This is a genomic window from Maricaulis alexandrii, from assembly GCF_005871165.1.
In the GTDB taxonomy this organism is placed as follows: domain Bacteria; phylum Pseudomonadota; class Alphaproteobacteria; order Caulobacterales; family Maricaulaceae; genus Maricaulis; species Maricaulis alexandrii.
Map to the genome: position 1 here is coordinate 112,235 of NZ_SWKP01000010.1, position 57,237 is coordinate 169,471.

53 protein-coding genes and 2 tRNA genes (2 of these 55 only partly in view) are annotated in these 57,237 nt (G+C 64.6%); 29 read left to right on the forward strand and 26 right to left on the reverse strand.

The annotated features are described in order from the left end of the window. On the reverse strand, positions 1–1,457 hold the 5' portion of the coding sequence (locus tag FCS99_RS14900) for an aminotransferase class V-fold PLP-dependent enzyme (protein WP_233352855.1). The gene continues 169 nt to the left of window position 1, outside the view; only the first 1,457 of its 1,626 coding nucleotides appear in the window; its start codon is at positions 1,455–1,457; its stop codon lies beyond the left edge, outside the window. A gap of 105 nt (positions 1,458–1,562) precedes the next feature. On the opposite strand from FCS99_RS14900, the gene FCS99_RS14905 reads away from it, so the two are divergent. From FCS99_RS14905 to FCS99_RS14915, 3 genes are all read left to right on the forward strand, one after another. Then, positions 1,563–2,012, forward strand: coding sequence for an Lrp/AsnC family transcriptional regulator (locus FCS99_RS14905; protein ID WP_456085646.1), 450 nt, complete (start codon positions 1,563–1,565; stop codon positions 2,010–2,012). A 77-nt stretch (positions 2,013–2,089) separates the two neighbouring features. Beyond that, positions 2,090–3,454: an MFS transporter gene (locus FCS99_RS14910; protein ID WP_138513990.1), complete on the forward strand. Its 1,365-nt coding sequence runs from the start codon at positions 2,090–2,092 to the stop codon at positions 3,452–3,454. A gap of 369 nt (positions 3,455–3,823) precedes the next feature. Further along, the gene (locus tag FCS99_RS14915) at positions 3,824–4,312 is read left to right on the forward strand and encodes a DJ-1/PfpI family protein (protein ID WP_138513992.1); all 489 of its coding nucleotides are present in this window, start codon (positions 3,824–3,826) and stop codon (positions 4,310–4,312) included. Between the two features lie 88 nt (positions 4,313–4,400). On the opposite strand, the gene FCS99_RS14920 is transcribed toward FCS99_RS14915, so the two are convergent. The 4 genes from FCS99_RS14920 to FCS99_RS14935 all read right to left on the reverse strand — a co-directional run bounded on the left by FCS99_RS14920 (position 4,401) and on the right by FCS99_RS14935 (position 9,035). Beyond that, positions 4,401–5,618, reverse strand: coding sequence for an alginate export family protein (locus FCS99_RS14920; protein WP_171036402.1), 1,218 nt, complete (start codon positions 5,616–5,618; stop codon positions 4,401–4,403). A 20-nt stretch (positions 5,619–5,638) separates the two neighbouring features. Beyond that, a complete protein-coding gene (locus tag FCS99_RS14925) occupies positions 5,639–7,312 on the reverse strand; it encodes a methyl-accepting chemotaxis protein (RefSeq protein ID WP_138513995.1) in 1,674 nt (557 codons plus the stop codon). A gap of 533 nt (positions 7,313–7,845) precedes the next feature. Beyond that, positions 7,846–7,922, reverse strand: a tRNA-Arg gene (locus FCS99_RS14930). A gap of 114 nt (positions 7,923–8,036) precedes the next feature. Further along, positions 8,037–9,035: a P1 family peptidase gene (locus FCS99_RS14935; RefSeq protein WP_233352856.1), complete on the reverse strand. Its 999-nt coding sequence runs from the start codon at positions 9,033–9,035 to the stop codon at positions 8,037–8,039. Positions 9,036–9,102: 67 nt separating this feature from the next. Here FCS99_RS14935 and ggt point away from each other — a divergent pair, with 67 nt between their 5' ends. Continuing rightward, entirely contained in the window at positions 9,103–10,845 is a 1,743-nt protein-coding gene (gene ggt, locus FCS99_RS14940; protein ID WP_138513999.1) for a gamma-glutamyltransferase, read from the forward strand. An 18-nt stretch (positions 10,846–10,863) separates the two neighbouring features. Here the strand turns inward: ggt and FCS99_RS14945 are convergent, their stop codons facing one another. The 4 genes from FCS99_RS14945 to FCS99_RS16165 all read right to left on the reverse strand — a co-directional run bounded on the left by FCS99_RS14945 (position 10,864) and on the right by FCS99_RS16165 (position 14,624). Then, complete coding sequence (locus tag FCS99_RS14945) at positions 10,864–11,844, reverse strand: acetyl-CoA carboxylase carboxyltransferase subunit alpha (protein WP_138514001.1); 981 nt, start codon at positions 11,842–11,844, stop codon at positions 10,864–10,866. A gap of 92 nt (positions 11,845–11,936) precedes the next feature. Then, a complete protein-coding gene (locus tag FCS99_RS14950; protein WP_233352857.1) occupies positions 11,937–12,881 on the reverse strand; it encodes a site-specific tyrosine recombinase XerD in 945 nt (314 codons plus the stop codon). Continuing rightward, positions 12,878–14,515 carry a hypothetical protein gene (locus FCS99_RS14955; protein ID WP_138514003.1) on the reverse strand — a complete coding sequence of 546 codons (1,638 nt, stop codon included), beginning with the start codon at positions 14,513–14,515 and terminating at the stop codon, positions 12,878–12,880. The genes FCS99_RS14950 and FCS99_RS14955 overlap by 4 nt, the downstream gene beginning before the upstream one ends. Further along, a complete protein-coding gene (locus FCS99_RS16165; protein WP_171036403.1) occupies positions 14,484–14,624 on the reverse strand; it encodes a hypothetical protein in 141 nt (46 codons plus the stop codon). Before FCS99_RS16165 ends, FCS99_RS14955 begins: the two co-directional genes overlap by 32 nt. A gap of 108 nt (positions 14,625–14,732) precedes the next feature. Here FCS99_RS16165 and FCS99_RS14960 point away from each other — a divergent pair, with 108 nt between their 5' ends. Genes FCS99_RS14960 through FCS99_RS14970 form a run of 3 tightly spaced genes read left to right on the forward strand, consistent with a single transcriptional unit; the run spans position 14,733 to position 17,655 of the window. Next, positions 14,733–15,272, forward strand: coding sequence for a shikimate kinase (locus tag FCS99_RS14960; RefSeq protein WP_138514005.1), 540 nt, complete (start codon positions 14,733–14,735; stop codon positions 15,270–15,272). Next, complete coding sequence (gene aroB, locus FCS99_RS14965) at positions 15,269–16,369, forward strand: 3-dehydroquinate synthase (RefSeq protein WP_138514007.1); 1,101 nt, start codon at positions 15,269–15,271, stop codon at positions 16,367–16,369. The genes FCS99_RS14960 and aroB overlap by 4 nt, the downstream gene beginning before the upstream one ends. Continuing rightward, the gene (locus tag FCS99_RS14970; RefSeq protein ID WP_138514008.1) at positions 16,369–17,655 is read left to right on the forward strand and encodes an HlyC/CorC family transporter; all 1,287 of its coding nucleotides are present in this window, start codon (positions 16,369–16,371) and stop codon (positions 17,653–17,655) included. The genes aroB and FCS99_RS14970 overlap by 1 nt, the downstream gene beginning before the upstream one ends. On the opposite strand, the gene FCS99_RS14975 is transcribed toward FCS99_RS14970, so the two are convergent. Then, a complete protein-coding gene (locus FCS99_RS14975; protein ID WP_138514010.1) occupies positions 17,652–18,407 on the reverse strand; it encodes a DUF3313 family protein in 756 nt (251 codons plus the stop codon). The genes FCS99_RS14970 and FCS99_RS14975 overlap by 4 nt on opposite strands. Before the next feature lie 73 nt (positions 18,408–18,480). Continuing rightward, positions 18,481–18,750, reverse strand: coding sequence for a BolA family protein (locus tag FCS99_RS14980; protein WP_138514012.1), 270 nt, complete (start codon positions 18,748–18,750; stop codon positions 18,481–18,483). Between the two features lie 61 nt (positions 18,751–18,811). Between FCS99_RS14980 and FCS99_RS14985 the strand changes: the two genes are divergently transcribed. The 6 genes from FCS99_RS14985 (at position 18,812) to arsB (ending at position 24,258) form a co-directional block, all read left to right on the forward strand. Then, a complete protein-coding gene (locus tag FCS99_RS14985) occupies positions 18,812–19,426 on the forward strand; it encodes a J domain-containing protein (protein ID WP_138514014.1) in 615 nt (204 codons plus the stop codon). A gap of 224 nt (positions 19,427–19,650) precedes the next feature. Then, the gene (locus FCS99_RS14990) at positions 19,651–21,138 is read left to right on the forward strand and encodes a methyl-accepting chemotaxis protein (RefSeq protein WP_138514016.1); all 1,488 of its coding nucleotides are present in this window, start codon (positions 19,651–19,653) and stop codon (positions 21,136–21,138) included. Between the two features lie 153 nt (positions 21,139–21,291). Beyond that, positions 21,292–22,281 carry a cobaltochelatase subunit CobS gene (gene cobS, locus FCS99_RS14995; RefSeq protein WP_138514018.1) on the forward strand — a complete coding sequence of 330 codons (990 nt, stop codon included), beginning with the start codon at positions 21,292–21,294 and terminating at the stop codon, positions 22,279–22,281. Positions 22,282–22,345: 64 nt separating this feature from the next. Then, on the forward strand, positions 22,346–22,696 hold the full coding sequence (locus FCS99_RS15000; RefSeq protein ID WP_138514020.1) for an ArsR/SmtB family transcription factor: 351 nt from the start codon (positions 22,346–22,348) through the stop codon (positions 22,694–22,696). Positions 22,697–22,782: 86 nt separating this feature from the next. Beyond that, positions 22,783–23,220, forward strand: coding sequence for an ArsI/CadI family heavy metal resistance metalloenzyme (locus FCS99_RS15005; protein ID WP_138514022.1), 438 nt, complete (start codon positions 22,783–22,785; stop codon positions 23,218–23,220). A gap of 12 nt (positions 23,221–23,232) precedes the next feature. Further along, a complete protein-coding gene (arsB, locus tag FCS99_RS15010; protein ID WP_138514024.1) occupies positions 23,233–24,258 on the forward strand; it encodes an ACR3 family arsenite efflux transporter in 1,026 nt (341 codons plus the stop codon). Here arsB and FCS99_RS15015 read toward each other — a convergent pair whose 3' ends face one another. Genes FCS99_RS15015 through FCS99_RS15025 form a run of 3 tightly spaced genes read right to left on the reverse strand, consistent with a single transcriptional unit; the run spans position 24,259 to position 27,292 of the window. Beyond that, a complete protein-coding gene (locus FCS99_RS15015; protein ID WP_138514025.1) occupies positions 24,259–24,591 on the reverse strand; it encodes a copper-binding protein in 333 nt (110 codons plus the stop codon). A gap of 14 nt (positions 24,592–24,605) precedes the next feature. Beyond that, positions 24,606–25,931, reverse strand: coding sequence for a multicopper oxidase family protein (locus tag FCS99_RS15020; protein WP_138514027.1), 1,326 nt, complete (start codon positions 25,929–25,931; stop codon positions 24,606–24,608). Beyond that, entirely contained in the window at positions 25,931–27,292 is a 1,362-nt protein-coding gene (locus tag FCS99_RS15025) for a TolC family protein (protein WP_171036404.1), read from the reverse strand. The genes FCS99_RS15020 and FCS99_RS15025 overlap by 1 nt, the downstream gene beginning before the upstream one ends. A gap of 45 nt (positions 27,293–27,337) precedes the next feature. On the opposite strand from FCS99_RS15025, the gene FCS99_RS15030 reads away from it, so the two are divergent. Next, on the forward strand, positions 27,338–27,634 hold the full coding sequence (locus FCS99_RS15030) for a metal-sensitive transcriptional regulator (RefSeq protein ID WP_138514030.1): 297 nt from the start codon (positions 27,338–27,340) through the stop codon (positions 27,632–27,634). Positions 27,635–27,646: 12 nt separating this feature from the next. Here FCS99_RS15030 and FCS99_RS15035 read toward each other — a convergent pair whose 3' ends face one another. After that, entirely contained in the window at positions 27,647–28,474 is an 828-nt protein-coding gene (locus FCS99_RS15035) for a flagellin (protein WP_233352864.1), read from the reverse strand. A gap of 219 nt (positions 28,475–28,693) precedes the next feature. Here FCS99_RS15035 and cobT point away from each other — a divergent pair, with 219 nt between their 5' ends. Continuing rightward, positions 28,694–30,607, forward strand: a complete 1,914-nt coding sequence (gene cobT, locus FCS99_RS15040) for a cobaltochelatase subunit CobT (protein WP_138514034.1) — start codon at positions 28,694–28,696, stop codon at positions 30,605–30,607. 608 nt (positions 30,608–31,215) lie between these two features. Here the strand turns inward: cobT and FCS99_RS15045 are convergent. Next, positions 31,216–32,982, reverse strand: coding sequence for an amidohydrolase (locus FCS99_RS15045; protein ID WP_233352858.1), 1,767 nt, complete (start codon positions 32,980–32,982; stop codon positions 31,216–31,218). Positions 32,983–33,089: 107 nt separating this feature from the next. Further along, positions 33,090–33,374: a 50S ribosomal protein L28 gene (gene rpmB, locus FCS99_RS15050; protein WP_138514036.1), complete on the reverse strand. Its 285-nt coding sequence runs from the start codon at positions 33,372–33,374 to the stop codon at positions 33,090–33,092. Positions 33,375–33,565: 191 nt separating this feature from the next. Here rpmB and FCS99_RS15055 point away from each other — a divergent pair, with 191 nt between their 5' ends. The 7 genes from FCS99_RS15055 (at position 33,566) to FCS99_RS15085 (ending at position 40,084) form a co-directional block, all read left to right on the forward strand. Next, on the forward strand, positions 33,566–34,366 hold the full coding sequence (locus FCS99_RS15055) for a DUF3108 domain-containing protein (RefSeq protein ID WP_233352859.1): 801 nt from the start codon (positions 33,566–33,568) through the stop codon (positions 34,364–34,366). A 61-nt stretch (positions 34,367–34,427) separates the two neighbouring features. Then, positions 34,428–37,064 carry a helicase-related protein gene (locus FCS99_RS15060; protein WP_138514041.1) on the forward strand — a complete coding sequence of 879 codons (2,637 nt, stop codon included), beginning with the start codon at positions 34,428–34,430 and terminating at the stop codon, positions 37,062–37,064. Then, the gene (locus FCS99_RS15065; protein ID WP_138514043.1) at positions 37,061–37,375 is read left to right on the forward strand and encodes an RNA-binding S4 domain-containing protein; all 315 of its coding nucleotides are present in this window, start codon (positions 37,061–37,063) and stop codon (positions 37,373–37,375) included. Before FCS99_RS15060 ends, FCS99_RS15065 begins: the two co-directional genes overlap by 4 nt. A 44-nt stretch (positions 37,376–37,419) precedes the next feature. Further along, complete coding sequence (locus FCS99_RS15070) at positions 37,420–37,869, forward strand: tellurite resistance TerB family protein (protein ID WP_138514045.1); 450 nt, start codon at positions 37,420–37,422, stop codon at positions 37,867–37,869. 63 nt (positions 37,870–37,932) lie between these two features. Further along, positions 37,933–38,274, forward strand: coding sequence for a ferredoxin FdxA (gene fdxA, locus FCS99_RS15075; protein ID WP_138514047.1), 342 nt, complete (start codon positions 37,933–37,935; stop codon positions 38,272–38,274). 222 nt (positions 38,275–38,496) lie between these two features. Then, positions 38,497–39,018, forward strand: coding sequence for a CarD family transcriptional regulator (locus FCS99_RS15080; protein WP_138514049.1), 522 nt, complete (start codon positions 38,497–38,499; stop codon positions 39,016–39,018). A gap of 163 nt (positions 39,019–39,181) precedes the next feature. Further along, positions 39,182–40,084: an RNA polymerase factor sigma-32 gene (locus tag FCS99_RS15085; protein WP_138514051.1), complete on the forward strand. Its 903-nt coding sequence runs from the start codon at positions 39,182–39,184 to the stop codon at positions 40,082–40,084. A 193-nt stretch (positions 40,085–40,277) separates the two neighbouring features. Here the strand turns inward: FCS99_RS15085 and FCS99_RS15090 are convergent, their stop codons facing one another. After that, a complete protein-coding gene (locus tag FCS99_RS15090) occupies positions 40,278–41,069 on the reverse strand; it encodes a thermonuclease family protein (protein ID WP_138514053.1) in 792 nt (263 codons plus the stop codon). A gap of 192 nt (positions 41,070–41,261) precedes the next feature. Here FCS99_RS15090 and FCS99_RS16310 point away from each other — a divergent pair, with 192 nt between their 5' ends. Both FCS99_RS16310 and FCS99_RS15100 read left to right on the forward strand, forming a co-directional pair. Beyond that, entirely contained in the window at positions 41,262–41,783 is a 522-nt protein-coding gene (locus FCS99_RS16310) for a methyl-accepting chemotaxis protein (protein ID WP_233352860.1), read from the forward strand. 87 nt (positions 41,784–41,870) lie between these two features. Further along, positions 41,871–42,515: a 2-hydroxychromene-2-carboxylate isomerase gene (locus tag FCS99_RS15100; RefSeq protein WP_138514057.1), complete on the forward strand. Its 645-nt coding sequence runs from the start codon at positions 41,871–41,873 to the stop codon at positions 42,513–42,515. A gap of 80 nt (positions 42,516–42,595) precedes the next feature. Here FCS99_RS15100 and FCS99_RS15105 read toward each other — a convergent pair whose 3' ends face one another. Further along, positions 42,596–47,653 carry a beta strand repeat-containing protein gene (locus FCS99_RS15105; RefSeq protein WP_138514059.1) on the reverse strand — a complete coding sequence of 1,686 codons (5,058 nt, stop codon included), beginning with the start codon at positions 47,651–47,653 and terminating at the stop codon, positions 42,596–42,598. A gap of 307 nt (positions 47,654–47,960) precedes the next feature. On the opposite strand from FCS99_RS15105, the gene FCS99_RS15110 reads away from it, so the two are divergent. The 4 genes from FCS99_RS15110 (at position 47,961) to FCS99_RS15125 (ending at position 51,410) form a co-directional block, all read left to right on the forward strand. Continuing rightward, positions 47,961–49,082: a sensor histidine kinase gene (locus FCS99_RS15110; RefSeq protein WP_138514061.1), complete on the forward strand. Its 1,122-nt coding sequence runs from the start codon at positions 47,961–47,963 to the stop codon at positions 49,080–49,082. Further along, positions 49,079–49,855, forward strand: coding sequence for a LytR/AlgR family response regulator transcription factor (locus tag FCS99_RS15115; protein ID WP_138514063.1), 777 nt, complete (start codon positions 49,079–49,081; stop codon positions 49,853–49,855). The genes FCS99_RS15110 and FCS99_RS15115 overlap by 4 nt, the downstream gene beginning before the upstream one ends. Positions 49,856–49,921: 66 nt before the next feature. Continuing rightward, positions 49,922–49,998, forward strand: a tRNA-Arg gene (locus FCS99_RS15120). Between the two features lie 215 nt (positions 49,999–50,213). Continuing rightward, entirely contained in the window at positions 50,214–51,410 is a 1,197-nt protein-coding gene (locus tag FCS99_RS15125) for a DUF418 domain-containing protein (protein ID WP_138514065.1), read from the forward strand. A gap of 4 nt (positions 51,411–51,414) precedes the next feature. Here the strand turns inward: FCS99_RS15125 and pgeF are convergent, their stop codons facing one another. Beyond that, a complete protein-coding gene (pgeF, locus tag FCS99_RS15130) occupies positions 51,415–52,200 on the reverse strand; it encodes a peptidoglycan editing factor PgeF (RefSeq protein WP_233352861.1) in 786 nt (261 codons plus the stop codon). Between the two features lie 125 nt (positions 52,201–52,325). Here pgeF and FCS99_RS15135 point away from each other — a divergent pair, with 125 nt between their 5' ends. Continuing rightward, positions 52,326–53,144 (forward strand): N-acetylmuramoyl-L-alanine amidase, encoded by an 819-nt coding sequence (locus tag FCS99_RS15135; RefSeq protein WP_138514066.1) that lies wholly within the window; start codon positions 52,326–52,328, stop codon positions 53,142–53,144. Positions 53,145–53,185: 41 nt separating this feature from the next. On the opposite strand, the gene FCS99_RS15140 is transcribed toward FCS99_RS15135, so the two are convergent. The 6 genes from FCS99_RS15140 to FCS99_RS15165 all read right to left on the reverse strand — a co-directional run. Next, entirely contained in the window at positions 53,186–53,569 is a 384-nt protein-coding gene (locus FCS99_RS15140) for a hypothetical protein (RefSeq protein WP_138514068.1), read from the reverse strand. Between the two features lie 243 nt (positions 53,570–53,812). Next, positions 53,813–55,255, reverse strand: a complete 1,443-nt coding sequence (locus FCS99_RS15145) for a protein adenylyltransferase SelO family protein (protein ID WP_138514070.1) — start codon at positions 55,253–55,255, stop codon at positions 53,813–53,815. Between the two features lie 40 nt (positions 55,256–55,295). Beyond that, positions 55,296–56,216, reverse strand: coding sequence for an alpha/beta hydrolase (locus FCS99_RS15150; protein ID WP_138514072.1), 921 nt, complete (start codon positions 56,214–56,216; stop codon positions 55,296–55,298). Between the two features lie 72 nt (positions 56,217–56,288). Next, positions 56,289–56,645, reverse strand: a complete 357-nt coding sequence (locus FCS99_RS15155) for a hypothetical protein (RefSeq protein WP_138514074.1) — start codon at positions 56,643–56,645, stop codon at positions 56,289–56,291. A 138-nt stretch (positions 56,646–56,783) separates the two neighbouring features. Next, a complete protein-coding gene (locus FCS99_RS15160) occupies positions 56,784–57,008 on the reverse strand; it encodes a hypothetical protein (protein ID WP_138514076.1) in 225 nt (74 codons plus the stop codon). A 134-nt stretch (positions 57,009–57,142) separates the two neighbouring features. Further along, positions 57,143–57,237, reverse strand: partial view of a DUF924 family protein gene (locus tag FCS99_RS15165; RefSeq protein ID WP_138514078.1) — the final stretch only. The gene runs 499 nt beyond the window's last position; only the last 95 of its 594 coding nucleotides appear in the window; its start codon lies beyond the right edge, outside the window; the stop codon is at positions 57,143–57,145.

Below are 57,237 nucleotides of genomic sequence, written 5' to 3' on the forward strand. Positions count from 1 at the left end.
CCACCAGTGGTAGGATCAAGGCAGTATCGTGATGCCAAATTGGTCGCATGCTGAGCCAGGAACAGGACCGCTTCGATCAGGTATTGGACCTCGTCCGGTGACATGACCCAATGCAGACTGACCCGGCACCAGCCCGGTCTTGCCCCGGTTTCACCGTCCAGCACCTGGCGCCGGATCGCCTGTGTGGCCGCGTCATCCAGCCCCAACAGCGCATGCCCATAGGGTCCGGCACAGGAACAGCCCGCCCGCGACTGGATGCCGAACAGATCGTTCAGCAAGCGCGTCACAAGCCGGGGCGGAACGATACCGCCCTCACTATCTCTCAGATTGAACGAGACAATTCCGATCCGGCGCGCCGGATCCTGGGGGCCGAGAATGTCGATGGAGGGGTGATCGGACCAGGCCTGGAAAGCCAGCTCAAGCGCTTCATGCTCGGCCTCGGCAATCCGCTCATGGCCGATTTCCGCCTGAAGTTTCAGGGCCAGGGCGGCCCGGACAAATTGCGGCAGACCCGGCGTCCCGGCCCGTTCGCGCGCCTCGATATCCTCAATGAAATCATGACCATCTGGCCAGACATAGCGAACCGTCCCGCCCGCACTCTGGGTCGGCGGCAAGGTCCGGTCATAGAGGGCGGAGGCCAGGACCAGCAGCCCGCAACTCCCCGGACCGCCAATGAATTTGTGCGGTGAGAAATACACCGCATCGATCCGCGCCTGCGGATCCCCGTCCGGGTGCATGTCGATCGGCAAATAGGGGGCGCTGGCCGCACAATCCAGACACAGGATCGCATCATGCGCGTGCAGAAGACGCGCCAGGGCCCGCACATCCGTCTTCACGCCTGTCACATTGGAGGCCGCTGAAAACGCACCGATTTTCCGCCTTCCGGCATGACGGGGATCGGCCAGCTCCCGGGCCAGCGCTGCCAGATCGATACCGCCTTCCGTGTCCAGCGGGATGGACACGGTCTCCGCCAGGCTCTCCCGCCAGGTCAACTCATTGGAATGATGTTCGTACGGCCCCAGAAACACGACCGTGTCTGCCGCCCGGTCCGCCTCGACGCCCAGCGCCTTGCGCGTCGCTGGCGCAATGGCAAGCCCCAGTATTTCCTGGAGTTTATGGATTGCCCCGGTCGCGCCGGACCCGCAGGCGATCAGGCAGTCCGCCGGCCCCGCATTCACCGCATCCTTGATGACCCGTTCCGCCTCGCGCATCCAGGCATTCGAGACCCGGCCCGTTGCGCTGTCCTCTGTGTGGGGATTGGCATAGTCCGCATCGAGCTGCGCCAAGACCGCCTCGATCGGGTCATAGGCCCGGCCCGAGGCCGTGTAATCCGCATAGAGAAAGGGCCGCAGGCCGAAAGGCGTCTGCAATGTCTGCCCGGTTCCTGACAGGCCCTTGCGGACAGCAAGACGCGGGGCAGATGGGCGATCAGGGTCAAAAAAGGCTGTATCCGGCATGGTTTGCACAGACAAACACAAACCGGCCGCCGATATTCACCAATTTCCCCTAGTGTCAGCCCATGATATGAGTGAATTTCACTACCACATGGCACTCATATGGACATTGATGACTATGATATCCGGCTTCTCCGAGCGGTTCAGAGCGACTCGGACCGGACCGTACAGCAATTGGCGGACCTGATCGGCCTGTCGGCCACCCCGACGGCCCGCCGTCTCAAACGCCTCGCCGATGCCGGCATTATCCGCAAGCATGTCGCCCTGCTGGATCCGGAGGCGCTGGACCTGCAGGCCACCCTCTTCATCACGGTACGCACCAGTCACCATGACGCGGAATGGCTGACCCGGTTTGCCGAGGGCGTGAAACGCATGCCGGAAGTGATCGAATTCTACCGGCTCAGTGGCGATATCGACTATCTGATCAAGCTTTGTCTGCCCGATGTGAAAGCCTATGACGCGGTTTACAAGAAGCTGATCGCCATCGCGCCCCTGTCCGATGTCTCCGCCAGCTTCGCCATGGAAGCCATCAAGAACACAACGGAATTGCCCGTTTAGACAGGGTCTTGCGCTTGCATGCCCGGCAGGGATGCGGGAAGCTTGCGCTTCCGGCCACCCGAAACCCTGTGGGACTGATGACCGATACTTCCGACACGCACCGCCCCCGCCACTCTGCCACCGAGAGCTATCGCAATGTCGCGGCGATCGTGGCGGCCCTGTCCATCCTGCAGATGGCGGCCGGTGCCCTGTCCGTGGTCGGACCGCTGTCGCTGATCAGCTCCGGCGCATCCTCTTTCAAGATCGGTCTCATCGTGGCGGGCTATGCCACAGGCTTCCTGCTCGGTGCCAATTTCGCGCCGCGGGAAATCGCCCGCATCGGGCATATCCGCGCCATCGCCGGCTTTGCTGCCATCACGGCCATTGCCGTGGCGGCCCTCTATCTGTCGACGGCCACCGCCTGGTGGCTGGTCATGCAATTCATCATGGGACTCTGTGTCGCCAGCTTCCTCGCCGCCGGCGAAAGCTGGGTCGCCGATGCCGCGCCGCCGGAACGCCGGGGTGCCATTCTGGCCTTCTACCTGGTCGCTGCGAAGATCGGTTTCATCATCGGCCCCTTCCTGGTGGCCGGTATCGAACCCGGTGTCGCCGCCGGCTTCCTTGTCGTGGCGGCGCTCTACACGGCCAGCCTGGTGCCCGCGACGGCCACCAATCGCGCCCAGCCCGCGCCACCAACATCCGAAAGCTTCGGCCCGCTCAAGGTCTTCCGGATTGCCCCGTCCGCCATCATCGCCGCAATGGCGGCCGGCCTCGTCAACGGACCGGTCATGCAGCTTTATGCGGTCTTTGTCGGCGGCTTGGGAACCGAGTCCGTCGTCCAGACGGCCGCCCTGTTCAACGCCTTCCTCGTCGGCGGGTCCGTACTGGCGCAATGGCCGGCCGGCCTTCTCTCCGACCGGATGGACCGACGGATCGTGATCGCCGGATTGGCCCTGACCGCCGGGATCGGCGCACTCGGACTGGGCCTGCTGTCCGGCGTCCTGCCCCTCATCCTGGTCTTGGCGATTGCCGCGGTCTGGGGGGCCGGCGCGCAATCCTATTACGGCATTGCGGTCGCCCATGCGGCGGACCGCGCGCCGGACGGCCAGGCCACCAACATGATGTCCGGCATCCTGATCGTTTATGGCCTGGGCACCATGATCGGACCGGTACTGGCCGGCGTCGTCATGGCCCTGCTGGGCCCCTCTGCCCTCTTCCTCTATGCGTCTGTGATCCTCTTCGCCCTGTTCGGCATCATGTTGTATCGCCGCGGCGGCAAGGCTCCTGTGGTTTCCGACGACAAGGCCGATTTCGAGCCGACATCGGCAACCAGTGTGGCAGTGTATGACCTGACGGAATTCGCCAGTGACGAGGACGGTGACGGGATCACAGAACCGTCCGGCCTGGATGAAGCCGACGATGATGGCCGCGCAGACCCTGACGAAAACTATTGGGAACGCTAGGCCCGCCGCCCATCGCCGGCCCTGCCACGTCACGAATGGCGCTGTTCACCACACTATAGACACGCCCTCTCCGACGAACGGAGCAATGCGCCAAGTGCTGTCCCACTGCTTATATGCGCAACGCTTCCCGGGACTAGGCCTATACTAAAAACAAATATCCACCCCCTGAAATATTCAACCCGGTAAATTCTTGTATTAGTCCGGTGAGACGAGCGAATTTTCCTGCCATTGAATTTTTAAATCGGCAAATCATTACATCCAAAATCAGTAGCTGCCCTTGATTCCGGCCCTGAAAACACTATCCCTAAGACCCGAAACAATTCGACGGTCCCCCAGGGCCGCACGCTGAAACGGAGTTAGCCAAACAGTATGAGACATCGCCAAAGCCCCACCCGGGTCGCCACCTTTGTGGCCGAAGCCGTCAATATTCGTCAGATGCAAACCACGACCGAAGCCCTGCAGCGCAATAACCGCCGCGCCGTGCTCGTGTCCGACCAGCACGCCCTGCTGCGTGGTTTCAACGGCCCGGCGGAGCTGAACTTTGCGATTGCCGAACTGACCGCGGATGTCGACCCGGCCACGCATGAGGCGCTTGTCCTGATGGATGGCTCCGACAAGCTCGATGCGAGTGCCCGTGACCTGGCCAAACGCTTCATGGACGCCGGCAAGCCGGTCATCGCCCTGAGTGGTGCGGCCGGACTGGTCTCTGCCCTGGTCGGCAATGACGCCCCGTCGGCGGATACGGCCTCGGCCCTGATCGACGGTCAGCTTTACCAGGTGACGGATGAGGATGCGGACTGGAAGCTGCTGACCGCCGTCAGCGAGCGCCTCGACGCCCAGCAGGCCGTGCACGCCTGATTTCGGCCTCCACCGGACGTGATGACAAAAGAAAAGGGCGTGCCGGCAACCGGCACGCCCTTTTCCGCCCAATGCGACACTGACAAGGTCAGCGCGAATAGCTCAGGATGATCCAGTTCTTGGTTCGATCCGCCGGCGCCGGGGCCACATCCGGCCCGTCATACTCGGCAAATTGCCAGGACAGCTCGAATCCGCCCGGCAATTCCGCGCTGACGAAAGCATCCCATTCCTCGCCCAGATCGGCGCCCAGCCGTTCGGACTGGAAATCATGGTAGCGGACCCCCGCTTCCAGTCCGCGGACCCAGCCCGCGTCCCAGCCGAGCCCATAGCTGGCCATGACATTGAAATCCTCGACACCGTCAACCGTGCCCTGGCGGCCACCGCCTGAGAAGGCATCGGCCCAGCCCAGCACACCATGGTTCTTGCCCAGCGGGTTGGACACGCCGGTCGAGCCATTGCCGTCGACGATGTCGTAGCCGATGGCCAGCTCGGCCCCACCGCGTGACACGGACAGGTCCGTTGAGATCAGGTTGAGATCGAAATCGGTGGTGGCGGAGCCATAGTCGGACTGATGGGACGCCATGACCGCATAGTCGATCTCATAAGCCCCGCGTTCGACACCGCCATTGATCCGCGTGCCCCAGGTCTGGTTGGAGCGTTCTTCACGGCCCGGCTCGGTGATATCGATCAGGTAGAGGAAGCCCGAGACACCCAGCGCGTCGGACGCGGTGTAGTGGACGTTGAAGAGGTGGCTGTCGCTATCCCAGTTGGAGTCATCGCCCGGACCGCGATTGACCTGGTCGTGATAGACATAGGTCGCGCGCCAGTCGCCCCGGGTATAGTCGACACGGAGCGCGTCGTGGGAGTTCTTGTCCTGACGATGCCCGGCCGAGGCCACGAAGCGACCATCATCGAAGTCCAGATACTGGCGACCGACAGTCACCGAGACATGCTCATTGAAAGCATAGCTCGCCTGAAGCCGGTTCAACTCGGTGAAGGCCCCATCAGAGATAGAAGTATACTGGCTCAGCCCGTTGAGACCGGAATTATAGTCATCATCCCCGTCCAGGGCGACGACGTTTTCGACTTCACCCAGGAAGGTGAACCCGTTCCAGTCCGGCGAACGCCAGCCCAGACGGGTCCGCAGCGTGGTCGCATCCGCGCCCAGCTTGCCGTCCTGGTCGGCATTCTCGTAGCGCGCCCGCATGTCAAGGAAGACGGTACCGTTTTCGCCATCGGCCAGAGCCGCAGTTGGCAGGGCCATCATCAGGCCAGCGGTCGCCAGCAGAAGGTTTTTGGGGTTCATGATCATCTCCTGTGGACCTCTTAGGCAGCCCGGATGCTGTCGAGGAATTGCTCGAATTCGGACTTCCAGGCCTTGTGACGGCTGGACATTTCCGATGCGGCTTCGAGTACGGAACGGGACACGGAATCGGTCTCGCTGGTGAAACCGGCCACGCGTTCCACATCGTCGGCCGCAGACGTGGTCCCGTCCTGGGCCCGCTGCGCGGACTCGGCAATTTCAGACGTGGCGACACGTTGCTGTTCGATGGCCGAGGCCGAGGCCACAGCCAGTTCTCCCAGCTGCGTGACGGCTTCCAGCGCCTTGGCGGCAGAGGCCGTACACTGGTCGGTCGCCGACTGGATGCCGGAGACGCGTTCTGCGATCTGCTGCGTGGCCTGCGTAGTCTGTTCGGCCAGCGCCTTCACTTCCGATGCGACGACCGCAAAGCCCTTGCCGGCTTCACCGGCCCGCGCCGCCTCGATGGTGGCGTTGAGCGCCAGAAGGTTGGTCTGGCTGGCAATCGTCTCGATCAGGTCGATGATCTCGCCGATCGCAGAGGCCGACTGGGCCAGTTCCTGGATCACATCGGCACTGTTGGAGGTTTCCGTGCCGGCCTGTTGCGACAGTTCGCTGGTCCGGGTCACCTGGGTGGAGACTTCACTGATCGACGCCGCCAGTTCCTCGGAGGCTGCGGCCACGGCCTGCACGCTCGAGGCGGCATGGCCGGCGGCTTCGCGCGCCGAACCGGACGCGGTCGCGGCTTCACCCGATGTCGACTGCATCTGCGAGGCCGACGAAGAGAGTTGTTCCGAAGCCGCCATCACGCTGGCGAGCAATTCGGTCGAGACCCGTTCGAAATGGACAACCGCGGCTTCGGTGCGGGCTTGGCGCTCGGCTTTGGCCTCGGCTTCGGCCGCCTCGCGAGCCCGCATGTCATCCGCCGCCTTGAGCGCGTCATGAAGCGTCGTGATCGAGCGGGCCAGATCACCGAACTCGTCCTTGCGCTCGGTGCCGGGAATGTCCATGCCGCGCTGGCCTTCCGCCAGCGCCCCGACCACCTGCATCACGGTTTCAAAGGCCGCACGGATAGTGCCGCCAATGACCCGGGTCAGCAGGAAGAGACCGGCCGCCGTCAGCACCACGGCCGCGATCGCGACCCAGAAGGTCATGCGCGCCATGTTCTCCAGATCGCCCCAGGCCTGTTCCAGATCCGCACGCGAGCCGTCCCGCACCGTCTCAACGGCCGTGTCGAGATTGTCATCAAACGCAGCGAGCGCATCGATGAAACGCCCGGTCTCTGCCTCGGACCGGTTGCCCGCATCCGCCGTGTAGTCGCGAACCAAACGATCCAGGTCGGCAAAGTCACGCTGCATTTGCTGCAGGGTTGCCCGGTATTCGGCCTTGTGCACCGTACTTTCTGCATCGCTCAGCGAAATGCCGAAATCCACCAGATTACCCTCGGCCGCCTCGACCCGTTCCGGGGTCGGCTGGGCCGCCATGAGATAGGTGTCGCGCAACAGGGAGGCGAGATCCTTCTCGGCCGAGTTGGCTGCCATGAGGCTCATCGTCGCTTGTCGCGCATCAACTTCGTATTCCGAAGTCACACCCCGGACGATCGTGTTGACGCCGACATAGGCGAGCATGAGCGAGACGGATGCGACGGCAAGCAGGGTCAGTCGGGCCTTGAGCGACAGGCGGTCGAGGAAGTTGGACATGGGGCTGCCTTTCAATTCACGGGCGCAAATGCGGCCTTCACGTGGTCATCGGCTGGCAAGCTTAATCATTCCTTTCGACGCTACCTTAGGTAACCCGTTGAAAGCGCATATAATATTGAATTGGCCCCGATAACGCCCGCCGAACAGCGTTCGCAATTGGCGTAAACCCCTATCGCAACAGGACCTTTCGCCAAACAAGGCTCCTGCGAGGTTTTAGATTATGACTAAAAGGAGATGCGGCGGTGACGTGAACACCGCCGCATCCAATTGAAGGACAAGGCTTCCTGGCCTTCAGGAGACGCGCGCCTTACTCGGAGGGATACAAGCCGATTGAAACCGCGCCGCGACCGGGGCAGGCCCCGGCCACCCCCGTATTCAAGGCGACACGCGCCGGGCTTTCCATGTGATTGCGATCAATTCCCGCTGTTCGCGACCAGCGCCATCCCTGTCGATGAACGACGCACAAGACACGGCGAGCGCAAGCCGGACCGGCGGTCACACGCGATCCGCAGCAGTATGACTTTGGGAAAAAATGGCGCACCGGGGAAGATTCGAACTCCCGACCCCCAGATTCGTAGTCTGGTGCTCTATCCAGCTGAGCTACCGGTGCAGGCCGTAGGCTTCGAGGTCTCAGCCCCGAAGAGGCGCGGAACCTAACCGCGCCTTTTGAACAAAGCAAGTGCCTGAATGCGGCAAATGCACGCCCTTGTGCAGCGGGGTGAAATCAGGCCCCGTCTTCCTGGCTGCGGGCGGTGTGAACACCCCGTGCCACGGCGCGGGCCAGCGTGTCGGCGGCAGCATTGCCGAGCTCTGCCAGGGTCAGTTCCGGCGTATCGCCCAGCGGTTCCCGGGCCGTCGACAGGGCGAAGACGACATCGCCATCAAACGGGGTGTGGATCGGCCTTATGGCCCGGGCCAGACCATCCTGCGCCATGATGGCCAGGCGCTGGGCCTGGGACGGGGTCAGGCTGGCATTGGTGGCAATCAGGGCGATGGTCGTGTTTTCACGGGCACCCGGATTGACCTTGGCCGCACCCCAGTCACCCGGCGACATCTGCCAATCCTGCGGCGGGCGGGCGCCACCGAACTCGGCCTCGATCTCCAGCGGCCAGGACCAGTAAACATCATCGGCCCCCGGCAGGGTCACCGAGCCGAAGGAATTGACGCAGACCAGCGCGGCCACAGCCAGACCGGAGGGCAGAACCAAAGAAGCTGTCCCGGTGCCGCCCGGATGCGCTCCGGCGCGGGCGCCATAGCCGGCGCCCGCTTTGCCCAGCGCGACGGCCTTGCTCGCCATGTCCAGCGCATCTCGGCCCAACTGGCGATAGGGCGGCCGATCACCCCATTGCTTGTCACCGCCATTGGCCAGGTCATAGAGGATGGCCGACGGGACCACGGGCGAGGGCGGCACGCCGGGCAAATCCACCAGGGAGAAGCCCTGCCCCCGGGCTCCCAAGGCCGCGGCCACGCCATCGGCAGCGGCCAACCCGTAGGACGAACCACCGGACAGGACGACCGCATCCACCGCATCGACAAGGGTGTGGGCCGCCAGGGCATCGGTTTCCCGCGTCCCCGGACCGCCACCCCGGACATCCACGGCGCAGACCGCGCGCGTTTCCGGCAGGATGACCGTGACACCGGTTTTCACGCGCATGTCTGCTGCCTGACCGATCAGGAGGCCCTCGATATCGGTCAGACTGTTGGTTTTCCCTGGCGAAGCCATGCGTGCCCCCTTACCTGATGGACGTGTCACGGCTATCGTGACGGGAGTTTTTCGAGGGGCAAGTAACATGCTGCGTAATCTGCTGACGACCACTTTCCTGGCAGCCGGACTGTTCACCGGTGCGTGTTCGGCGCCCACAGCAGATGAGACCAGCCCGCCGCCCCCGGAGACCAACCCGCCGGCCCCGTCCGGACCGGCCATGGTCTCGGCCGCCAATCCGCTGGCCGTGGAGGCCGGTCTCGACGTGCTTCGCAATGGCGGAGATGCCGTCGACGCCGCCATCGCCGTCCAAGCCGTACTGGGCCTCGTCGAGCCGCAAAGCTCCGGCCTCGGCGGTGGGGCCTTCATGCTCTATTACGACGCCCAGAGCGGCGATCTGACCGTGTATGATGGCCGCGAGACGGCACCGGCCAGTGCCAGCCCCGAACTCTTCATCGGTGAGACCGGCGAGCCCCTGGGCTTCTTCGAGGCGGTCTTCTCGGGTCACTCAGTGGGTGTGCCCGGCGCCATCCCCATGCTGGCCATGGCCCATGCCGATCATGGCGAGCTGGCCTGGGCGGAAGGCTTCACCGCGGCCACGGAACTGGCCGAGAACGGGTTCGAAGTCTCACCCCGCCTGGCTGCGCTGATCGCCGGTGTCGCACCGCGCACCCCGCTGGACGAATGGCCCGCGACCCGCGCCTATTTCTTCACCGAGGACGGAGCGCCCCTGCCCGCCGGTCATCTTCTGCGCAATCCGGACTATGCCGCCACCACACGGGCGCTGGCGGAGAACCCGCGGGCGCTCCATGAGGGCCCGATTGCCGAAGCCATCATCGAGGCGGTCCAGGCTGGACCGCGGCCGGGCGGGTTGACCCTGGAGGATCTGGCCAATTACGAGCCGATCCGCCGTGAGGCCCTGTGCCGGGGCTATCGGGAATGGACGGTATGCGGCGCGCCACCGCCGGCGTCCGGCGGGATCACGGTCAACGAAATCCTCGGCTTGCTGGAACCCTATGAGCTGAGCGCGACCGGGCCGGATACGGCAGAAGGCTGGCGCCGCTTCATCGAGGCCAGCCGCCTCGCCTATGCCGACCGCGACGCCTATGTCGGGGATGCCGACTTCGCCTTTGTGCCGACCGAAGGCCTGCTCGATGACAGCTATATCGGCGAGCGCGCCGCACTGATCGACCGGGACACGGCCATCCCGTCCGCCACGCCGGGCACGCCGCCGGGCATTGACGCACCGGGTCTGGACGCGACACCGGACTCCCCGGGCACCAGCCATTTCGTGATCGTGGACAGTGATGGCGATGTCGTCTCCATGACCACCACCGTGGAAAGCGTGTTCGGCAGCCATCGCATGGCCGGCGGCTTCCTGCTCAACAACCAGCTGACCGATTTCTCGCGCACGCCCCGCAATGCCGATGGCCAGCTGGTCCCCAACGCCCCCGATGGCGGCAAGCGTCCGCGCTCTTCCATGTCCCCGACGATTGTCTTCGACAGCGAGGGCGAGTTCGAGCTCGCCACCGGGTCTCCCGGCGGCTCGTCCATCATCGGCTATACGGCCAAGACCCTGGTCGGCATGCTGGACTGGGAACTGACCCCGCAGGAGGCCATCGAACTGCCCAATGTCGTCGCACGCGGCGATGTGGTGCGGATCGAGGATGGCATGTCACCGGATATCCTGGCCGCGCTGACGGCCATGGGTTTCACCATCGATGCCAATCGCGGTGAGATTTCCGGCCTGCACATCGTGCGGCGCCTGGACGATGGCAGCCTGATCGGCGGCGCGGATCCGCGCCGGGAAGGGATTGTCGGGGAACCCTAGGAAAGGGGCTGGCGTCGCCTATTCGGCGGCGTCGAGACGTCCGATGGCCAGGAAACGCTCGCGACGCTGCTGACGCAGTTCGGCGGGCGATTTTCCGTCCAGTGCAATCAGGTGCTGTTCGATCGCATTGCCGACGGCCTGCATGGTCTCGGCCGGATGGCGGTGTGCGCCCCCGATCGGCTCGGGGATGGTCTGGTCAACAATCTTGAGCGCCATCAGGTCCGGTGCGGTCACCTTCATGGCAACAGCTGCATCCTTGGCCCGCGCCGAGTCCTTCCACAGGATGGAGGCACAGCCTTCCGGCGAGATCACCGAATAGATCGAGTGTTCCAGCATCATCACGACATTGCCGGAGGCCAGGGCCACGGCTCCGCCGGACCCGCCCTCACCCGTGATCGTGGAGATCAGCGGCGTGCCCAGGGTCAGGCAGCGCTCGGTGGACCGGGCAATCGCCTCGGACTGACCGCGCTCTTCCGCGCCCAGGCCCGGATAGGCCCCGGCGGTGTCGACAAAGGTCAGGACCGGAAGATCAAACTTCTCGGCCATGTCCATCAGGCGGATCGCCTTGCGATAGCCTTCCGGACGCGCCATCCCGAAATTGTGCTTGATGCGGCTTTCCGTGTCGTGGCCCTTTTCATGGCCGATCACGACCACGGACCGGCCGCGGAACCGGCCAAGGCCACCGACAATCGCGGCGTCCTCGGAGAATCGGCGATCGCCGCAGAGTTCCTCGAAATCCTCGATCAGCGCTTTCCGGTAGTCGCGGAAATGCGGACGCTCCGGGTGGCGGGCCACCTGCGTCTTGCGCCAGGGATCCAGCTTTGAATAGAGCGCAGCCAGCTGCTCATTCGCCTTGTGGCGAAGGCGCGCCGTCTCTTCCGCCGTATCCGGCGAGTCATCACCGGATGTGCCTGCCAAGTTCTCGAGCTCTTCGATCTTGGCTTCCAATTCGGCCAGCGGCCGCTCGAAATCGAGATAGGTACGTGTGGGGTCGGACATGCCCTGCCAACACCTGTGAACACTAAAGAGGCGGGCAAACTAGCCAGCCTGCGCCGGGGTCACAAGCCTCGACAACCGTCCTTACGCACACGTCAACCCTGGCTACCGGTATCATCACGCCGGGCCAGCGGGTGTGCATCCTGCACCAGGGCGCGCAATCGCTCTTCCAGCACATGCGTGTAGATCTGCGTTGTCGACACGTCCGCATGCCCCAGCAGGATCTGCACACTGCGCAAATCCGCGCCCCGGGCGAGCAAGTGGGTGGCGAAGGCGTGGCGCAGGACGTGGGGCGATATCCGCGCCGGATCGAGACCGGCGGCCAGTGCCAGCTCGCCGAGCAGTTGGGCGAAACGTTCCCGGGTCAGATGACCGGATTTCGCCCGACGCGACGGAAACAGGAAACGGTCCGCCTTGCGCGCATGGTCCGGGTCCTCCGGCAAATGCTCCGACCGCACGGCCTTGTAGGCCTCCACCGCCTCCAGCGCGCCCGGGGTCAGCGGGACCAGGCGTTCGCGCCCGCCCTTGCCGGTCACGTGGATACAGCGCTCGGCACGGGCGAAGGCTGTCAGAGGCAGGGACACAAGTTCGGTCACCCGCAATCCGCCCGCATAGAGGATTTCCATCAGGGCCTGCATGCGCAGCCCACCCTCACCCTCCATGGCGAAGGCTGCATCGAACAGGGCATCGACATCGGCCTCGCTGAGCACTTTGGGCAGGGCCCGTCCCCGTTTGGGGGCCTTCAGGGGGGCCGCGGGATTGTCGGACCGCCGGCCATCGGAGAGCAGGAATTTGTAGAAACGCTTGATGGCTGACAGACGCCGGGCCGCCGTCGAGGCCGCCAGACCATCGCGGGCAAACCCGGCCAGCACGCCTTCCAGATCCGGTGTGGCGGCATCTGCAAGGGAATGACCACCCGCCGCCAGACGCGTGGCGACATCCTCCAAATCGCGGCGGTAGGCGTCGAGGGTATTCGCAGCGGCACCGCGCTCAGCGGCCATCATGTCCAGGAAGAGGGCAATCTCCCGGTGCGCGGTCACATCGCCCCCAGGATCACGCGTTCCAGCAAAAGTGCCCGCGCCTGCCGGCGCAGTCCGGCCGCATCCAGTGCGGCCAGCGCCCGGGAATAGGCATCCGCATCAGCAGCAATGCCCTCCTGGTTTAGCAGGGACAGGGCCAGCACAGCCGCCTCACCCCGCGCCCCGGCCCGGACCGCGGCGTCGAGCGCAGCCAGCCCGGCCAGACCGGCCACGGGTTCGCTGTTGAGCAGGGCTTCGCGCAGACCGGCTGGCGCCGGAGCGCCCAGTCGGGTGAGCGCGGTGGCCGGTGCCAGTCCGGCCTCGCCCCGGCCTTCCAGCCAGGCGGCCAGAACCGCTTCGAACCCGCCGCCCTGCAATTCGTCTTCGGCAATCGCCAGAGCCAGATCGAGGGCGACCATGCGCGCCGGGCTGGGCGGCACCCAGTCCTCTTCCGGCAGGGCCGTCATCATGGTCGTGCCATCATCCGGCTTGTCGATCTCTTCGCCGACCAGTTCCTGCGGCACCATGACCGGCTGGACCGGGCGCGGCGGACCGTCGAGCAATGCATTGCGCCAGGCCCAGGCATCGCGCAGGTCGCCGACCAGAAGCGCGGCCATGGCGATTTCATAGCCATGCTCCAGCGTCGCGGCTGTTACCGGGATGGACTGGATTTCACGGCCGTGATGGCGGGCCACATGGATGAAGTCGGATCCGCCATTCGTGTCGGCGAGCAGAAGGCCGAGCGCCTGTCCGGCGAGCTCGCGATCACGACCCTGGGCCAGCACACTTTCCAGCGTGTGATGCCGCTCGCGGCCGGTCTGTTCCAGCGCTGCTTCGAAAGCGAGAGCCGCATCGGTGGCGGGCGGTTGATGCCCGCCGGCAGCGTCATGGGCTTCCGCCTTCAGCCAGGCGGGCGCGGTCCCGGCGACGCCGGACGCCTCGTGATTGCCCCCCGCCAGATCACGGCTCATTGCCCATTGCAGGGCGGTTTCGGCGGGCCCGGCATCGGCCTCGGTGCCCAGAGTCAATGCAAAGAGGCGGGCGTCAAATCCGTCATCCTCGGACTGGCTGCGCGCCAGTTCAGCGGTCAGTTCCGCCGCCGCAGCCTGATCCTGCAGGATCAGGCAATAGGCCCGCACGCGAAGCCAGTAGGCCGTGTCGCGTCCCTCGATCAGGGCATCCGCCGTGCGGCAGGCCCGGTCGGTTTCACCCAAGGCGAAACCCAGATCGGCATGCCAGCGCGCCAGGGCAGGAATCCGGTTGATTCCGGGCGTGCGCTCCAGAAGGTCAAAGGCATCACCGGCACCACCGGCAGCAAGGAGCCGCTCCACCCGAAGGCGGGCCAGATCCGCATCGCCGCGGCCACCGGCCGGCGGCTGTCCGCCCGACATCAGGACGCTGCGCGCAGCGGCGGCGAGCACTTCGCTATTGTATTGGCCCTCATCCGGGCCGGGCAGGCGCGCCAGAACGGCGACCGCCTGATCGCGGCCGGTACCGCGCCAGAGCCGGTTGTCCAGCCCGGCCTGCGGCAAGGAGACTTCCATCGGGTCGAGCGCATCCAGCCGCTCAACCTCGATCCCGTCCTGCGCAAAAGCGGCGCTCCCCCAGAGCGCCAGCGCAAGGCTAGCGCGGGAAATCGTCTTCCAACTCAACACTGACACTCTCCCGGCTTGGCTCGAGACCGTTGGCGATCACGATCAGGGTTCCAAATCCGACCGCTGCAAGCCCGATAATGACGGCCAGACCGAACAGGAAACCACGCATCAATCCCACTCCATGATCGCTGACCCGGTGCCAGTTTGACTGCACCGGGCGAATGCGCTGAGCCTAACCGTGATTGCGGCGATTTCCAGACCGTTTATACCGCTAGACATGACGCAAGTGCTGACACCGGACCGGAGTATCGTCCTGATTGGGCTGATGGGCGTGGGCAAGACCACGGTCGGGCGACGCCTGTCCAAAGCACTGGGACTGAAATTCCGCGACGCCGATGAAGAGGTCGAAAAGGCCGCCGGACGCAGTGTAGCGGAGATCTTCAAGGATTTCGGCGAGGCCGCCTTCCGCGATGGCGAGCGCAAGGTCATTGCCCGCCTTCTGGAGGAACCCCCGATGGTGCTGGCCCTGGGCGGCGGGGCCTTTGTCGACCCGGACACCCGCGCAAAAGTGCTCAACCAGGCAGTCTCCGTCTGGCTGAAAGCCGATGTCGACACCCTGATGAACCGCGTCTCGCGCCGGGATACGCGTCCGCTGCTGCAAGATCCCAATCCCCGGGCGGTCCTGGAGCGCTTGCTCGAGGCCCGTACGCCCGCGTATGCAGAGGCCGATATCCATGTGGATGCTTCGGCGGGCTCCCACCAGACGACCCTCGACACCATTCTTCAGGCCCTGCAGGCCCGGGAGGCCAAAGCGTGAGTGAGATTTTGACCGTCCCCGTCGGACTGGGCGATCGCAGTTATGATGTTCTGGTCGGGCCGGGTGCACTGGACGCCGCGCTGGAACGCCTGCCCGCCTTCTTTCCGCGCGGCCGCGCCATTCTCGTGACCGACCGGAATGTCGCCGAACAGCACCTGGGACCCGTCTCGGAGAAACTCGGCTCGATCGGCCTCAAAACCCAGCCGGTCATTGTCGAGCCCGGCGAGACCGCCAAGAGCTGGGACGGGCTGCGTCATGTCGTGGATGCCTTGCTGGACCTCAATATCGAGCGTTCCGAGTGCGTGATCGCACTGGGTGGCGGCGTGGTGGGTGACCTGACCGGGTTTGCCGCCTCGATCACCAAGCGCGGTGTCGACTTCATCCAGATCCCGACCACGCTTCTGGCCCAGGTCGACAGTTCCGTCGGCGGCAAGACGGGCATCAATACCGATCACGGCAAGAATTTCGCCGGCACATTCCACCAGCCCCGTCTGGTGATTGCCGACATGGACCTGCTGGCCACCCTGCCCCGGCGCGAACAGCTGGCGGGCTATGCGGAGATCGTGAAGGCCGCCCTGATCGGTGATGCCCCCCTCTTCGATGCGCTGGAAGCTGACGGGGCCGGTGTCATGGAAGGCGAGGCGCTCAGCCGCGCGGTCGCCGCCGCCATTGCCTTCAAGGCCCGCATTGTCGCCGAGGATGAACGCGAAGGCGGGGTCCGCGCCCTGCTCAATCTGGGCCACACCTTCGGCCATGCCTTCGAGGCGGAAGCGCCCAAGACTGCCATCCGCCACGGTGAGGCCGTCGCCGCCGGACTGGGTCTGGCCTTTGCCTATTCCGCCCATCGGGGCCTGTGCCCGGCCGCGGATGCGGACCGGGTCGCCGACCATCTCAAGACCGTCGGCCTGCCCCATGGCGCCACCAGCCTTGCCCATACAAGCTGGGACGCCTCCCGCTTGATTGCGCGAATGCGCGATGACAAGAAGAACCAGGATGGGCGGATCACCCTGATCCTCGCCCGCCGGATCGGCGACGCCTTTATCGACCGCGAGACGGACGAAGCCGATCTGACACGCTTTGTGGAGAGCCAGCTCTGATGAGCCTCGACTGGACCCTGATTGGCCCGGCCCTGACCATTGTCGGCCTTTTGTGCCTGTCCGCCTTCTTTTCCGGATCGGAAACCTCGCTGACCGCGACCTCAAGGGCGCGCATGCTGCAGCTGGAGCGCGACAAGGTGCCGGCCGCGGGCATCGTCAACCGGCTGATTTCGGACGGGGAAAGCCTGCTGGGCTCGATCCTGCTGGGCAATAACCTCGTCAATATCGCCGCTTCGATGATCGCCGGGCAGCTGTTCGAACGACTTCTGGGCGGCAATTCGGTGCTCTGGGCCACCCTGATCATGACCTTCACCGTCCTGATCTTCGCGGAAGTCCTGCCCAAGACCTATGCCCTGTCCAATCCGGACCGGTTTGCCCTGACCGTGGCCCGCCCGATCCTGCTGGCGGTGAAACTGTTCGCGCCGGTGGTGCGGGCGGTGCAATTTGTCGTGTCAGGGACGCTGCGCCTGTTCGGGGCGCGCGTGGACGGTCCTGTCCTCTCTGCCCATGACGAGCTGCGCGGCGCGATCGCCCTGCACCATGAGGAAGGCGGGGTGGTCAAGGATGACCGGGACATGCTGGGCGGTGTGCTCGACCTGCGCGACCTGACCGTCGACGACATCATGGTCCACCGCAAATCCATCATCATGATCGATGCCGACAAGCCGCCGGCCGAGATCGTGACCGAAGCCCTGCACAGCCCGCATACGCGTCTGCCGCTCTACAAGGACGATTCCGAAAACATCGTCGGCATCCTGCACGTCCGGGACATGGCGCGGGCGCTGCACGAGGCCGATGGCGATGCCTCACAGGTGAATATCGACGCCCTGCGCCGTGAACCCTGGTTCGTGCCGGAGACCACGGAAGTTCTCGACCAGCTCAATGCCTTCCGAGAAAAGCGCGAACACTTCGCCCTGGTGGTGGACGAGTATGGCGCCCTGATGGGCCTGGTGACGCTGGAAGACATTCTCGAGGAAATCGTCGGTGCCATCGAGGATGAGCACGACATCACCGTTGAGGGCATCCAGCCGGAAGACAATGAGCAATGGCTGGTGGATGGCGGCGTCCCGATCCGCGACCTCAACCGCGCGCTCGACTGGGAATTGCCGGACGAGGAAGCGGTGACGATCGCCGGACTGGTGATCCATGAAGCCCAGACCATTCCGGAACGGGGTCAGGTCTTCCAGTTCCACGGCGCCCGGTTCGAAGTCGTCGAACGCCGCCGCAACCAGATCACCAAGCTTCGCGTCTCGGTCAGTCCCGATGATGTCGAAGTCGCCAGCTAGTCCGTTTCGTCCCGATAGGCCTCGACATAGGCGTCACACGTCCCCAGCGGGGTGTCGCCTTCAACCGCGTCGAAATCACCCCGGGCCTCAACGACCAGATCCCCGAAAGCATCGGCAAACACGCTGGCCAGTTCGGTGGCGTCGGCCAGGTCACCGAAAGCGTCGGGCCCGTCCAGCAGGGTGGTGATACCGCCGCCCGAGGCCAAATGGTTCTGTGACGCCCACTGGATCGCCGCGATCTGTTCGCCGTCCGGCGTCAGGATTTCGCCTTCCGCCCCCAGCGCGCCAATCCCGATCGGGACCCGCGGATTGAGCGGGCCCGGCACGGCCACACCGATGGCGCGGGACAGACCGGTCGTGGCCACATTGCTGCGTCGAAGCCCGGTGATGCGGGCCTCCAGGCGCGCCACCGCATCGGCGTCTTCCGGTGTCGGCAGAATGGAGAAGCCGCCGCGCGCAAAGCGCTGGCAGATTTCCCGCGACACCACGGCGCGCAGATAGTCCAGACGGTCCGGGGTCAGTGCGTCGTCGAACTCGGCACCGGCTGACAGTTCGACCACCGGCACATGCAGCGTGTCGATACCGGCCAAGGCTTCTCCGTCGGCATATTCCAACACCGGGACAAGCCGCCGCTCTCCAGAGACCAACCGTTCCGTGCTGGTCAGTTCGGTCGGGGTTTCGAACCGGGTCGAACACCCGGCCAACAGGCATCCGGCCACAATCGCCGGCAGACAAATGATTGAAAAACGCACGCCCCAACTCCCTCACGACACGTGCCCCAGCGTGCCAGACAGCACGCGCGGGACAACAGCAACATCTTGAGGTTTATTCGTCCGGAGCCTTCGCGCGGATCACCAGGGCATGCACCGGACCGGCCAATTCCTCTGCCAGCGCTTCATTCACCAGGCGGTGCCGGGCCACGCGATTGAGGCCCGTGAAACGGGATGACACGATCTCGACCGTGAAATGGCTTTCACCGCCCGGGCGCGCACCGGCATGGCCGGCATGCAGATGGCTGTCATCGATCACATTGACTTGTTCCGGCGCCAGGGCCGCGCGGAGTTTGGCAGCGATACGATCCTGCATTCCCGTCATTTTTCAGCTTTCCACATCGGCTTCATTGCCGCTTTACGGACGCATGCCCATAATTGGGGTCATGGCCGAAGCGTTCCAGTACAAACCGCGGTTCAAAGACATCCGCATCAAACCGCCGAAGGATGAACCTTCGCCGGAGGAACGCGTATGCGAATGGCCTGGATGCCGCAAGCATGGTGACAGCCGGGCCCCGAAATCGAACGACCGGCTGAATGACTTCTACTGGTTCTGCCAGTCCCACGCGTCGGAATACAACAAGTCCTGGAACTTCTTCGAGGGCATGAGCGAAAACTCCGCCCAGGCATTCCGGGAAAGCGCGACCTATGGCCACCGGCCAACCTGGAACTGGCGCAATACGCATTCCGCCAGCGCCAAGGCCTCCCGCGCGAGCCGGGATTTCGCCGACGGTTTCGCCGATCCCTTCGGCATGTTCGGGGACCGGCGCGATCCGCACAAGGAAGCCCCCAAGGAAAAGTCCATGGGCCGGCTCCAGTCGAAAGCGCTGGAAACGATGGGGCTGGACGCCGATGCGGACAGCGGCAAGGTGCGCCGTCGCTATGCCGAACTGGTCAAGCAATTCCACCCGGATGCCAATGGCGGCGACCGGTCGAGCGAGGAACAGCTGGGCCGGGTCATCGCCGCCTACCAGATCCTGAAAAACGCCGGCATGGCGTGATCCTGGAGCGGGTGCGCCACAGGGTCGCCCGGGCTTTCGTACAATTTTAATGACAATTTGAATTTTCCGCCGTCAGCGAAAGATAAAATACAATCAGTTCCGCGTCGCAACTTAACACCATGTTTACTCAGCGCGCCGAAAAGTCCGCCCAATAACAAGTTGAAATAGATGCGGGAATTCATCCCGTTCCAGTTCAACACCAATGGCCAGGGCAGGGGCTGAATATGTTGAAAATGAAATCGTCGCGCAATCAACAGATTGCCAGAAATTACGAAGCCGTCGCACGTTCGCAGGCCGTGATCGAGTTCACGCCGGACGGCAAGATCATCACGGCGAACCAGAACTTCCTGGATGCGATGGGATACGCTCTGGACGAGGTGCGCGGTCATCATCATTCCATGTTCGTGGATGCCGCCTACGCCAAGTCTCCGGAGTATGAAGCCTTCTGGAGCCGGCTTCGTGAAGGTCTGGCCCAGGTCGCCGAGTACAAGCGCTTTGGCAAGGGTGGCCGGCCAGTTTGGATCCAGGCCAGCTATAATCCGGTCCTGGACGATGCCGGCCGTACGATCAGCATCGTGAAATTCGCGACCGATGTGACGGACCGCAAGCTGCGCAATGCCGAGGTGCGGGGCAAGCTAAACGCGCTGGACAAGTCGCAGGCGATCATCGAGTTCGGCCTGGATGGCATCGTCCAGACCGCCAATGAGAACTTCCTGAAGACCATGGGCTATTCCCTGGACGAGATCCTGGGACAGCATCACCAGATCTTCGTGCCGGCAGAGGAGCGCAACACGCCGGAATACACGGAATTCTGGGCCAAGCTGGGTCGCGGTGAATTCCAGGCCGCCGAATTCCGCCGTGTCGGCAAGGACGAGAGCGATATCTGGATCCAGGCCAGCTATAATCCGATCCTCGACATGGACGGAGTCCCGTTCAAGGTCGTGAAATTCGCCACCGATATCACCGAGCGCGTTCGCGAACGGCACCGTCGCACGGAAGCACAAAAAGCCATCGCGGCAGATTTGAGCCGGATCACGGAGTCTGCGTCCGGCACATCAGCGCAAACCGCCAGCGTCGCCGCCGCCGCCTCGCAAGCGTCTTCGGGCGTGCAGTCGATTGCCTCCGGAGCGGAGCAACTTTCAGCGTCCGCCGCCGAGATCAGTCAGCAAGTTTCGCGGGCCTCCCAGATCAGCCGTGAGGCGCTGGCCGAGGCCGACTCGACGGACGCCACAGTGCAGACCTTGTCGGATTCAGCGCAGCGGATCGGCGAGATCATCAAATTGATCCAGGCCATTGCCGACCAGACCAATCTCCTGGCCCTGAATGCGACGATCGAAGCCGCCCGGGCCGGTGAAGCGGGTAAGGGATTCGCCGTGGTTGCCTCCGAAGTGAAGGGCCTGGCCAATCAGGCATCGTCAGCCACCGACGACATTTCCTCGCAAGTCGCCGGGGTCCAGGCGGCCACCCGTCATGCGGCCGAAGCCATCGCCTCGATCCGGGCCACGATCTCGGAGGTCGAAAGCGTGTCCTCTGCCGTTGCCGCGGCCGTCGAAGAGCAGACCGCCGTCACGGCCGACATGTCCGCCAACATGCAGGATGTTGCCCAGGGTGTGACGGATATCAGCGAAGCGATCCAGCGTATTGACGCTGCCACACGGGACGTCGAAAGCTCGACCCGCAACGTACAGGGCGTCGCCCAACAACTCGCTTGAGCCGGAGTGGCCGCCGTGCAGCGCATGGCGGCCATTCGCCTCAGCCGTTTGACTTGCCGGACCGCCAGACGTGCGATACGTCCGTGGACGTGTTTAACGCGGCTGCAGCAAACGACAGCCGCCTGACGACCTGTCACAGGTAAAGGCCGGACGATGAGCGACAACTTCCCCCTGCAAGCCCCCGACAAGATCGCGGACACCAAGGCCCTGTTCGGCTTTGACGCGGGATTTGAAGTGAAAATGTTCTCCCAGCCGGATGAGCATACGCCGGCGATCGATCCGACCTATGTCTTCGATCCGCCCACCACGCGCGCCATCCTGGCCGGCTTTGCCTATAATCGCCGGGTGATGATCCAAGGCTATCACGGCACGGGTAAATCGACCCATGTCGAACAGGTGGCCGCCCGCCTGAACTGGCCGATGGTCCGGGTCAATCTGGACAGCCATGTTTCGCGGATCGACATGGTCGGCAAGGACGCCATCGTCCTGAAGGATGGCAAGCAGATCACCGAATTCCAGGAAGGCATCCTGCCTTGGGCCCTGCAACGCCCGGTCGCCCTGCTGTTCGACGAATATGATGCCGGCCGTCCGGACGTGATGTTCGTGATCCAGCGCGTGCTGGAAGCCTCCGGCTCGCTCACCCTGCTCGACCAGACCAAGGTGATCCGACCGCATCCGTATTTCCGTCTCTTCTCCACCACCAACACGATCGGCCTGGGCGACACGACGGGCCTGTATCACGGCACGCAGCAGATCAACCAGGGCCAGATGGACCGCTGGTCGATCGTCTCGACCCTCAATTATCTGCCGCGCGAAACCGAAAACGCGATCATCATGGCGAAGATGGATCATCTCGCCGAGACCGATGCCGGCAAGAGCACGATCGAAGACATGGTCAAGGTCGCCGATCTCACCCGCGAAGCCTTCATCAATGGCGACATTTCCACCGTGATGAGCCCGCGGACCGTGCTCACCTGGGCCGAAAACTACGAGATTTTCGGGGATCTGGGGGCCGCCTTCCGGCTGACCTTCCTGAACAAGTGTGACGAGCTGGAACGTCCGACCATTGCGGAAATGTACCAGCGCGTCTTCGGCGAGGACCTGCCGGAGGCGCCGATCAAGTCCGCCAGCGACGCGGCCTGATCACGCCCTTGCAGAACGGGTGCCCCGCCTTGCGCCCGCCCCACAGTTCAACTATCGGTGAAACATGGAATCCGATCTGGCTGTCCGCCGTCTTTCCGCCCTCGCCCAGGCCAACCGGCTGGAGGTTTTCCGGCTTCTGGTGAAGGCCGGGCCTGACGGCATTCCCGCCGGCGAGATTGCCCGCACCCTGTCCATCGCCCCCAATACCTTGTCGGCCCAGTTGAACCTGCTTTCGTCAGCCGGGCTGGTGAAAAACCGGCGTGAGGGCCGGTCTCTCATCTATAGCGCCGAGTTTGAATCCATGGCCGATCTTCTGGTCTATCTGATGGAAGATTGCTGCCAGGGCCACCAAGCCGTCTGTGCGCCGATCATTGCGGCCGCATCGCAAGGCGATTGCTGCGACCCGTCCAGCTGAAACTTTGTACCGACCGGTTGACGGAAGGCAGACTGATCATTATTTCAATAATCGTTGAAATAATGAAACCGGATAAGGACCCCGCCATGAAACGGCTGCACGTACACATCTCGGTCACCGCCCTGGACAAGGCCGTCGACTTCTATTCCGCCCTGTTCGCGGCAGAGCCGACCGTCCGCAAGGATGACTATGCCAAATGGATGCTGGACGATCCGCGTGTGAACTTCGCCATCAGCACCCGCACCCACGCCTCCGGCATCGAACATCTGGGCATCCAGGTGGACGATGAGAGCGAGCTCGCCGATGTCTATGCGCGCCTGGACCAGGCCGGCGGCGAGGTTTTCGAGGAAGGCGAGACCACGTGCTGTTACGCCCGCTCGGAGAAGAGCTGGATTGCGGACCCGGCCGGCGTACAGTGGGAAGTCTTCCGCACGTTCGGCGACAGCACCGTCTATGGTCAGGACCTGGCCATCCCGGCGCCGGCCCCTCAGTCTGAACGCCCGCAGAATACCTGCTGCAGCTAGGAGCTCCCCCGCATGCCCGTTTTCGAGCGTTACCTGTCGGTCTGGGTCGGCCTGTGCATCATCGCCGGCATTGGCCTGGGCCAACTGGTGCCCGGTCTCTTCGAGACCCTCGCCGGTCTGGAATATGCCAATGTGAATTTCGCCGTGGCGGTCCTGATCTGGGCGATGGTCTGGCCGATGATGATCTCGGTCGATTTCGCCAGCCTGAAACGCGTTGGCGACCGGCCGAAAGGACTGATCATCACGCTCGCCGTCAATTGGCTCGTCAAACCCTTCTCCATGGCGCTGCTGGGCGTGCTTTTCTTCAAGCATGTTTTTGCCGGACTGATCCCGCCGGCCGATGCGGACGGCTATATCGCCGGCCTGATCCTGCTCGGCGCTGCGCCCTGCACGGCGATGGTGTTTGTCTGGTCCCAGCTGACCAAGGGTGACGCCACCTACACGCTGGCCCAGGTCTCGGTGAATGACGCCATCATGGTGTTCGCCTTTGCGCCGATCGTCGCCCTTCTGCTCGGCGTCACCGAAATCGCCATTCCCTGGTCGACCCTGATCCTGTCCGTCCTGCTCTATGTCGCCATCCCCCTTGCAGCAGGCATTGTGACACGGCGCATCTTGATGGGGGACAGGGGCAGTGAGGCCACCGTCACGACCTTCACCGAGCGCCTCAAGCCCTTCTCCATTCTGGGCCTGCTGGGCACGGTCATCCTGCTGTTCGGATTCCAGGGACAGGTCATCCTGGAGCGGCCGCTGATCATTGCCCTGATCGCAGTCCCCATCCTGATCCAGTCCTACGGGATATTTGCCATCGCCTATGGCGCGGCCTGGCTGTGGCGCGTCCCGCACAAGGTGGCAGCCCCCTGCGCGCTGATCGGCACGTCAAACTTCTTCGAACTGGCGGTAGCCGTGGCCATCAGCCTGTTCGGGCTCAACTCGGGCGCAGCCCTGGCCACGGTGGTCGGTGTGCTGGTGGAAGTGCCGGTCATGCTGTCCCTCGTGGCCCTGGCCAACCGGACACGTCCGCACTTCCCGTCAGACTGATCAGTCCGCTTCCGGCGCCGCCGCAATCACCATCAGGTCCTCGCCGTGACGGGTCACCGTCACGGTCAGGGCGGCTCCTGGCTCGAACAGGGTGATGTCGACATCCTCGGCGATGTGGAAGCTCATCACCATGCCCATCATGCCGAGTTCCGGCAGCGGACCATGCCGCAGCAGGGCCGTCCGGGCTTCGGTGTCCACCGAGCGGACATCGGCGAAAGTGGTCGATTGGGCGGCTTCCATGTCCATGCTGTGCTCGGCGGACATGTCGCCATGTCCGTGATGCATGTCCTGGGCAGAGGCCATCAGGGACAGGGCCAAGAGAATATCGATCATGCCGGAACTCCGTTTCAGGCTTGCGGGTCGATCCCGTCGCGCGACAATTCTGCCTCGGAAGCCGGACGGGCCTCGCCTTCGGGATTGTCATACCAGCCAGGATCTTCCGTCCCGGTCAGACGGTCTCGCACTTTGAGAATGGTGAACATGCCGCCCATCGTGATGTAGTCGCGCGGGCCGCGAGCCCCGACCATGGGCAGGGAATTCTCCGGGATGTCCATATGGCCCATTTCCAGATGCGCGCCCATCTCGCCCATCCCGTCCTGACCCATCGTCATATAGGTCGGCAGGAGGGCGCCGACGGCGCGGTCGATCCGGCGGGCATTCACACCGGTCATATTGGGCAGATCATGACCCATCTGGTTCATGACATGGTGGGTCATGTGACAATGCATGGCCCAGTCGCCCGGATTGTCGGCGACGAATTCCACGGTCCGCGTCGCCCCGGTCGGGACCAGGACGGTCGTGTCCGGATGCTGGGCGCTTTCCGGAATCAGGCCGCCATCGGTCTCCGTGATGCGGAAGGCATAGCCGTGCAGATGGATCGGGTGATGGTCCATCGCCGACAGATTGCCGAACCGGATCCGCACCCGCTCACCCCGCTCCGCCAGAAGCGGCGCCGTGCCCGGATAGCAGCGCGCATTCATGGTCAGGATGTTGAAATCGGCCATTGCATTCGGGTCGGGTCGCGAAGCGCCCGGCTGCAGCGACCATTCCGACAGCATGATGGCATAGTCCCGGTCGGGCAGCGGGCCGGATGGACGTCGCGGATGCACCACAATCATGCCCATCAGGCCGAGCGCCATCTGGGTCATCTCATCATGGTGGGAGTGGTACATGAAGGTGCCATGCTGGCGGAAGGTCCACTCATAGACGAAGGTCTCGCCCGGATGGATGGAGCGCTGGGACAGACCGCCCACCCCGTCCATGCCGGAGGGCAGGATGACGCCGTGCCAGTGCACCGTGGTCGGGGCCGGCAGCCGGTTGGTGACATAGACGCGAACGCGATCACCTTCGACGGCTTCGATGGTGGGGCCGTGCGTACGGCCATTATAGCCCCAGGTCCGCGCCTGCAGGCCGGGGGCGAATTCGTGATCGACCTCTTCGGAGACCAGGTGGAACACCTTCACCCCGCCTACGACCCGATAGGGCAGCGTCGCCCCGTCCGGGGTCACAACGGGCCGATAGTCCACATTCGGGCGTCCCGGTGCCAGTCCGTCATGCTGGCTGACACTGGTGGAGTGGGCCGGGGTACGGGCATGGGCTGCGCCGGTCAGGCTGGCGGCTCCGGCCAAACCCAGGCCGCCGGCCAGAAGGGCATCACGTCGGGATACGGACATCAGTGGCCTCCTTCATCGCTGGGCGCCGCCATGGCATTTCCGGCGCTTGCCGACAGGACAGCGGGAGACCCGCCGGCCCGGATCTGCTGGATGCGGACTTCCGCCTTCTGAGCCTGAGCCAGGGCGTCGACCAGGTTCTGGCCAGCCTGGGTGCGCATTTCGAATGCCGCCATCAGTTCGAACACCCCGATCTGCATGGCGTTATAGTGCCGCAAGCTCTCCGCCAGCATGGATTCCGAGGTCGGCAAGATCCGGCTCTGCAGCGCGTCGAGTGTCACCATCGCGGCCTCGTGGGCCTGTTCCGCCTGCCGGATGGCAATCCGGATATCGGTTTCGGTCTGGGCAAAACGGTCCGCCGCCTGACTGGCCCGGATGCGGGCTGCCGCACGCCGCGGTCCGCCCCAATCAAAAACCGGCACAACCGTTTCCAGGCTGACCCCTTCGATCCAGTCACCATCTTCGCGCTCGGCGACAAAACCGACTTCGGTGTGCTCCAGCAGGCTGGCCCAGTTTTCCAACCCGGCCTCGCGGGCGAAGGCCTCGGCCTCGGCGCGGGCTGCGGCCAGCGGCAGGCTGGCCTCCCGGGCCTGGTCCAGATCGATCTGCACAGATTCGTCGTTGGGCGCATCCAGCCGGTCGGGCAGCTCAACCGCGGTTTCCGGCGGCAAGCCCATCAGGCCGAGCAGTGTCAGGCGGGCCTGGTCAGCCTCGACCGCAGCGGCCTGGGCTTCGAGACGAGCCTGTTCAGCGAACAGGGTCTCCCGGACCAGATCCAGTCGCGGCGTGTTTCCGGCATCATGGATTTCCTCAGCGACCAGGCGGCTGGCTTCCGCCGCCTCCGCGATCACGGACTGGAGTTCGGCCCGCTGCTCTGCGGCCACCGCATCAATCCAGGCCAGCCGGATTTCGGCGGCAAAATCGATGGCGCGCAGAACGGCGCGGTCCCGGGTCGCGTCATAGCGCGTCCGGGCCGCAGCCGACCGCCAGGGTGTTGCCACCACGCCCATGACCGACGCCATCAGATCAACATCGAAGAAGTCCGGCTCACCCTCGTGCGGTTGCCAGACGATCCCCAGAAGCGGATTTTCCGGACGCGAGGCCTGCAGCCAATCAGCCCGGGCCAGACCGGCTTCGGCCAGGTCCGCCGCCAGGCCGCGATTATTGGCCAAGGCGTAGGCGACAGCGGTTTCGCGATCCAGACGCTCGCCCTCGGCCGGCAGGACGGGCGGTGCCGTCGACACGGCCTGACGGGCCTGGATATCGGTATCAATCAAGGCGCGCTCCGCGGCCATGTCGACACTGGCGCAGGCGGTCATCAGGAGCGGCAGAAGAAGGCAGGAGAAGCGGCGTATTGCAATCATGCCTTCAGCCGCTAACATACCCCCTCAGGGTATACAAGGTGAGAGATGACACACGAAAGCGTGAGCCTGTCGGACCGGCGCGAGAAAAGCCTCAACCGTCTCAAGCGGATCGAGGGCCAGGTGCGCGGTGTTGTGCGCATGATCGAGAGTGACCGCTATTGCATCGACGTGCTCACTCAGCTGTCGGCCATCAAGTCGGCCCTGTCAGCGGTCGAGGGCGAGATCCTCAAGGACCATTCCGAACGTTGCGTCGCATCGGCCATCGGATCAGGTGACGCAGCTGAACAGCAGGCCAAGATGGGCGAACTCATCGGCCTCCTGCACAAACACTACAAGCTCTGACGGCCTGTCGGATTACTGGAAGAATTGCAGAATAGTGCGTGGACGCTGATTGGCGATCTGCAGGGCCTGCATGCCCAGCTCTTCGCGCACCAGCATCGCCTCGAGCCGGGCGCCCTCCCGGCCCAGATCAGCATCAATCAGATTGCCGATCCCGGAGGCCGTCTCGTCGATCTGCTTGATCAGGAGGGTGCGTTGCACGTCCAGCGTCTTGAGCGAAACGCCCAGGCGCGAGACCGAGGCATTCACCGCGCTCATGGAATCCTCGAAAGCCTGGACCATGGCCGTGTCCGGTCGGGCAGCCATGCCGGATGAATCCGTCGCCGGCAGGGTGAAGCCGAGCTGACTGTCGAAGATCCCGCCACCATCGGACAAATCCTCGGCGGCAATCGTCATCTGCGCATTCGGATCGCCGGACACGATGGCGGAGATATCGCTGGCCCCGGCTTCCAGCAGGTTGAGATCATTGAAGCTGGCATTCTCGACCAGTCGCTGGGCCTGGTTTCCCAGCGCGACGAAATCATCCATCAGGGTGCGCCAGCTGGTCTCGTCGAGTGTGGTGTCGGTGGCGGCGACCATTTTCGCCTGCATCTCCACCATCAGGTCGGACACGCCCTCGGCCGCGGCCAGGGCGGTCGACACGACGCCGGTCACCAGATCGATGGAGGTCAGCGCTTCCTCGCGTCCGGCATTGGACGCACGCATGCCCTGCGCCAAGGCCCAGATTGCGCCATTGTCGCTGGCTGTGCTCACCTCGAGCCCCGTCACGATCCGGGCCTGGATATCGACCCGTTCCTTCTCCAGCCGCGTCATGTGCTGGAGTGCGGAGTTCACGGCGGACATGGAATGCACGGAATAGGTCACCCGTAACGCACCACCACCAAAGAAACATGAGGGCCCGCTTATGCTGCGGACTCCAGCCGTCATCCTATCGAGCGCAAGGTTATCGAAACCTTTCAGGCGGGCTCATGAAATAACCCGCCGGTCCGGCACTGCAGTTGGGGCGGGGTGCGACATGGCGTAGCGCTCGCAATTTCAAGCGGAATGGTTAGGTTGTCCCCCATGAGCCAACCGCCTGCCGATCCCGATGCGTTCAAGCGCGCCCTGACCATCACCACGCGTGCCGTGGCGGGGGAAAAGGACCTCGACATCCGTTTCGGGGGCGAGATCGCCGGCCTGTCCGGCGGACGGATCGTCCTGCCCAATCCGGGCACCCAGCCCTCCGCCGAAGCCGCGGCTGCCGTGCGTGGCCGGGCCGACGCGCTGGCCCTTCGCCTGGCGCACCATGACGAGGCCGCCCATGTGAGCAGCCTGCCTTCCGGAGCGACCGCCCGGGCGATCTTCAACGCGGCCGAGCAGGCGCGGGTGGAAGGTCTCGGCGCCCGCGACATGAAAGGGATGGGCGACAATCTGGATGCCGCCCTGATCGCGCGCTGCCGCCAGAAGGGCTGGCAGGCCGTCACGGAACGCCAGGCGGCCCCGATGGAAGAGGCCGTCGCCATGCTGGTGCGTGAACGCGTCACCGGCCGCGAGACCCCGCCCGAGGCGGCCGGTCTGATGACGCTCTGGCGTGAGCAGATCGAGGACGTCGCCGGCGACTCGCTGGACGCCCTGGCCAAGAATGCCAACGACCAGAAAGCCTTCGCCGAGTTGCTGCGCAATGTGATCCAGGATCTCGACCTGGCCGATGAGCTGGGCGGCGATCCGGAAGACAGCGACAATCCGGACGATGAGGATGAAGGCGTCGACCGGGAACAGCGCACTGGCGATGAGGACGAGGAAAACCCGGGCGACCAGTCCGAACAACCCGACACGCCCGACGCCTCCGGCGAGGCCGGGGATGAGGAAGAGATCAATGCGGACGGCGAGGATGCCGATACCCGCGTCGATGCCATGGATGATGAAGGCGCCGCCCAGACCGCGATGCGCCCCAACTGGCAGCCCTCCAGCGACACCAATGCCAAGGCCTACAAGGTCTTCACGCGCGAGTTCGATGAGGTCATCCAGGCCCCGGATCTGTGTGATGCGGAAGAGCTGGAACGCTTGCGCAAATATCTCGACAACACGCTCAAGGGCATGGACCAGGTCGTCGGCCGTCTGGCCAACCGGCTGCAGCGCCGGCTGATGGCGCAGCAGGAACGCTCCTGGAAGTTCGACCTCGAAGAAGGCGTGCTGGACGGGTCCCGCTTGGCCCGCGTCATCGCCGACCCGACCCTGCCGCTGTCCTACAAGCAGGAAAGCGATACCGAATTCCGCGACACCATCGTCACCCTGTTGCTGGACAATTCCGGCTCGATGCGGGGCCGGCCGATCATGGTCGCTGCGGCCTGTGCCGACATTCTCGCCCGCACGCTGGAACGCTGCGGTGTGAAGACCGAGATCCTCGGCTTCACCACCAAGGCCTGGAAGGGAGGGCGGTCGAAGGAGAAATGGCTGTCCGAGGGCAAGCCGCCCCAACCGGGCCGCCTCAATGATCTGCGCCACATCATCTACAAGTCCGCCGACACGCCCTGGCGCCGCGCCCGGGTCAATCTCGGCCTGATGATGCGCGAGGGCCTGTTGAAGGAAAACATCGATGGCGAGGCCCTGCTCTGGGCCTGGAAACGCCTCGGTGCGCGGCCGGAACAGCGCCGCATCCTGATGGTGATATCCGATGGCGCTCCGGTCGATGACGGCACCCAGTCCGCCAATTCCGCCGGTTATCTGGAACGCCATCTGCGCGAGACCATCGCTCAGATCGAAAACCGGTCCGAGGTGGAACTCCTCGCCATCGGCATCGGTCATGATGTGACCCGCTGGTACAAGCGCGCCGTCACCATCAATGATGTCGACCAGCTCGGCGGTGCCATCACCGACCAGCTCGCCGCCCTGTTCGACGAGGATGGCGGCAAGGGCACAGGCTTCGGCTCTGTCCAGGGCGGCCCCATGTCCGGCCTCAAACGCGCCGACTGGTCCAGCCTGTCCGGCGGACGCTGATCTATTGCCTCAAGCACGGACTTTGACGCCACGGCGTTTCCGCCTGGCGGTATGAGAGGTGTGCGGGAGACCTGACGGGTCGGATTTAGCTATGAGTGTGAGTGACCTGACCGGTCTCCCGCACGCGGAGATTTGATCGTCTTCCCTTGCGGGCGACGCACCGAAACCGCCTGGGTGCCAGCACGGTCGTGACCTTGTGCCGTGTGGCCCGGGCGATGGCCCTGCCGGAGCTTGGGATGTCACCCCCTCGCGCGGACAGGCTCCGCACACCTCCGGGCACAAGGGACTGAGCTCATGCCTCTCTTCCCGGAAGTCGAGGAAAGTCTCTCACAGGTTTTCAGGGTGGGGATAAGTTTGGCTGGATCGGCACTCCCTCTCCCTTGGGGAGAGGGTGGCGCGCATGCGCCGGGATAGGGGGAAATCCCGGTGTTTACAGGTAATCGCGAGGACCCCGCCATCCCCCCTCATCCGCCGCTTCGCGGCACCTTCTCCCCAGGGAGAAGGAGGGGGTTGAGGCTGGCACGATCCACGCCCGCCTGAGGCGGGCGCCCCCTTCGGCCCGAAGCGCTGCTTCGGTCCACTTCCCCCGCTGCGCGGGGGCAGAAAACCTACTCCTCCGAATGATGGAAGCTGTGGGGGCTTTCCCAGACGACCTCGCCGTCCACGACCGTCATCCAGGGGTCCACGGTGAGGATATCCTCGGCGGGGATGGTCATGATGTCGGCGGAGAAGATGGTGAAGTCGGCGCGCTTGCCTTCCTCGATGGAGCCCAACTCGTCCTCGCGGAAGGAGGCGTAGGCGGGCCAGAGGGTGAAGAATTTGAGGGCATCCTCGCGGGACAGCGCCTCCTCGGCATGCCAGTTCTCACCCTGGAAACCGGTGAGATCGGCGCGGGCCACGGCGGCGTAGAATTCGATGCGCGGATCGCCCTGTTCCACCGGCGCATCGGAACCGCCGGTGATGTGGGCGCCGGCGTCCAGCAGGCTTTGCCAGGCATAGGCCCCGACCAGGCGGTCATCGCCGAGCCGGTCCGGCGCGAAGTGGAGATCGCCGATGGCGTGGGAAGGCTGGAAGGAGGCGATCACGCCCAGTTCGGCAAAGCGCGGGATATCGGCCGGGTCAATGATCTGGCTGTGCTCGTCCCGCCAGCGATGATCGGTCAGGGCGCGTTCCGCCTCGGGCACCTGGGCCAGGGCTTCCTCGACCCAGTCGAGCAGGTGCCGGTTGCCGCGATCGCCGATGGCGTGGACATTCACCTGCACCCCGTCACGCAAGGCCTGTGTCATGACGCTGATCGTCTCGTCGGCCTCGGCGATGGCCAGGCCGGACGTGTCCGGACGGTCGGCATAGGGTTCCAGCAGGGCGGCGCCGCGCGAGCCGAGAGCGCCGTCCATGTAGAGCTTGATCGACCGCGTGATCACCCGGCCCTCATCCGCCACGCGCGGGGCCTGCGGGGCCAGCCAGGCATAGCCGTCCGGATTGACGGAGATATAGGAACGGATCGGCAGGCGGTCGTCTTCGGCCAGACCCTCGATGATCTCGACATCCGTCCAGGGCACGGACATGTCATGCGCGCCGGTCCAGCCGAGCGAGGCCAGACGCATGGCGCCTTCCGCATAAATGTCACCACGCTCGGCGCCTTCCGGCTCGGTCACCAGTTCACCCATCGGATACATGGCGGTATCGATCAGCATGCCGGTCGGCTCGCCCGCCTCGTCAAACAGGATTTCCCCGCCCGAGGGCGCGACACTGTCGCGGGTGATGCCGGCTGCCGCGAGCGCGGCCGAGTTGGCGACGAGGGCATGGCCATCGGCGCGCGTCAGGATGACGGGATTGTCCGGCGAGACCGCATCCAGATCCTGGCGATTGGGGAAACGGTCCTCCGGCCAGTGCGTCTCGATCCAGCCACGACCGGTCACCACGGTGCCAGGCGCCGCCGTCCCGACCGCAGCCTCGACCCGTTCCACCAGCTGCGCAATGGAGGTCACATCATCCAGATTGAGGTTCCGCTCGCGCTCACCCACGCCCATGACGTGGATATGGCTGTCGGTGAAGCCGGGATACATGGCCCCGCCATTGAGATCGATGATCCGGGTTTCCGGACCCATCCAGATTGAAGCGCCCGCTTCGGGACCCGCAAAGACGATCCGGCCATCGGCGATGGCGACCGCACCGACGGTGGGGCGGGAATCATCGGCGGTATAGATGGAGCCGCCCCAGAAAACTGCATCGGCAGCGGCGACACCGGCGGGCTCGCTCGCAGGGGCCGTGGCGGGGGCCGCCCCCGCGGCGGCCTCGTCCGGTTCGGGCTGACCGCCGCAGGCCGCCAGGGCCAGCACGCTCACCGATACGGCAATGGAACGAAGATGAATCATGACGGCCTCCCCCGGAAAATCCCGGCGAGGCTAGCGGGCAGGCGCACAAACGACAACGCCCGCTGCAAGCAGCGGGCGTTGATCATGATCGTGATGGGCCGGCAGGCTTACGCCGCGTTGGCCTTCTTCAGCTCGCGCTTGATCTTCAGGGCACGATCCGAGAGCTTCTCGTCACGGGCCTTCAGCAGGAAAGCGTCCAGGCCGCCGACATGGTCGACGGAACGCAGGGCTTTCGCGGCAATGCGCAGTTTGAAGCTGCGACCCAGCTTTTCAGAGGCCAGGGTCACATCGCACAGGTTCGGCAGAAAACGGCGGCGGGTTTTGTTCTGAGCGTGGGAGACATTGTTCCCCGTCATCACGCCCGTGCCGGTCAGTTCGCAGCGACGCGCCATAAGTCGCACCTTTCAAGTATAACAATCCGTGCACACCGGCCTTGCGACCAGTGCGAGAGCGGGCGAATTACCGGAGCGGAACGAGCCCGTCAAGCGCGGAGCGTTCATCTTGCAGCCGGTTTCATCCTGTTATTGCAGTTGCTATGAGTGGTTCCAATCCCTGGGCGGGGTGCCAATTAGGAGAGTCCTTCGTGAAAAAGGCGTTGTTTGCCGTAGCCTTGACGCTGGGTCTGACCACAGCGGGATGGTCGGATGATGAAAGTGCACCGGAGGCCGCGCCCGGCCTGTCGGTATCTGCGCATTATTCCGGCTCGGTCATGATCTTCCAGGTCGCCGACATCACCATCTCCGGCCGATTTACCGAGCAGGACTATAGTGCCGCCGCCCGCTTCACCGCGGCGGGCCTCGCCGCCCTGTTCACCGATGCGGACATCGAGGCCGGTGTCTCCGGCTATCGCGAGGGTGCCCGTCTGCGCCCCTGGCGCTACAGCCACCTCAATCATGCCAGTTCGAAGAATCGGGTGGTGGGAATCGATTTTCCCGACGGCGTCGCCACGCCGGACGTGAACCCGCCCTTCGGCAATATGGGTGAACCGCCGGCGAGTGATGAAGAGCGCGCCGGTGCGGCCGATCCGATCTCGACCCTTTTGTCCATGGCACTGGGCGCCGTATCCGGCGAAAACGGGCTGTGCGACGGCCGGCTGCCGGTCTTTGACGGCCGGGCCCGCTACAATCTGCGTTTCGAGTCCGGCGGCACCGATTCCATCCGCACCCGGGCCTGGCGCGGCGAGGCCGTGGTCTGCCATGCCTATTACGAGCCGATCTCCGGCTATGAAGCGGATGAGTTCCCCTCCGAAGAGGATATCAGCCATCCGATCACCTTCTGGCTGGCCCCGCTGGATGAGGGCCGCATCCACCTGCCCGTCCGCATTCGTACCAATGCCGGTTTCGGCGGTGTGACGGTGACGGCCCGCTCGATCGAGATGCACTGAGCCCAGCTCCCCGAATGAGGTGCTTGCCCCTGTCACGGGGGCAGCGCTAAGGAGAGGCGTGATGTTGGCGCGCTATGATGGTTCCGGGCAGATTACCGCTGCCCTGGGCCCCACCAATACAGGCAAGACCCACCTCGCCGTCGAGCGCATGCTGGCCCGGTCGTCCGGAATGATCGGCCTGCCCCTGCGCTTGCTGGCGCGCGAGGTCTATGACCGTGTGGTGAAGGTCAAGGGTGCCGGCGCCGCCGCCCTGATCACCGGCGAGGAAAAGATCGTCCCGCCGAACGCGCGCTATTTCATCTGCACGGCCGAAGCCATGCCGCTGGACCGGCGGGTCGCCTTCATGGCGATCGACGAGGTGCAGCTGGCCGCCGATCATGAGCGCGGCCATGTTTTCACCGACCGCCTGCTGCGCGCCCGCGGTACCGAAGAGACGATGATCTTGGGCGCCGGCACGATGTCGCGCCTGATCCGCGAGCTCGTGCCCCAGGCCGACACGGAATTCCGCGAGCGCTTTTCCCAGCTCTCCTATGCGGGCCCGGCCAAGGTGACCCGACTGCCCCGGCGCTCGGCCGTGGTCGCCTTCTCCGCAGAGTCCGTCTACGCAATCGCCGAGCTCTTGCGCCGCCGGCGCGGCGGGGCTGCCGTCGTAATGGGGTCACTGTCACCGCGCACTCGCAATGCCCAGGTCGAGCTCTATCAGTCCGGCGAAGTGGATTTCCTGGTCGCGACCGATGCCATCGGCATGGGGCTGAACATGGATATCGACCATGTCGCCTTCGCCGAGAGCCGCAAGTTCGACGGCCGCCGCCGCCGCAATCTCACCCCCGCGGAAATGGCCCAGATCGCCGGCCGGGCCGGACGGTTCCGCTCGGACGGGACCTTCGGCGAAACGGCGGAATGCCGACCCTTCGATCCGGAAGCGGTCGAGGCCATCGAAGCCCATGAGTTTGCGCAGGTGGAACGTCTGCAATGGCGCAATCCGGTGCTGGATGAAAGCTCGCTGGAAGCGCTGCAATACACGCTGGGCAAGCCTTCGCCCCACCCGGCCCTGGAACGGGTCGGCGAAGTCATCGACGAGCGGGCCCTGGGGGTTCTGGCCAGCGACCGGGAGATCCGCGACCGGGCGACCAGCCCGGCCATGGTCAGCCGTTTGTGGGATGCCTGCCGCCTGCCCGATTTCCGCAAGGCCACGCTGGATGCCCATGCCCGGCTGGTGAAGTCCATCTATCTGCATCTGACCGGACCGGGCGGCGTCCTGCCGGACAGCTGGATGGACGGGCAGCTGGAACGGCTCAACAAGACCTCCGGCGATGTCGACGCCCTGGCGGCCCGCCTCGCCCATGTGCGGACCTGGGCCTATGCCGCCCACCGCAATGACTGGACGAAAGACCCCGAGCACTGGCGCGGCCGCACCCGACAGGTCGAGGACGCCCTGTCCGATGCCCTGCACGAAAAACTCATGCAGCGCTTCGTCGACCGGCGCACCAGCGCCCTGGCCAAAAGCCTGCGTGATGAGCGCGATCTTCTGGCCGGCGTCTCCCGCGATGGCGAGGTCACGGTGGAAGGCCATTTCGTCGGACGGCTTGACGGGCTGCGTTTCAAGCCCGATGCAGAGGGCCGCGAACTTGAAGCCCGCACCCTGAAGTCCGCCGCACTGAAAGCCTTGCGGCCTGAAATCAACCGGCGCCTGCGCGCCCTGGCAAAGACTGACATGACCGAACTGACCTTTACCGATGAAGGCAAGATCGTCTGGAATGACGAAATCATTGCCCAGCTCATTCCCGGCCCGACCCCGCTGAAACCCGCCATCAAGATGGAGGGCGGCGATCTGGGCGCGAATGAAGCCGTCGTCCAGGCCCAGTCCGGTCTGGAGACCAAGGTCCGCGAGCATGTCGAGACCGTACTCGCCCCGCTGTTCAAACTGCGCGAGGCCGGACAATCGGACGCGCTGACAGGTCCGGCACGCGGTGTCGCCTGGCGCCTGCATGAAGCCGGCGGGGCGCTGGTTCGTTCGCAGATTTCCGACGAGATCAAGGGGCTCGACCAGGAGGAGCGCCGCAGCCTGCGCCAGGCCGGCGTTCGCATCGGCGAACACATGATCTATGTGCCCGAACTGGTCAAACCGGCACCGGCCCGCCTCAACGCCCTGTTGCAATCGGTGCATGCCGGCCAGATCGATCTGGCCTGGATCCCGGCACCGGGCCTGACCTCCATCGCCAATGACCGCAGCCGGACGCGGGCCGATTATGCCATGGTGGGCTTTTACCCGTGCGGTCCGCGCGCCGTGCGCTTCGACATGCTGGAGCGCCTGGCCGACACGCTGCGCGAAGCGCGCAATGCCGATACCGAGGCGGGCTTCCCGCTGACCGCCGACATGACCGCCCTGCTGGGCTGTTCCGTCGAGGACATGCGCGGCGTGCTGATGACGCTGGGCTATAAGCGCATCCAGAAGGGCCCCGATCCGGAGAAGGCCGAGGGCGAACGCTGGGACCGCAAGAAGCGCCGTCCGCCGCAGCGCGGCAACCCGGCCAAGGCGGGCGGCGGCGCGCGCCGTCATGCCCCGTCCAAGCCGGCGGCGGCACAGAAACCGGCCATGGCACCGGCTGACAGCCCGTTTGCCGCCCTCGCCGAGCTGAAGCTGGGTGACAGCAAGCCGAAAGCGTCCAAACCGCGCAGCAAGGCCCGCAAGTCGTGACAGACAGGCCGGACGGGCAGCGCGTGGACATCTGGCTCTGGCGGGCCCGCCTGTTCAAGACGCGCAGCCTGGCCACGAAGATTGTCCAGAAGGGCCATGTCCGCCTCACGCAGACCGGTCTGACCCGCCGCCTGACCAAGGCCTCCGCCCTGGTCCGTGCGGGCGACCAATTGACGCTTCCGCTGAATAAGCAGATCGTGCGTCTGGAAATTCTGGGCCTGGGGGAGCGGCGTGGTCCCGCCCCCGAAGCCCGGGAATTGTATGCCGTCCTCGAAGACGCTGCGGATGACACCGGCGATCACCCCGCTTGACGCCTGCCCTGTCCGTCCCGCGCCGACCGACCTGGAGAGCCGGAATGTTTGACACGCTGAAACGCCTGTTCGGATCCGATCCTGCCGAAGCCCATCCGGAGATCGACCCTCATGTGGCGGCCACCGCCCTGCTCGTCGAGGCGGCCCTGGCGGATGGCATTTACGCCGATTGCGAGCAGGACCAGATCCGCTCCATCCTGTCCGGCGCCTTCGGCATGGACGAAAACAAGACCGAGAAAGTCCTCACCCAGGCCGAGGAACTGGCCGAGACGGCGATTGACCATCACCGCTTCACCAAGGTCGTGAAGACCTGTCTGGACAAGCAGGAGCGGATCGCCCTGCTGGAGCAGTTGTGGCTGGTCGTGCTGGCCGATGGCGAGCGCTCGCCCTTCGAGGATGCCTTCATCCGGCGCATTGCCCCATTGCTGGCCGTGGATGATCGCGAACGGGCATTCTCGCGCTCGCGTGCAGAAGCGCGCATCCGCGCGAGTTGACAATTCGCCATCAGCGGCCCATGTCCCGCTCGCTGTCTTGACTGATCCGGATTCCAGCCTGTTATGACCTATATCGTCACCGACGCGTGTGTTCGCTGCAAATATACTGACTGTGTCGAAGTCTGCCCCGTGGACTGCTTCTACGAAGGCGAGAACTTCCTGGTCATCCACCCGGACGAATGCATCGATTGCGGCGTGTGCGAACCGGAATGCCCGGTCGAGGCCATCAAGCCCGACACGGAAGACGATCCGGACGGCAAGTGGCTGGCGGTGAACTCGAAATTTGCCGAGATCTGGCCGAACATTACGGTCCGCAAGGACCCGCCCGCAGACGCCGATGCCATGGCCGAACAAGAGGGCAAGTACGAGAAGTATTTCTCGGAAAAGCCGGGCGCAGGAGACTGAGCCGGTCCGGTTAACCAAACGCTACCGTTTGGAAATTTGCACAATTCGTGTTATGTTCTGCGGATTGATGGGCGGCGCATGTTGCGCTGCCCGCTTTTCTGCACGGTGATTGGAACGCAGTAATAACACGATCTCAGAGACCGGATGGGTGCCGGGCAACTTTGAGAGCGGACTGCGTCCTATTGCGTCTCTGTGTACGGAAGGCTCAACGAGAGAGCATCCATGACGAAAAAAACCGCCAACGACAACAAGTCCTTCAAGCAAGGTGACTTTATCGTGTACCCGGCCCACGGCGTCGGCCAGGTAACAGGCGTTGAAAAAGATACCGTCGCGGGTTTCGACATCGAGGTTTATGTCGTCACGTTCGAACAGGACAAGATGACCCTGCGTGTCCCCACGGCGAAGGCCGACGCATCCGGCATGCGGCCGCTGTCCTCCGACCGGATCGTGAAGGACGCGATGAAAACGCTCAAGGGCAAGGCCAAGGTCAAGCGCACCATGTGGAGCCGCCGGGCCCAGGAATACGAAGCCAAGATCAATTCCGGTGATCTGATCATGATCGCGGAAGTCGTGCGCGACCTGCACCGCGCTGAAGACCAGCCGGAGCAGTCCTATTCCGAACGTCAGCTGTATGAGTCCGCGCTCGACCGCATGGTCCGCGAACTGGCCGCCGTCGAGAATATCGAACACGACCAGGCCCGTGAAATGCTGTCGACCTCGCTGGCCAAGAAGGCCGCCGCCTGATCGATCCGGGCCACTCGCCCGACCCAGACCTGAAGGACGCCCGGCCCCTGTGCCGGGCGTTTTTCGTTCCGGCCTGTTTCCTGCCGGTGCCCGACCTCGCGACGCCTCGAGTGATCCAGTCCTCCGCCTGCCACGTAGACAGGGCCATAAGGAGGAACGAGACATGCCAGCAAGCCTATCCGTATCCCCCGTCCGTTCGGCGCGCCCCGCCGGAGAACAGGGTTTCGTCAAATCCGCCATGGCCCAGCCCCTGCTGGAGCGTGAGGAAGAGCAGGAATTGGCCCGCCTCTGGCGCGAAGAGCGCGACGATGCGGCGCTGCACCGGCTGACCGAAACCCATATCCGTCTCGTGATTTCCCTGGCCGCCCGCTACAAGCGCTACGGCCTGCCCTTCGCCGACCTGATCCAGGAAGGCAATATCGGGCTGATGAAGGCGGCTGACCGGTTCGAGCCGAGCCGCGATGTCCGCTTTGCGACCTATGCGAGCTGGTGGATCCGCTCCACCATCCAGGACTATGTCCTGCGCAACTGGTCGATCGTGCGGACCGGGACAACCTCCGCCCAGAAATCGCTTTTCTTCAATCTGCGCCGTTTGCGCGCCCAGATCGGCGATGTCGACGGCGCGCCGATCAATGCTGAGAACCGCAAGCATATCGCCGAGGAACTCAAGGTCCGCGAAGTCGATGTCGACCGGATGGCGGCGCGTTTGAGCGCGGTGGACCGCTCGCTCAATGCGCCCGTGGGTGAAGAGGGTGACATGCAATGGCAGGACATGCTGGTCGATGAGACCAGCGCGCCGGAAGTCGAGGTCATGGACCGCCATGACAGCGAGCGACGCCAGGCCTGGATCGGCCAAGCCATTGAAACCCTGAACCCGCGGGAGCGTCTCATCATCCAGGAACGCCAGCTGACCGAAGAGGTCACCACGCTGGAGCAATTGGGTGAGCGGCTCGGAATTTCCAAGGAACGGGTCCGCCAGATTGAAGCCGTGGCCCTGACCAAATTGCGTAAGGCGCTGACCGAACTGGTCGGCGATCCGGTCGAAGCCGGTCTGGTGCCCTACTGAGACCGTACGACAACCGGCCCGGAACGGGATCAGAAGTGACCCGGAGCGGGATCAGAATAGACCCGGAACGGGATCACGACACGCGCACAAGAACGACATTCCTCCCCCAGGCCGCACCGCCAACCCCACGGCCTGACCCACCGGCCATCGGACCCAGCCCTCAGGTCCGGTGGCCGGTTTACTTTCACCGTCCTCAATCCTCGAGAATTTCGATCCGTTCGGGATGGTCGATGCGGATCATCGGACCATTCTCGTCCTCGACCCAGCCGCGCACCCGGATCCGGTAGGATTCCAGCGCAACGGGATCCAGACCGGCAGCGAGAAAGACCGGCTCGTCCTCGGCACTGATCATGACCGTGAAGTCGGTGCGGTAATCAGCGCCGAAATTGAGATAGACCCGCCCGGAGCGCAGACGGGTCGCCTCGACCACCCGCCCCTCCACCAGCTGGACCGAGCCGATATCCTGGGCCAGTGCATCGGGATGTGTGTCCCGCACGGCTTGTCCCGGCTCGTCCCAGAGACCCGCCTGCGCGGACCGGGCCTCGGCCTCCAGAGCGAGCAGGGCCGCCGTGTCCTGCCGATTGTCGGCATGGGAGAGCACACGCGCGGCGCCGGCCCGGACCAGTTCTGCCTGCAGCCAGACCGGCTCCGCCGGACCCTGCCGCCCCGTCGGACGCAGATAGACATGGGCGATCCGGCGGCCATACCGGTCCTCGACCTCCGAACCGGGCTGCCAGCCAACCTCCTGTCCGTCCAGCAAACGCTCCAGCGCCGCCTCGGTCAGTCCCGGCAAGGGCGTGTCCAGTTCCGCCAGACGCAGCTCGATCTGCGAATCAGGCGGTCCGGACGGATCGGAAACGATGAAGGTGAGCGGACCGGTGAGACTGTCTGCAGGTCCGATCCAGTGGATTTGCGCCGGTGCCGAACCCGGCGAACAGGCGGCCAGAGAGAAGCCCCATACAATCAGGGCGAGAATGCGTGCCATAGCCAGCAAGCTCCTTTCACCGCCCCGATGATGATTACCACTTATACGTGCAACCCAGAAATACGGCAACTGGTTTCACAACGCAAGCCCGGGCTTTGGAATCCGTTTACCATCTCTGGATAAAGCTGCGTCCAGTCTTCACTGAACCGGACCCGCACAATCATGAACGCCTACGCTTACAACGACGATGGAATGACCCAAGCTGATGCTCCGGCCGCGCACGGCCATTCGATTGCCGAAGCCGTCGGCGAAACCGCCGCTCGCGCCTCCCAGGGTGCCGAAGCCGCCCAGGTCGCGCGCGACGCCATGAACCAGGTCGAGGAATCCAGCCAGGTGCTCGAGCGCCGCGTGGAAGCCCTGACCGACGCGTCCCAGCGCATCAATGCCATTCTCTCCACGATCGAGGCGATCGCCAGCCAGACCAATCTGCTGGCCCTGAACGCCACGATCGAAGCCGCCCGCGCCGGTGAAGCCGGTCGCGGTTTCGCCGTCGTCGCCGGCGAAGTGAAAGCCCTGGCCGGCCAGACCGCCAAGGCCACCGAAGACATCGCCTCCCGCATCGCGGCGCTGGACAATGAAGTGAAGGAAATCCTCGACGGTGTGCGCGGTTCCGGCCAGTCGGTCGCCCGCGGCAAGGAAGCCGTCGACCAGATGACCCAGGCCACCCAGGAAGTCGCGCACCAGCTCAACTCGCTGCGCACCCAGGTCGGCTAAACAAAAGACACGCTCCACAGAGTTGTGAACGGGCTGCCCCCGGGCGGCCCGTTTTCTTTTGCGGCGGAGCATGGCTAGATCGCGGCCATGACATATTCAGCCCAACTCTACTGGTCCTTCCGCAGCCCCTATTCCTATCTCGCCCTGCCGCGCCTGATCGCGCTGGAAGACGAGTATGACCTCAAATTCGAGGTCCACCCGGTGCGTCCGCTGGCCCTGCGCCAGCCGGACTTCTTCCAGCGGGAGCATCCCAAATGGCTGCACTATCTGCTCACCGATGTCGCCCGACTGGCCGAGCATCTGGGCATCCACTTTGCCGCGCCCAATCCCGACCCTGTCCTGTTCGACCATGACAAGAACCAGGCCGCCGACGACCAGCCCCATATCGACCGGCTGACCCGGATCGGTGTGCTGGCGTCCGAACAAGGCAAGGGCCTGGCCGCGCTCTATGCCATTTCCAAACGCATCTGGTCGGGTCAGGCCTGGACCGAGGACGGCGTGCTGGATGCGGCCCTCACCGAAGCCGGTCTGGAGCCCGGGGACATCCTGGCCCGGGCCGAGACCGAGGCGGACCGCCTGGACGGTGTCATCCGCGCCAATGAAGACGCGCTCGAAGAGGCCGGCCATTGGGGCGTACCGACCATGGTCTACAAGGGCGAACCCTTTTTCGGCCAGGACCGGATCGATCTTCTGATCTGGCGCATGGAGCGCGACGGGCTCACCAAGCGCTGAGCCCTGCCCCCCAAAAAAGAATACCCCGCCGAAGACGGATCTCCGGCGGGGCACTCGGGGGGAATCCAGAGCGAGGGCGTCTAGAAGCGGAAGAGCCCCCCAAGACGGATGGAACCGCCCGACTGGTCACCGTCGAAGGCTTCACCCCCGACATTCAGGACCAGACCGGTGTCCAGTTCGAAGGACGCGCCCAGTTCCAGGCGGCCATAGGAGCCGGCCGGTTCATCGACCAGGTCAAGCTGGCTGGAGCCGGAGACGTAGACCGCCTCATTCTCCCCGGCGAACTCCTCCACCAGGAAGAGGCCGGCCGTGGGACGCACCGTCCAGCGGCCCGCGCTGAAGGCGTGACCGGCGCGCGCGCCGACTTCCGCCTGCAGGCTGTCGCCATCGGCGAGCTCGAAGCCGCCCGTATTGAAGTCCACCTGCCCCAGCGAGGCCGACACCCAGCTGACCGAGACGGCCGGCTCGAACCAGGTCTCACCGGACTGGAAGCGGGCCCCGGCTTCACCATTGAGGCCGAGCGTGGTGACATCCACCTCGCCGCGCTCTCCGGCACTGGCCACATCGATCTCCAGCGTACCGGTATCAAGCTTGGCGACGCCGGAGGCATAATAGGCCCCGCTCTGCCAGCCGGCGAAACCGGCGAAGCTGACCGTTTCCAGCGCCATCGTATTGCCGGTGCCGGTGAAACGGGCGCTGGCATCACCATAGCCCAGGGCCAGCCCCAGATTCAGCGCATCACGCTGCCAGGCCAGGCCACCGGAGACACCGGACGAATCCAGGTCCCGCGCCAGTGTCTGGCTGACCGTGCCGCCCGCATGCTGGGTGCTCAGCTCGACATCCGCGCCATTGCGGCTGCCGCTGTACACGTCCAGCCAGCCCCGCATGCCATCGCCTTGCGTCTCCTGCACGCAGCGCAACAGCGCAGATTGCTGACGGATGGACTGGGTGCCGACATGCCAGACATCGGTCGCCACACCCCCGGCCTGGGCCAGTTCGAAGACTTCCGCATCCGGATTGGCGGCGAGGGTCAGCGCCGTGCCGCTCTGGACCAGCGTCCATTGCATGAAGCCGGCATCGGCCGTGTCCGCGCTGATGGTGAAGGCATCGGCCGCCACCGGCGTGGTGAAGTTGATCAGGCCGACCGTGGTATCCAGGGTCAGACCGGTCTCGGCCGCCACCCGGATTTCCGTGCTGCCGCTGACATCGCCGAAGGTGATGCTGTCCGCGGTCACACCACCGGCCCCATTGTCCAGCACATCGAAGGCCAGGACACTGCCGGTCCCGCCGACAAAGCTGATCCCGGAGAAGTCGACCGTGTCGCCGGCATCTCCGTCAGCGAGGCTGAGCAGGCCCTGGTTCTCGAAGTTTTCCAGCCCGTCAAACCCGGCAGCCCCGTCCACGATGTAGACTTCACCCGTATTGACCAGCGTGTCCGCACCGCCGCCGAACACACTCGTGCCCGAAGCGAGGAAACGGCCGGCGATCGACAGCGTGTCGTCACCTTCGGTCAGTTGGATACGGCCCTGCAGCGTGCCGCCCTGCGCCACCGTCAGGCTGGAGCCCGAGGTGACCGGCGTATAGGTCGTGCCCAGATTGGAAGCCGACAGGTCATCCGGGAAGGAGCCATCCGGATCGTCCGGGATGATCGGATCATCCGGCACCAGGCCCGGTTCAATGACGATGGCAAACCCGTCGCCCGCGCTTTCCACCAGACCGCCATCGGCAATCTCGACATCGACGGCACCGGACGTGGCGATGCGCACACCGGCACCCTGTTCGGCCCGGACATGACCATCGATCACGGCAGAGACATCCCCGGCCACGCTGACCAGGTTGAGACCATCCGCACCCAGACCGGAGACGGCGACATCGCCGGCGGTCACATCGATCGCGCCATCCGTGGTGCGGGCCCGGATACCATGGGCTCCGGCCCCCAGTGTGGAGACCGACCCGCTGGCAATCGTCACCGAGCCATAATCACTGGTGGCGTCAATGCCGTAGGACGCCGGCCCGTCGATTTCCCAGAAACCGTCCACGGTCTGGCCGTTCTCGAAACGGGTGGCAATGAAGAAGCGGGTGCTCTCACCGGTCGTGACCACCGAGCCGCTTTCGATGGTGACATTACCATTGGCGTGCGCCGCAATACCCCGCGAGGAGTCACCCGACGTGCTGACCGACCCGGCGGTGATGGAGATATCCCCGTCCGGCACCGTGCCCGGCAGGGTGTCCTCTGCGGACAGGCCCAGATCATCCGCCGCCAGCAGCAGCGCCGCGAACGTGCCGCTGGGATCTCCCGCCGGATCGCCATCCGGGTCCGTGGGCCCATCGCCTCCGCCGCCGATGAACTCATCGGGATTGCGGATGAGCGGGCCTTCCGACCCGTTCAAGCCCCGGCGGTTGATCGCCTGGATGCCATCGGCGGCATCGCCCGTCGTGGTCACCGATCCGACCTCGATCTCAGCTCCGGCCCGGCTGGCGGAGAAGATGCCAACGGACTGGCGGCCACTGGTCGACACTTCACCCACACGGATCTCATTGGAGCTCCGCATGGCGATCGACCGCACACCGGTGATGTAATCGCCCACCGTGGTGACGGAATTCGCCAGGATGGTCGTGTGTCCCCCCTCTTCCTCGAGCGAGGAGCTGAGGGCGCGGATACCGCCCCCGCCTTCGCCGGTCACGGTGACATCGCCCACTTCGGTGTAGATGGAGCCGTACAGGGTGATCATTTCCACGCCGGTCATCTTGAGACCTTCGGCATGGACCGAATTCACGCGTGCGCTGGCCTCGCCCACGATGGAGCCAACCGACACGGCGTCGGAGAAGGGATCGGTATCGCCCTCACTCTCGCGATCCGAGCGGACCGCGATATCACCGGCTTCCAGGCTGGCGCCGAGATCACCGCGGACGCGGGCGCCAACGACGCCGCCATACCCGTCGACATCCACGGAATTCACCGTGACATCTGCCGTCCCCAGCGTCGCGAACACGCTGATGCCATTGGTATTCTGGCCCGCGGCAGACACTTCGCCCGCATTGACGACGATATTGCCTTCCACCGTCGTGGCGGCCACGCCGATGACGTTGAAGCCCGGCTCGGTCGATGCCGGTCCGCCCGGATCCGGCGTATCGGGGAAACCGCCCCCGCCACCGCCATCATCCGGCTCATACCGATCACCGGAGACGTTCACCTGGTTGACCGTGATCGTCACATCGCCCTGCTCGGCGAAACCCTCAATCCCTGCGGAACTATCCCCCTGGGAGGAGACCGATCCGGCCTCGATCGTGATGTCGCCGCCTTCGGTTCCGACACTGATGGCCGCGGACACGGCGCCCTGCGTGGCCACATCATTGGCCTGGACGAGGACATCATCATTCGCATCGATGAATATGCCGGCGGCATTATTGCCGGCCGTGGTGATGGTGTCGGCCTGGACCAGGACCTCGCCGAACGTGTCGATGAAGATGCCGTCCGATCCGTCGCCCAGCGTGCTGATCGAGCCGGATTCGATGCGGACATCGGACCCGCCGCCCAGGCCGATCACGGAAATCCCGTCGGCGTCGGAGCCTTGCGTGGAGACGGCACCGGACAGAATGTCGACCTCACCGGTGAAGGTGAAGGCCTCGACCCCCGTGCTGGCATCGCCCTCGGTCTCGACCGACCCGCTTTCGATCACGATGTCCTTGTCAGCATTGGCCGAAATGCCCGACGCGTCGAAGCCGGTCGTGCTGACCGCTTCGCTCAATACAAGGACGTTTCCGAATTGACTGTTGGCCGAGATTGCTGCGGCAAAATCGCCCTGAGTTGATACAGCCCCACTATCAATACCGACATCGCCAAAACTACTGCGAGCCAGAATCCCAATCGCGCTTTCACCGGCGGTTTCAATCTCATCGCTGATCACAATCGTATCGGTATTGGCGGTGGCATAGATGCCCGTCGCGCCGGCTCCGGCCGTCGAGACAGAGCCGCTTTCGACATAAACATCGGCGGCCTCGCTGATCGCGACGATGCCCATGGCCGCGCCGGTTGGCGCCGCGGGAACCGTGTCGACGGGACCGCTCGGCGGGAAAGGATCTCCGCCGCCATCATCCGGTGGGAATCCGTCGCCGCCGCCATCATCGCCGGGACCATCGCCCGGCCCGTCACCTGGACCATCGCCCGGACCATCACCCGGACCATCACCGCCGCCATCGGTCACAAGAGCGGCGCCCGTGGTCACCACGCTGTCGCTGTAGACCGTGACGCTGCCGGTGCCGCTGGCCAGGATGCCGACAGACCCGTCACCGCTCGTCTCGACCGAGCCGCTTTCCGCATAGGCCTGCCTGTCCCCCCCTTGGACGATGATGCCATGGGCTTCCGCGCCGGCGGTCCGGACCGTCTCGCTACGGACATAGGCGGAGAAGCCCGCATCGGCGACAATGCCGTGGGCGCCATCGCCCTGGGTCTCGACCTCGAGACTGTCCACGGTCACGAAGCTGGTGGCTTCGGCCTGGATGCCGATCGCTTCGAGGCCGGCCGTCGAGACATAATCGCTGACCAGCTGGATCTCATTGCCCGAGCGCGCGACGATGCCATGGGCGAAATCACCCGTCGTGATGACGGAACCGCTTTCCAGCGTGATCAGGCTGCCATTGGTGACCACATCGATCCCGACGGAGTCGGCACCCGACGTCGTCACATTGCCGCTGAAGATCTGGGTCAGACCGTCACCGAACATCCCGTCATGACGCACGACGATCCCGCGCGAGGCCGGGCCCGCAGTCGTCACATCACCGCTGTAGATCAGGATGGAGGAGTCATTGCCGAACACCTGGGCGAAAATGCCGTCAGAGCCGAAACCCTGTGTCGTCACGTCCAGATTGTTGATGGCCACATCGCCGAGGAAGGAGCGGCCCAGAATGGCCGGCGTGCCGTCTTCATGGGTGACCAGCGGGGCGTCGACGACGATGTCGACAGTGTCATCGGTCTCGACGGCGACCGCCTGCGGCGCATCGCTGACACCGGACGAGGCCGCCAGCGTGTCGCTGCTCTGGGCAAAGGCGGCCGGATGGAGGGCCAGGAGACCACACCCCAATGCGGTCGACAGAAGACGGGTCCGCAGTCCGGCCCGGTTGGATAAAGCGCGTTGCATACTCTCTACTCCCCACGCCTCCGCGACCGCACCTTGCCAGCCGGTCCTGCGGAGAACTGATCTGAACGGCGCCCGGAAGCGGACGCGCGATCCTCGAAGTCGATACCCCGGCCACCCGGCCTGACGGACGGATGAGCGGTCTCGACCTTGGGGTAGTCCGGGTTCGGCCCGCCCTTCCAGTCCATTGTCACGGACGCGGAGCTGACACCCATGAGCGCCCGGCAAATCAACCAACAACCTGATTCAGCGGGTGAACAACCATTGGGGTAAATTGAAGCCCGGTACGGCGCCGGTATAGACTGGCGCCATGGCCTTTCTCGACACGGGACGGTCCGGGCTCTTCGTGATCCCCGGCCTTGTCTCCTTCAAAGTCCGGTCGCCGCTGATCTCCGAGGGCCTGATGGCACTCGGCGTGATCATGCTGTGCTGGGTGTTCTACTTCTTCACCAAGATGATCTTCGACATGATCATGTTGCGGGACGCGCTCAGCTTCGTGCCGGGGCGGCTGCTGGTGATTGCGGTGGGCACGCTGTTGTCGCTGAGCATGTATGTCGTGCTGCGGGCCTTCTGGGGGCGCTCCGTCCTGCTCCTGTCCGTCCTGGTCGTACTGACCTCGACGATTACGGCCATCCCCTTTTCCATGTTCAATTGGTGGATGATGGTGACCTTCTCCACCACCGACCAGCCCATGCTGATCCACACCATGATTGCCTGGTCGGCGAGCGTTCACCTCTTCTTCGCGCAGAGCATCGCCATCGTCGCCTTTCTCTATGCGCGGCAATTGCGTCAGCGTGAGGCGGACACGGTGCATGCGGAGAAATCCCTGCGCCAGGCCGAGCTGCGGGCGCTGCGTTACCAGGTCAATCCGCACTTCCTGTTCAATTCGCTCAACTCGGTCTCCGCCCTCCTGACCTCGCGCCGCACGGCCGAGGCGGAACGCATGATCGACCTGCTGGCCGACTATTACGAACAGGCCCTGACCGCGCCGCAGGACGAACTGGTACCGGTGCGCCAGGAGATCGACGCCCAATTGCAGTATCTGGACATTGAACGGATCCGCTTCCCGGAACGCCTGGAAGTGGCGGTTGATCTGCCGCCGCACCTGGAAAGCGCGCTCCTGCCGACCCTGATGATCCAGCCCCTGATCGAGAATTCCATCAAGCATGCCGTGGCCGAGGAAACCAGCCGTGTCACGATCCGCATTGCCGTCTCCGCCACGGGCGGCACGCTGATCATCCAGGTCTCCGATGATTGCGACAGCCGGGGCGACCGGCCCGTCCGGTCCGGGACCGGCACCGGACTGCAGAATATCCGCAACCGGCTGGAGACCGTGCATGGCGACCGGGCCAGCCTGGAGGCCGGCCCGACCCGGAACGGATTCAGCTCCACCCTCACCCTGCCGCTGCGCTTCCGGGAGGCGGCGGAATGAGAATCTGTCTGGCGGATGATGAACCGCTGGCCCGGGAACGCATGCGCAAAATGCTCTCCCTGGCCGACGGGATCGAGATCTGCGGTGAGGCGCAGAATGGCGAGGACATGATCGCCCTGATCCGGGAGCATGAGCCTGACCTGGTCTTCATCGATATCGAAATGCCCAAGCTGGACGGGTTCGACGTGGTCGAGGCGCTCGCCCAGACCGATTTCAGGACCGACCCGCCCCTCTTCATCTTCGCCACGGCCTTCCCCGGCATGGCCGCCCAGGCTTTCGACACCGGCGCCATCGACTTCCTGACCAAGCCGATCCGTCCGGCGCGGCTGGAACTGGCCCTGTCGCGGGCGCGGCAGCTGCTGATGTCGCGCGAAGCGATGACCCGGCTGGAAACCCTGCAATCCCATCTCGATGAATTGCGCGAGACCCGCTCACGCTCCGGTCTCAACACGCCGTCGATCTGGGTGTCCAGCAGCGGCCAGAGCATCCGGGTCGAGCCCTCCCAGATCGAATATGTCTCCGCAGAAGCGGAATATATCCGCCTGCATATCGGCGAACGCAGCCTGTTGCACCGTCAATCCATCAGCGCCTTCGAGGACGAGATGGCCGATCAGGGCTTTGTGCGCGTGCACCGCTCCTTCATCGTCCCGGCCCGCGATTGCGTACAGACCTCCCGCACCTCCTGGGGCGGATTGCAGGTCCATCTGCGAAACGGCGCCGTCATCCCCGTCGGCCGCAAATTCAAGGACAAGCTCAGCGCCATCCTGGGCTGAACCGGCGAGGCACCGAACTTCCCTCTTGCGCCCATGCGCCCGCCATATCAGTTAGACAGCCTGGTCGGCCCCGTAGCTCAGCAGGATAGAGCAACGGATTCCTAATCCGTAGGTCGCGCGTTCGAATCGCGCCGGGGTCACCATATTTCTTTTGTCTCACGGCAATCCGCTTCGCGGACGCCTCCGACGGGGCGGCGCATCAGCGCCGGCGCGCGGTCGCGCTTGCGGGCTTTGCCCGGGTTTTGTCTCACGGCAATCCGCTTCGCGGACGCCTCCGACGGGGCGGCGCATCAAGCCCCGGCGCGAATTGGCCTCCATCTTGCTCTCCTGTGAGGGGAAATCCTTCTGGAGCGCCAAGATGACACAGAGCCTTGCCCCCAAAACCGACCGTCTCGTCCATCTGGACGTGTTGCGCGGACTTGCTGTTCTGGGCTTGCTGTTTGCCCGTTTCCCGGCCAAGGGCGGGTCCTCCCTGGTGCTGGAACACCCGGATGTGCTGGGCTGGAGCGCCGGTGAGCAAGGGCTCTGGCTGTTCAATTCGGTGATGGTGGACGACGCCATGCGCGGCCTGTTCGCGCTCCTGTTCGGCGTTTCGCTGTGGATGATGACCGGGCCGCGCGAGGATCGCTCGCTTGTGCCGACCTGGACCGGTTACCTGGCCCGTACGGCCGGCCTGTTCCAGTTCGGCCTGACCTTCCATGTCATCGCCCTGGCGGAAGCCTCCGACATTCTGCACGTCTATGCGCTGGCCGCCTGCGGCGCGCTGATCCTGTCGCGTCTGGATGCGCGCCTCCTGCTGCTGGGCGGAATGGTCGGCTTCGTGCTGCTGGCAGCCCATGACTTCATGGGCGATATCACCACGGCCCCGGTGACCTCGGCCGCGCTGGCCCATGCCGCCGCCGAGCGCGAGGCCGGCTATCTCGCCCACATCATGGCCTCGATCCAGAATTTCCAGGCCTGGAGCCTGTCGACGGGCATCGTCTGGAAATGCCTGGAAGCGGGCAGCTACATGCTGCTGGGTCTGGGCCTGTTCCGGATCGGCTTCTTCACCCGCCTGTCCAATGAGACGCTGGCCCTGATCACGGCCACCGCCTATGGCGTCGGTCTGGCCGTGTGCGGCGGTGTGGCGATCAGCCTGGCGGCCGGCGGCTTCATGGAATCGGTGAAAGCCCATTTCCTGACCACGCTGGGCAAGCCCTTCATCGTCATCGCCCATGCCGCCCTGATCATGCTGCTGATGCGCGGTGGTTTCATGCGCACGGTGCTGACCGGCTTGCTGGCCCCGGTCGGCCGCATGGCGCTCACACTCTATCTGGCCGGATCCGCGATCGCCCTGTTTGCCTTCACCGGTGCCGGTCTGGGACTGGGCCCGTTCGACCGCTACGAAATCACCGGACTGGCCGTGCTGGGCTCGCTTTTCCTGATTGTCGCGGCCCGCGCCTGGCTGAGCGCCTTCAACCAGGGCCCGTTCGAATGGGCGCTGCGGATCTGGTCGCAGAAGACCGGCGGTTTCCTGGTCTCCATCCTGCCGGGCATGCGCCTGCAGAACGCCTGACGGATCAGGCGGGCCTCAGCCCGATGATCCCGGCCTGTCCGCCGAACACGCCGCTCTCGCCCCGATGGTGGGAGCGGCGGGCGGAAAACAGGCGCGCCTCTTCTCCATAGGTGCACAAGCCCGAACGCCAGATCGCGGCAGCCGGAACCCCGGCCGCCAGCAGCTGGCGCTGGCAGGCTTCCGCCACATCCAGCTGCGCGCCGCCTTCGGCATCCCTGGATGAGAGAATGCCGTCCGCTTCGGCAAAGACGGCTTCGAACTCCGCCACGACTTCAGGCCCGACCCGGTAATTGGCCGGCGAGATGGACGGACCGATCGCGGCCAGGACATCGCCCGCCTGCGTGCCATAGGCCGAGGCCATGGCTTCCAGCGTGGCGGTAGCAATGTCCTGCACCGTGCCGCGCCAGCCGGAATGGATGGCGGCGATGGCCCGGTGTTCCGGATCGAAAAGGAGGATGGGCGTACAGTCGGCGGTCTGGCAGACGAGGCCGATCCCGGCCCGGTCGGTGATCAGGGCATCGGCCTCACCGGCCGGCTGGTCGCCGCGCGGCGGACCGTCCACCCGGACCACGGTACGGCCATGCACCTGGGTGGCAAAGACCAGATGGTCGAGGCCCAGCGCCGTCCGCGCCCGTTCGCGATTGGTCGCGATAAGGGCGGGATCATCCCCGCGGGATCGGGTCAGGTTGAGACTGGCATAGGGGCCCTCGCTGACACCGCCCGTGCGGGTGGTGAAGGCGTGGACAAGCCCGTCCCTGTCCATGTTGGCGGCGCGTACCAGGTCCAGCACTTGATCCGTATTCCCCTGTTATTTCAGCCAGCTTGACCCGGTCCTGCCGACCGGGTCAATCGGCTTTGGCTTGGCGACACCCTGGGTTGTCTATACTTTGCTCTCACCATTGCGAGGGGAATGCCATGAAGATCGAAGCCAACCGCCTGATCCTGGATGACGGACAGTCCGCCCCTTTCCGCCAGACCCCGAACATCTCCCAGGGCCGGACCATTGATCCGCAATACCTGGTCATCCACTACACGGCAGGGTCCTCCTTCGACTCCTCGGTGAACTGGCTCACCCATCCGGACGCCCAGGCCTCGGCGCATCTGGTCATCGGCCGTGATGGCGAGATCATGCAGCTGGCCGATTTCACCGCCCGCACCTGGCATGCCGGGAAATCCAGCTGGCGCGGACTGAACGGGCTCAACTCGCATTCGATCGGGATCGAGCTGGACAATGCCGGCATCCTCACCAGGACCGCCGATGGCTGGCGCTCCTCCTTCCAGAAAACCTATCCGGAAGCGGACGGGATGGAGGCCGCCCACAAGAATGACGGCGTGATGCGCGGCTGGCACCGCTATACGCTCAACCAGATCGAGGCGCTGGTCGCGATCGGCAGCGCCCTGGTCCGCGAATACGGGTTGAAGGATGTCATCGGCCATGACGACATCGCCCCACACCGCAAGACCGATCCCGGCCCCGCCTTCCCGATGGACATGGTCCGCGCCCGCATCATGGGCCGCGAGGATGATCGTGAGGAACGGGTCAAGGCGACCGCCGTCCTCAATATCCGCTCCGGCCCCGGCACCCGTTTCGACAAGATCCGCCCGCCCCTGCCCAAGGGCACCGAAATGATCGTCACCGGCGAGGACGGTGTCTGGATCGCGGTCACCGTCCTGGACGGGGATGAACCGACCGATACCGGCTGGGTGCATTCTCACTTTGTGGCGGAGGTTTAGGGTCCTCCCTTAGACGGGAGCTCAAAATGTCGGGCTAGCGATCAACCTGCAGATTTCCGCAATCGGTCGGCATTCAACTTCATCATCAAATCCAATGTGAAGTAGATGACGTTCACGGCGGCGAAGTTGACGGAAAAGATGATGAACAAGGCTTGCGCTGACGCGGCGTGTTCCGGAAGGACGCCGATGATCACACCGGAAAAATAGAGTGCAACGACCGCGCTCCAATCACGAAGTGGTCGTGAAGGGCCTAGGAGGTCACAGGCAAACCGCTTTCTGAGTGCAGCGACCAAGGAGAGCAGAATAGACGCGAGTATCCCCACAAAGCCGAACGGGACCGCCAAGCCATTCGTCTGCCATTCGGGCACGAACAAGGTAACGGCCACGGCGCCCAGCAATGCGGTGATTGCCAACAGAAACATCAAGATGACGCACCTGCCCGCACATGTTTCGGCACAAGGTTTTCCGGTCCGCGACAGACGTCAACCCTGGACCGGGACAATACCTCCTTCTCCCCGGGGAGAAGGTGCCGCGAAGCGGCGGATGAGGGGGGACGGCGGGGTCTTCGTGATTACCTGCCAGCACCGGGATTCTCCCCTCTCCCGGCGCATGCGCGCCACCCTCTCCCCAGGGAGAGGGAGTAGACCTCTGCCACTGCGCCGAAAACGTCAGCGGCCCGCCAGGAACCCGACGCGGCCCTCGCCCAGGCCGTAGGCCTCACCCATATCGCGAATGTCGCCGATCAGGGTGTTGAGGGGTGTCCAGTCATCGGCCTCGGCAATCCGTTCCCAGACCGCTTCCACGGTTTCGATCACCAGATCGACCGGGTCGTCGCGCGTGAACATGGCATGGTCGAGGCGTTCCGGGCGAACCGGCTCATGGTTCGCCAGCGCAGCCTGCCAGGCCTCGAACGCGTCTCCGGAATAGTGCTCGCCGCGCGGACCTTCCAGGGCCCGGCTCCGGGAAGCCTCACCACCAAACCAGTCAAAGAAAGCGCTTTCCCAGCGGATCGGGGCCTGTTCCATGAAGGCGAGAAAGGTGCGGACCAGGGTCTCATCCTTGTCCCGCCCGGACGAGGCCAGACCCAGGCGCGCCAGAAACGCGTCCAGCAAGGCCCGCCGATAGACAACGGGGAAGGTGTTCAGGGACGCTTCCAGGGCGAGTTGATCGCCGGAATGGGCCAGGGCCCCGGCGAATTGCTGCAGGGCCCAGAACACGGCTTCCGGCTGACGCGCGAAACAATAGAGGCCCGTCTCGTCGAAATAGGCCGCCGTGAAGCCCGGCTTGTAGCGATCCATGAAACGCCAGGGGCCGTAGTCGAAACTCTCCCCGGTGATGTTGATATTGTCGGTATTGAGCACGCCATGGACAAAACCGGCGGCCATCCAGCCTGCGGTCAGGCTGGCCGCGGCCGCCACCACGGCCTGAAGCAGGGCCGCCGGATGATGCTCGGCATCGGCCAGATCGGGATGGTAGAAAGCAATGGCATGCTCGACCAGCTGGTCGATCCGCTCCGGCGCGCCCTCATAGGCATGACGCTGGAAAGTGCCCAGGCGCAAATGGGAATGCCCCAAACGGGTCAGCACCGCTGACCGGGCCGGCGACGGCTCGTCATTGCGCGCCAGCTCTTCGCCGGTCTCGAAAACAGCCAGCGTCTTGGAGGTGTAGACGCCGCGTGCTTCGAGCATTTCCGTGGCCAGGATTTCCCGCACCGCGCCCTTCAGGGTCAGCCGGCCATCCCCGCCCCGTGACCAGGGGGTCTGGCCGGAGCCCTTGGTGGCCAGGTCCAGCAAACGGCCTGTCCGGTCGCGCACTTGGGCAAACAGGAAGCCGCGCCCATCGCCCAATTGGGGATTATAGGTACGGAATTGGTGGCCGTGATAGCGCATGGCCAGCGGCTGGAGCTGGTTGCGCGGCAGCCGTTCGAACCGGTGGAAATGGGCTTCGCGTTCAGAGGCGTACAGCTCGCCGAGGCCGATCTCACCCGCCCAGCCCTTGTTCCAGTACCGCAAGATGCTGTCCGGAAAGTCCGCAGGCTCGACGGGATCGGAAAACTCCTCTCCCAATCGCTCGAAAAGCGGGTCCGGCCGGTAGTTCGGTGAAACAGGCATCTTATTGAGCTAGGGCGTATTTTGCCCGAATGCAATGCGCTCAGGACCGCAATCCGTCGCCCAGGGCAATCGCCATCTGATCAATCAAGGATTTAGTGCCCGGTAAAATCGCCGTAAGGTTGGCATAACCGTGAGGCAGGGCCTTGCCCAGCGTGTAGCCGGCGGCAATGCCCTGGGCGAGCAGCCGGTCGCGATAGGCCCGCCCCTCATCCAGCAGCGGATCCAGTTCGGCCGCGAAGATATGGGCGGGCGGCAGACCAGCCAGATCATTCTCGAACAGCGGTGAGACCCGGGGGTCCTTCGCCTGGTCCAGATCGGTGAGATAGGCGCGGGCGACCTGGTCCAGCGTGAAATTCGCCAGCAGATGGCCTTCCAGCACTTTCAGCTTCGGCTTGCGACGCTCCACCAATTGCAGGAGCGGATAGATCAGGAGCTGGAACTTGATGGCTGAGCGGCGCGTCTGTGCCAGCATGGCGGCAAGCCCGCCTCCAGCACTGTCCCCGGCCACGGCAATCCGTGCCGGATCGGCCCCGACCCGGTCCTGCCCGGCCTCGCTGACCAGCCAGTCGAACACGGATTGGGCATCATCCGTGGCAGCCGGGAAGGGATGCTCCGGGGCAAGCCGGTAATCGATCGCCAGAACCCGCACCCCGCCATGAGCGGCCAGACGCTGGCAAAGCCGGTCATGCGTCTCCAGATCCCCGATCACATAACCGCCGCCATGCATGAAGAGACAGGTCGAGGCTGGCGCCACCGACCCGAAGGGCACATAGAGCCGCGCCGGGATGTCTCCGGCCGCGCCGGGCACGGTCAGATCCTCCACCCGCTCCAGCGCCGGCGGTTTCACATCCATGTACGGCGTCGCATCGCGCAGCGCCTTGCGCATGCGCGGCGCCGCCCGCGCCGGCTCGAACGGGTCATCCAGACCGAATTTGGCGAGTGTTGAGGGCCAGGTTTCCATGGCATGGAGCGTTAGCACAGCCGCGGGCCCGCGCAATGGGGATGGTGTCGCAGGGGGAGGTCAGGCCACATCTCAGTCCGGAAAAGCCGAAAGATGCTCACCTTCACCCTCGCGGATGATGATAAGGTGGTCCTGACGGATCCCCGATGCCACATAAACCAATTCCCGGGCCGGTTCCGCTGAGTCGCAATACTGCCAAGCCAGCACACCCTCTGGAGGCACACGAAAGGTCCTGCGAGTCCAGCTATGAGGCACTGCACGGATGGGGGTGTCGTTTCCCGATATCCAAACGCAGACCTCGCGAGCATCGAAATTGGCGATGGTGACGTCGTTGAGGAAGAAGTTCGCGTAGAGCCGGAGACCCGCTCCGCCTCCAATTAGACCGACGAGAAGGGCCACAAGGGCGATAACCTTCGCGACGCGCTTCATTCGGATCACTCCCGTCCCAGATAATCAAACTACATGAAGATCTCCGGCGCACACACCGGGTTTATGGGTCCCGGCTCTGCGCCCCGATCAAGTCGGGGCATTCGGCCGGGATGACAAACAGGGGGCCCGAGACCGGCGCTAATGCACCGTGATCGAGCCTTCGCGCTCGAGGCGGCCGGCGAGGGCGTCTTCCATGACGGCGCGCAGCGCGCGCCAGGCGTCGGCGCTTTCCGGCTGGCCCTGGCTGTCCAGATCGGTGACGGCTTCATCGGCATAGCCGATGGCCTGAGCCCCGTGCAGGTCCACCATGGTCCAGGCGATCTGGCGGATGTCTTCAACGGTGATGTGGACGCGAGGGGTCATGAATTTCAGGCTCCGGTGTGGTCGTTCTGCCTTCACAAGAGCAAAGGCCGGGCCAGACGCCCGAACCCTTTCATGTCATGATTTCAATGACTTGAATTTATTCGCGGTGGGCGGGCACCGAGTCATTCCTGCCATCAGGACGATTTTGCCGACTCGATTTGACCGGGTGCATACCCGCCGCTCTCCAGATAGACACGCTCGGCCTCCGTACTGTCCCGCCCCAGCGCCT

Coding starts and splice junctions, on each gene's coding strand:
- FCS99_RS14910 (WP_138513990.1), top strand. CDS start 2,090: ATGACCGATACTTCCGACACGCACCGCCCCCGCCACTCTGCCACCGAG.
- FCS99_RS14915 (WP_138513992.1), top strand. CDS start 3,824: ATGAGACATCGCCAAAGCCCCACCCGGGTCGCCACCTTTGTGGCCGAA.
- FCS99_RS14920 (WP_171036402.1), bottom strand. CDS start 5,618: ATGAACCCCAAAAACCTTCTGCTGGCGACCGCTGGCCTGATGATGGCC.
- FCS99_RS14925 (WP_138513995.1), bottom strand. CDS start 7,312: ATGTCCAACTTCCTCGACCGCCTGTCGCTCAAGGCCCGACTGACCCTG.
- FCS99_RS14935 (WP_233352856.1), bottom strand. CDS start 9,035: ATGGCTTCGCCAGGGAAAACCAACAGTCTGACCGATATCGAGGGCCTC.
- ggt (WP_138513999.1), top strand. CDS start 9,103: ATGCTGCGTAATCTGCTGACGACCACTTTCCTGGCAGCCGGACTGTTC.
- FCS99_RS14945 (WP_138514001.1), bottom strand. CDS start 11,844: ATGTCCGACCCCACACGTACCTATCTCGATTTCGAGCGGCCGCTGGCC.
- FCS99_RS16165 (WP_171036403.1), bottom strand. CDS start 14,624: ATGCGTGGTTTCCTGTTCGGTCTGGCCGTCATTATCGGGCTTGCAGCG.
- FCS99_RS14960 (WP_138514005.1), top strand. CDS start 14,733: ATGACGCAAGTGCTGACACCGGACCGGAGTATCGTCCTGATTGGGCTG.
- FCS99_RS14970 (WP_138514008.1), top strand. CDS start 16,369: ATGAGCCTCGACTGGACCCTGATTGGCCCGGCCCTGACCATTGTCGGC.
- FCS99_RS14980 (WP_138514012.1), bottom strand. CDS start 18,750: ATGACGGGAATGCAGGATCGTATCGCTGCCAAACTCCGCGCGGCCCTG.
- FCS99_RS14985 (WP_138514014.1), top strand. CDS start 18,812: ATGGCCGAAGCGTTCCAGTACAAACCGCGGTTCAAAGACATCCGCATC.
- FCS99_RS14990 (WP_138514016.1), top strand. CDS start 19,651: ATGTTGAAAATGAAATCGTCGCGCAATCAACAGATTGCCAGAAATTAC.
- cobS (WP_138514018.1), top strand. CDS start 21,292: ATGAGCGACAACTTCCCCCTGCAAGCCCCCGACAAGATCGCGGACACC.
- FCS99_RS15000 (WP_138514020.1), top strand. CDS start 22,346: ATGGAATCCGATCTGGCTGTCCGCCGTCTTTCCGCCCTCGCCCAGGCC.
- FCS99_RS15005 (WP_138514022.1), top strand. CDS start 22,783: ATGAAACGGCTGCACGTACACATCTCGGTCACCGCCCTGGACAAGGCC.
- arsB (WP_138514024.1), top strand. CDS start 23,233: ATGCCCGTTTTCGAGCGTTACCTGTCGGTCTGGGTCGGCCTGTGCATC.
- FCS99_RS15015 (WP_138514025.1), bottom strand. CDS start 24,591: ATGATCGATATTCTCTTGGCCCTGTCCCTGATGGCCTCTGCCCAGGAC.
- FCS99_RS15020 (WP_138514027.1), bottom strand. CDS start 25,931: ATGTCCGTATCCCGACGTGATGCCCTTCTGGCCGGCGGCCTGGGTTTG.
- FCS99_RS15025 (WP_171036404.1), bottom strand. CDS start 27,292: ATGATTGCAATACGCCGCTTCTCCTGCCTTCTTCTGCCGCTCCTGATG.
- FCS99_RS15030 (WP_138514030.1), top strand. CDS start 27,338: ATGACACACGAAAGCGTGAGCCTGTCGGACCGGCGCGAGAAAAGCCTC.
- FCS99_RS15035 (WP_233352864.1), bottom strand. CDS start 28,474: ATGTCCGCCGTGAACTCCGCACTCCAGCACATGACGCGGCTGGAGAAG.
- cobT (WP_138514034.1), top strand. CDS start 28,694: ATGAGCCAACCGCCTGCCGATCCCGATGCGTTCAAGCGCGCCCTGACC.
- FCS99_RS15045 (WP_233352858.1), bottom strand. CDS start 32,982: ATGATTCATCTTCGTTCCATTGCCGTATCGGTGAGCGTGCTGGCCCTG.
- rpmB (WP_138514036.1), bottom strand. CDS start 33,374: ATGGCGCGTCGCTGCGAACTGACCGGCACGGGCGTGATGACGGGGAAC.
- FCS99_RS15060 (WP_138514041.1), top strand. CDS start 34,428: ATGTTGGCGCGCTATGATGGTTCCGGGCAGATTACCGCTGCCCTGGGC.
- FCS99_RS15070 (WP_138514045.1), top strand. CDS start 37,420: ATGTTTGACACGCTGAAACGCCTGTTCGGATCCGATCCTGCCGAAGCC.
- fdxA (WP_138514047.1), top strand. CDS start 37,933: ATGACCTATATCGTCACCGACGCGTGTGTTCGCTGCAAATATACTGAC.
- FCS99_RS15080 (WP_138514049.1), top strand. CDS start 38,497: ATGACGAAAAAAACCGCCAACGACAACAAGTCCTTCAAGCAAGGTGAC.
- FCS99_RS15085 (WP_138514051.1), top strand. CDS start 39,182: ATGCCAGCAAGCCTATCCGTATCCCCCGTCCGTTCGGCGCGCCCCGCC.
- FCS99_RS15090 (WP_138514053.1), bottom strand. CDS start 41,069: ATGGCACGCATTCTCGCCCTGATTGTATGGGGCTTCTCTCTGGCCGCC.
- FCS99_RS16310 (WP_233352860.1), top strand. CDS start 41,262: ATGACCCAAGCTGATGCTCCGGCCGCGCACGGCCATTCGATTGCCGAA.
- FCS99_RS15100 (WP_138514057.1), top strand. CDS start 41,871: ATGACATATTCAGCCCAACTCTACTGGTCCTTCCGCAGCCCCTATTCC.
- FCS99_RS15105 (WP_138514059.1), bottom strand. CDS start 47,653: ATGCAACGCGCTTTATCCAACCGGGCCGGACTGCGGACCCGTCTTCTG.
- FCS99_RS15110 (WP_138514061.1), top strand. CDS start 47,961: ATGGCCTTTCTCGACACGGGACGGTCCGGGCTCTTCGTGATCCCCGGC.
- FCS99_RS15115 (WP_138514063.1), top strand. CDS start 49,079: ATGAGAATCTGTCTGGCGGATGATGAACCGCTGGCCCGGGAACGCATG.
- FCS99_RS15125 (WP_138514065.1), top strand. CDS start 50,214: ATGACACAGAGCCTTGCCCCCAAAACCGACCGTCTCGTCCATCTGGAC.
- FCS99_RS15135 (WP_138514066.1), top strand. CDS start 52,326: ATGAAGATCGAAGCCAACCGCCTGATCCTGGATGACGGACAGTCCGCC.
- FCS99_RS15145 (WP_138514070.1), bottom strand. CDS start 55,255: ATGCCTGTTTCACCGAACTACCGGCCGGACCCGCTTTTCGAGCGATTG.
- FCS99_RS15150 (WP_138514072.1), bottom strand. CDS start 56,216: ATGGAAACCTGGCCCTCAACACTCGCCAAATTCGGTCTGGATGACCCG.
- FCS99_RS15155 (WP_138514074.1), bottom strand. CDS start 56,645: ATGAAGCGCGTCGCGAAGGTTATCGCCCTTGTGGCCCTTCTCGTCGGT.
- FCS99_RS15160 (WP_138514076.1), bottom strand. CDS start 57,008: ATGACCCCTCGCGTCCACATCACCGTTGAAGACATCCGCCAGATCGCC.